A 57671-nucleotide genomic window follows, 5' to 3' on the forward strand; every position below is an offset into this window, starting at 1 on the left:
TCGGCGAGCAAGAAGCCACAATTATACGATTGAGACCTGCTGTTTTGATATCCTCTTTAATCAGGTTTTGCCCCGGCTCAGAGCACATGAACTTGTAGTCGCGAGCTACTGCTACTGAATCTAAATCCTTAGCAAAGCGGCTAACCTCCGCTACATCAACTGTACCGGCAATATTACTGCCGCAATGACAGACATACACCCCAATTCGTGGTTCCATTTTCTACTCCCCTGTGTTACCTAAGCAATATTCCTGCAATCTCAGCCATGATCTGTTCGGTGGTGAAATGCTTGCCAGTTATTGCATTACTAGGGCAGGCGGCGACGCACACCCCACACCCCTTACACAAAGCTTCATTAACTTGGCTTACGCTTTTTTCAGTGTCGAAGGAAATAGCTTTAAAGGGGCAAAGGCCTTCACAAGTGCGACAGCCAGCACAACGCTCTTCATTAATAACTGCCGTAGTTGCCTCGACCTCTACCTGACCCTTACTAATCATTGCCATGACTCGAGCTGCGGCAGCGGAAGCTTGGGAAATAGTATCCGGTATGTCCTTCGGTCCCTGGCAACAACCCACTACAAATATCCCATCGCTCATAGTAGCTACTGGGTCCATCTTCGGGTGCCTTTCGAGGAAGAAACCATCAGCACTTCGGCTGACACCGAATTGGCGACTAACCGCTTCCATATCTCGTTGCGGCTCCAAAGCGGTGCTAATAATGACCATATCTACCGGTTGGCGGTGCTGCGAGCCATTCTTTAACGTATAGTGAACAATAAGCTTGCCTTCCTCTTCTGGTTTTTCAGGTGAGTCAGTTACTGCAGTAGGTCGGGCCTTGACAAAGACTGTCCCTTCGTCAGTAACTCGATTATAAAACTCCTCATAGCCTTTACCAAAGCTCCTAATGTCCGCATAGAACTCGTATACCTTGGCCCCACGAATGTGTTCTCTTATCAGGTGGCCGAACTTCATGGAATACATGCAACAAACTCGTGAGCAATACTCATGATAGTTTTCATCTCTACTACCAGCACAGTGGATAATAGCCACGCTCTCAGGATGGGAGCCATCCTTAAGCACAATTTCGCCTTGCGTCGGCCCCGCAGAATTAACTAACCGCTCAAACTCAAGGCTGGTGATAACATTAGCCAGTTTGCCATAGCCATATTCATAAATACCCGAAGGTTTAAAGACATCATAGCCGGTAGCCAGAATTATATTACCGACGTCGACTTCGATTATTTCGTCTTTCTGCTCGAAATCGATAGCATTTGCCTCACAAAATTTCTCGCAGGCACGGCAGGTGCCTTTTAAAAAATAAGCGCAGTGCTCAGTATCAATCACCGGTATGTTTGGTACCGCCTGCGCAAATGGAGTATATATAGCTTTTCTAGTGCTTAGACCAAGATCAAACTCACTTTGTGCCTTCCACGGGCATTTTCCCTGACATAAACCGCAACCGGTACATTTATCCTTATCGACATATCGTGCCTTTTTTCTAATCTTAACCTTGAAATTACCAATATACCCGGACACTTCGCCCACTTCGCTATACGTCATCAGCTCAACATGAGGGTGAGAACCCACCAAGGTCATCTTAGGAGTAAGTATGCAGGCTGAGCAATCAAGGGTAGGAAACGTCTTGTCCAGTTGTGCCATGTGCCCACCAATGCTGGGAGTTCTTTCTACCAGATAAACTTTATGCCCTGAATCAGCAATTTTCAATGCCGCCTGGATGCCGGCAATACCACCGCCTACCACCAGGGTATCAGGATTAATGGGAACCTGCCTCACCTCCAGGGCGTCATGGTAATAAATCCGCCTTACCGCAGCGCTCACCAGTGCCTTGGCTTTACCCGTAGCCCCATCATGGTCTTCGGTAACCCATGAGCACTGTTCACGAATATTCGCCATTTGAAACAGGTAGGGATTAATCCCGGCATCCTGGCAAACACGGCGGAATGTGGGCTCGTGTAGTTTCGGCGAGCAAGAAGCCACAATTATACGATTGAGACCTGCTGTTTTGATATCCTCTTTAATCAGGTTTTGCCCCGGCTCAGAGCACATGAACTTGTAGTCGCGAGCTACTGCTACTGAATCTAAATCCTTAGCAAAGCGGCTAACCTCCGCTACATCAACTGTACCGGCAATATTACTGCCACAATGACAAATATACACCCCAATGCGAGGTTCCATTTTCCACTCCCCTTAAGTTTCAGAGGATAATTTTGGCACAGATATAATATAGGAGAAATGAAATAGCAGGATGTCCAATGGTATCATTGTATTAAGGTATTACGATACCCAACTGCTGTCAATTTGTCAAGTGCCGTTTCTTTCGAGTAGAGTTCAAATTGATATTAAGGCGTGCTGAGTGTTCGCCTCTGGGTAACAACTTCCATAGCATTTGGCACAGTTTGCTTGCAAGATTAAACTCGTCTGTTTAGCGTATCGCCGTGATTACATCTACCTTGACATACAGACGGTGCTTTGGCATATTATACAAAGAGACAAAGACACCATACTCAAAGACATGAATGAAGAACCAAAGCAGATTCACATAAGGATAGCAGAGGACCTCTACAAAAAACTAAAGATCAGATGTGTATATGAAGACACGTCTATTCAAGACTACGTGCTCAAACTTATAGCTCAAAGCATGGGACAGCATTCCGACGTGGAGGGTTCAGTACTCATTGTAGAGGACGAGGCGATTGTACGAGAGTCGCTCAAGGACTGGCTTAAAGATATCTATCAAGTGACAACAGCTGAGACCGGTGAAGAAGCACTGGAACTAATAGGAAAGATGAACTTCGATGTTCTGATTGTGGACGTGAGATTGCCTGAAAAAAGCGGCCTCGAGGTGCTAAAAGAGGTGAAGGAGATAAGGCCGCACATTAAGTGCATTGTTATAACGGCCTATCCCTCAGTGGAGCTGGCAGTCGAGGCGATGAAGCTGGGCGCCGTTGATTATCTGGTCAAGCCAGTGGCTCCTGAACGGCTGGAGGAGCTTGTCTGCGAGACTCTTCTTAAATGCAAAACGGCACTCAACAAGAAGTCCTCCACTGCCAGAGAGCCCGGCTCTGTAATTCATAAGGCAACTGAGTAGGCGTAAAGTGGAGAAGAGGCCGGCCTGCTTTCACAGACTATTAAGACGAGATGATAGCCAAACCAAAATTCGCTTTGTATTGGGCGGCTAGTTGTGGTGTTTGTGAGGTAGCAGCTACAAATTGGTGACAGAATCCTAAAGCTGGTAGAGGCGGTCCACATTGTCTTTTAGCCAGTAGTCATTGATGCTAAACATGAAGATGTTGAACCCATGCCCGGGTTGCGACCCATAACTGGTGGAAATTCCTCGGCCACATTCTATGCCTTACAGTCATGGCGCTCAATCCCTTTAGGCAACCCGCGTTTCTTCAAGGAAATCAAACCTGATTGGTTCCTGCTCCAGCGGTCTGGTCAGCTCATCAATCCAAGTGATATTTTCTGTACTTTAACCCTTGGACTACAAAATGACTCGGAGCAACACTAGTTAGTTCTACCTTCTAATTTATTCCTTAGCATTGCTATAGTTTTAACTAACAGGTACACATTCAATTCAACGCTGTTATTGCACGAAATGACGAAGTGTTCAGCTCTCCTTGACCTCGTCGCCTATCCACTTGAGGTAATCTTCGTTGCCGCCGATGATGGGCAGGGCGATTATCTCGGGGACTTCATAGCTGTGGACACTTTTGACAAGCTCAGTAATTTCGGGGAGCAGCGAGGCTTTGGTCTTGATGACGAGAAGGCTTTCCTGAGCTGACTCCAGCTTTCCCTGCCACCAGAATGACGAGTCTACCCTGGGTACGATATTTACACAGGCAGCCTTTCTCTGCCCAAGCAGCAGCTCAGCTATCTTGCGGGCTTCTGCCTCAGAGCTGGTGGTAACAAAGATGACTACCTTGCCGGTCTGTTTCATTCTTTCCTGCCAACTGCCAGCATCCTGTCCACAGCCTGCTTCGCCGTGAGGCGTATTTTCTCCGAAACTTTGACCTCCGGCGCCATCTCCTCGAGAGACCACAGGACTTTCTCCAAAGTGATTAGCTTCATGTTGGGGCACACAGCCTGTTCCGAGACAGGGATAAAGGTCTTGCCCGGATTTTCTTTTCTAAGCCTGTAGATTATGCCTATCTCCGTTCCCACAATCATTTGCTGAACATCTTCCCTCTTGGCAAACTTTATCATGCCACTGGTGCTCAACACCTCGTCGGCCAGAGCTATCACCCCCGGCTTGCATTCCGGGTGAACTACCACTTTAGCCTTGGGATATTCATGTTTGAGTTTGGTGATATGCTCAGGCAGTATCCGGGCGTGGGTGGGGCAAAAGCCAGGCCAGAGAATTATCTTTTTAGCGGTTTTCGTGGAGATATAGTGCCCCAGATACTGGTCAGGGACAAAAAGTATTTCATCTGCGTTCAAGCTTTCTATGACGCCAACCGCATTAGCCGAAGTGCAGCAGACATGTGATTCAGCCTTAACCGCAGCGGAGGAGTTAATGTAGCAGACCACCGTAGCCCTTGGATGCTCTTTCTTCTTGGCACGAAGCTGTGGGGCGGTGATCATATTTGCCATGGGACAGCCGGCATGCGTATCGGGAAGCAGGACCGTCTTGTCAGGACAGAGAATCGAGGCTGTCTCCGCCATGAAATGGACACCGCAGAAGACTATGACGCTGGCATCGGTCTTGGCTGCTCTCTGGCTGAGGTCCAAGGAATCACCAACAAAGTCAGCTATATCCTGAACCTCGCCCAATTGATAGTTATGGACGAGGATAACGGCATTTCTTTTTTCTTTTAACTTCAGTATTTTCTCAGTTAGCTCCGGCTCTCTATCCATGGCTCACTACCCTCCAATCGTTAGAGTAGACATTCATCCTCTTTCCCCTGGCAAAGCCGATAAGGGTAACGCCTAAATCATTGGCTAGCTTCACTCCCAGGTCAGTAGGCGCTGATTTGGAGATAAGCAGCGGAATATTTTTTTTAGCCGCTTTAAGCAATATCTCCGAGGAAATCCTGCCACTGGTGACCAGTATGTGGTCATCTGTGGGTATATCTTTCAAGGTACATTCGCCAAAAATCTTATCGATGGCATTATGCCTGCCTATGTCCTCGCTGAAAACCAGAATGCTTTTGGTATCGCATAATGCAGCGCTGTGAACACCGCCGGTCGTCCTGAAAATCTGCGACCGATGCTGAAATTCGCTTACCAGCTCGAAGACCTCGAGAGCCGATATTTTGGTCTGAGATTCTACTTTCCTCTGTCCACCGACATCGGCAGCGCTGTAAAAAGAAGTGCCCCGACCACAGCCCGAGGTGATAAGCCGCTTGAACACGAGCTCGCCAGCCTGTTTATTCTCCGCTTCGGTCTCTACACGGACCACGCCTCGCTGCTCGTCAACCGTTATATTCTTGATTTCGTCCTTGCTTTTCAGCAGCCCTTCGGAGGAAAGGAAACCGACTGCCAGATAATCCAGATTTTTGGGGGAACACAGCAGCGTTACCAGCTCTTGATTGTTGAATACGATGGTGAGAGGAAATTCCGTGACAACGACATCGTCAGCGCTGCTCTTCTCTACCTCGGTAAAACGAAATATAGGAACCCTCTCCACCTCACTCACTCTCTTACCCTACCTCTATCTGGTCTCCGGCCCTGACAGGTCCGCCTCGAATCACTTTGGCAAACACCCCCTCTTCGGGCATAATGCACTTGCCCACCTGCTGGTAGATAGCACACCCGGCATGGCACTCCTTGCCGATTTGAGTGACCTCCAGGACAACCTGCTTACCGATTGACATCCTGGTGCCGACAGGTAGCGACACCAGGTCTATTCCCTCAGTGGTCAGATTTTCGGCAAAATCACCGGGCTTTAATTCCAGGCCCAGGGCTCGCATCTTATCGATGCTTTCCACAGCCAGCAAGCTCACCTGCCGGTGCGTGCAGCAATCGGCATGGGCATCGCCGACAAGGCCAAAGTCATCCTTCAGAAGCCCCTCTTTTACGTCTTCCTTCTTTGTTCCCTTTTTATCGCTTTTGCAAACGGCGATAATGCTAGCCATAGCGTTGTCCACCGTTGAATGCGGTGAGCTGCTGGTACGGCAACTACAGGGCTGGCTATGAGCTTTTTGTCTTATAGCTCTTTGTTCAGTATCTTTTCTTTGAGCGTTTCCCACTGTTCCGTGGTGAGGACACAGAGGTTACCCTTCTCACCTATTTCCACCTGTGTATCTGTTACCTTAACCACCGGGCAGCAAGAACAATCTTTGCACAATGTTACGATTTTCACTTTTGCCTCCACTTGAAATTATGTCTAACTCTATCCGCAGCGCGGGTATTCACTATATTATAGTCTTATTCGTTCAGTTGGTCGAATGAATCTAAAATTTCCCACTATACTTCTCAAGGGCCTGGTAGAACGCTCTCCAGAACGGGTCAACAATGGGGTGCTCAAGCTTCTCCTCCTTGCCCCCTCTTACCAGCACCATTCCCAATCTCGGCTTGGTGAACTCACCGACAACCGAAGCTTTAATACCCTTGTGATGCAGCGCCTTCAAAATGTCCCCGGCTTTGTGTTCTCGGCAGGATATGATTAGAGTGCCTTCACTGATGGAAGCATAAGGGTCAATGCCAAAATGCCTGCATATATCCGGCACGCAATCCTCAATCACTATGCTTTCCATTTCAACTCTGACTCCCAGGTTGGCAGCTTGTGCGATTTCATACAGTCCGCCCCATATGCCGCATTCAGTAGCATCATGCATGGCGGTTACTCCGTTCTCTCTCACTCCGATGCTGACCGCGGTCATGGCATCATCCACCACCGACATCTTGTAAAATATCTGCTGAGCTTTCTGGCTGAAATCCTTTCCGAACTCACGCTCAATGAGTTGAGGGAACATGGCGGCGAAAATGCCCGTTGCCTCTATAGCCGGCCCCTTGGTAATGATTATCTTATCTCCGGCTTGCGCCAGTCTGGGAGTGACATATTCGTTCTTACTGCCTATGCCAACTAAAGTGGCTCCACCCACCATAGGATAGTGACAGTTCTCATACCTGCCCGTATGGCCGGTGATAATGAAGATTCCCAGCTTGACACACTCCTGGTGCATGGTGTTCCACATTATCTTCAGTTGTTCGCCAGTCATCTCCATGGGAAGGTTCAAATCAATGGCTAGAAACCCGGGCTTGAGCCCACTGGTTACAGAATCGGAAGCAATGATGTGGATAGCAAACCAGGCTGCCCTCTCCCAGCCATATTCAGGCACGATAAATACAGGGTCGCAGGTAAGGGAAACCGCCTTGTCTCCGATTTCCACAATGCCCACATCTACCCCATTCTGAGGCCCTACCAGGACTTTGTCGCTTTTGGCTCCCAGATGTGGCAATATAACCTCATCAAAGATTTTGGGCGAAATTTTTCCTATGTCTGGCATTACAGTCACTGGGGGCATCCTCCTGATTTACAGATTGTCAGTGTTTAATTCGAGGTTTTTATGAGTGGGGACATAGCTCTGAGCTTGGATACAATGCCTGGTAGCACATGTAGAACCTGATTTATCTCTTCCTCTGTAGTCCATTTCCCTAGAGTGAATCGCAAAGAGCCATGCGCCTGTAAAGGCGGTAGCCCCATCGCCGCCAGAATATGGGATGGCCCGAGATTCGACGAGCTGCAAGCTGAACCTGTGGAGACACAGATTCCCGCCAGGTCTAGATTCAATAGAATCGATTCACCTTCCACATAACTAATGCTAACATTCGCATTGTTGGGCAGCCTCATCACAGGATGGCCGTTCAACTGGGTGTGTTCGATGTTCTTGAGTATACCTTCAATTAGCCTATCACGCAGAGTGGTCAACTTCTGGGCTTCTTCGAGCATTTCCTGCTGAGCGATCTCTGCTGCCTTGCCCAAGCCGACAATGGCGGGCACGTTCTCAGTGCTTGCCCGCTTACCTCTCTCCTGATTACCACCATGCATAAAGGGGCTTACCCTAGTACCCTGCCTAACATACAGCGCACCGACGCCCTTAGGACCATAGAGCTTGTGTGCCGAAATGGACAGAAGGTCAACATTCAACTTATTCACATCTACCGGGATACGCCCAACAGCCTGTACGGCATCGGTATGAAAGTAAATCTCAGCCTCTCTGGCGATATTTCCTATCTCGGCTACAGGTTCTATAGTGCCGACTTCATTGTTGGCATGCATAATGGAGATGAGGATGGTCTTATTCGTGATTGCCTTTTTGACATCGTTCGGGTCGACCATGCCATAGCCATCCACAGGAAGATAGGTGACCGATAGCCCCTGTTCCTCCATAAATTTACAGGTTTCCAGCACGGCATGATGTTCGATTGAGCTGGTAATAATATGATTTCCCTTGCCATGTCTGGACAACGCCACACCCTTCACGGCAAAGTTATCCGCTTCAGTCCCGCTGCCGGTGAAAACAACCTCGTCGCTCGTAGCCCCAATAAGAGCCGCAACTTGATTTCGCGCTTTCTCAACGGCGTGCTTGGCTTCCTGACCAAGCGAATGTATGCTAGAGGGGTTACCGAAGGAATCGGTAAAATAAGGCAACATCGCCTTCATTACTTCAGGATGCGTTGGTGTAGTAGCAGCGTAATCCAGATATATTCTCTTCATCTGTTAGCCTTCGACAATATCGCCAACTATGGGGTCAACTCTAACGCCCTTTTCTTTAACCCAGGCAATGCCGGCTTCGATCTCTTTGTCCTCACCCTCAAGTTCCAGCACTACCCAACCCCTATCTTCCGATACGTCAGCACGGCGTATGTTGGTCACCACCTCAAATTTATGTGATAGGTTATAAATGATAGGCTCCTTTATCATCTCACGGGGAAAGGTGAACATCACTTGTCGCTTAGCCATCGTGTCCTCCTGTCTTTGTTGCGGGTAAGCTTAATCCATCCGGGGCAATGATTTCAAACCTGCACACCGAGCACCTCGCGGAACGACTCCAAATTGGGCTGGACATGAAAAGAACGGACAACATCTGAGACAATCTCTTGTGTCCTCGGGCCGGCCCCGGTGATGAAAGCAACCGTCAGCTGGTCTCTTTTAATGGCTCCAGCAGCAGCCAGCTTTTTCAATCCGGCAATCACTACCCCGCCGGCGGCTTCAGCGAAAATGCCTTCGGTTTGTGCCAGTAATTTCATTCCTTCAATAGCTTCTTCATCGGTGGCACTTGAAGCCCCACCCCCGGATTGTCTGGCGACCATTAAAGCGTGATATCCATCGGCGGGATTACCTATGGCTATGGAAGTGACCAGAGTCTTTGGCGTCACCGGATGGACATGTAGGCTGCCCGCTTCAAAGGCATGTACAATGGGTGAGCTCCCTGTAGCCTGGGTCAGATACATGTGGGTGTTTACCGGTCCGATGAGATTGAGCGTAGATAATTCTTGTAGCCCCTTCCAAATTCGGGTAAAAAGGAGACCTGAGGCAGCAGGCGCCACTATACAGTCTGGCGGTCGCCATCCCAGTTGCTCGGCCACTTCAAATCCCAGGGTCTTACTGCCCTCGGCGTAATATGGCCGGAGATTGATGTTGATAAAGCCCCAATTGTATCTTTGTGCCAACTCGGCACAGAGACGGTTGACATCGTCATAACTTCCTTCAACAGTAACCAGGTTTGGCTTATATATGGCTACCCCCACCAGCTTGCCCGGTTCCACATTTGACGGGACAAAGACATAAGCCTTCATGTTCGCTTTAGCAGCATGGGCAGCCACGCTGGCAGCCAGATTACCTGTTGAGGCACAGGCCAGGGTATCAAAACCGAACTCACGCGCCTTGGTTACGGCAACTGAAACAGCCCTGTCCTTAAAGGAATATGTAGGATTAAGGCAGTCGTTCTTGATGTAAAGTTCGTCTAAGCCCAGCTCACGTCCCAGGTTATCAGCTTTAAGCAGAGGCGTGAAGCCAGTACCGATGTCAATCTCCTCCTTGCCCTCAGCAGGGAGCAGGTCACGATAGCGCCACATAGTAAAGGGCCCTTCGGCAATCTTCTCGCGGCTGAGCACTCCAGCCATAGCCTTGTAGTCATAGTTGACCTCCACCGGGCTAAGACAAAAATCGCAGACCTTTATAGGTTGTAAGGAATATTCCTGCCCACATTTTCGACAGCGTAAACCTGTGGCGTACGACAAATCTCGCTCCTTCAGCCAGAATTCAGTGCCTGAGCTAAATCATCAATCAAATCGTTGATGTTCTCCAGGCCTACTGATAACCTTATTAAATCATCACTGATACCTATTCTTGCTCTGTAATCAGGTGGCATTGAAGCATGGCTCATGGTTGCCGGATGCTCGGCTAGCGAGGCAGCTCCACCCAGCGATTCCGCTAGCGAGAACACCTCTAGCCTTCTGAGAAAACGATTTACTGCTTCCACGCCGCCTTTTAGTTCAAAGGAAACCACACCACCAAACCCTTTCATCTGCCTTTGGGCAATTTCATGCCCGGGATGAGATTTAATGCCGGGATAAAACACCCTGCTGACAGCCTTGTGGCGCTGAAGATAATTTGCCAAAGCTATAGCATTTTCCTCGTGTTTCTTCATTCGCAGGGGCAATGTTTGAATTCCACGAAGCACCAGCCAGCAGTCAAAGGGCGAAGCACATGTGCCCATGGCATTTAGGAGAAATTGAACCCTCTGGGTCAATTCATCGGTGGTAGTAACCACAGCACCGCCGACAACATCACAATGCCCGTTAAGGTATTTGGTGGTGGAATGGACAACCAGGTCAACCCCATATTCTATGGGCCTGAGAAAGTAAGGGGTGGCAAAGGTATTATCTATAACCGTCAATATGTTGTGTTTTTGGGCAATATCGACCACCATCTCAACATCGGTTATATTGAGTAACGGATTTGACGGTGTCTCCATCCATATCATCCTGGTATTCGGTTTTATAGCTCGTTCAATCGCCTGTCTTTTGTTCATTCTGAGAAAGGTAAACTCCAACCCCAGGTCCTGCATTACATCTTGAAAGAGCCTGTAGGTGCCTCCATAGACATCGTCTCCTGAGATTACATGGTCGCCTGCCTTCAGAAGGTGCGCGACCGTAGTCTCCGCTGCCATACCGGTGGCAAAAGCAAACCCTGCTTTACCACCTTCCAGTTGGGCAATAGTATCCTCCAGAACTTTTCTCGTTGGATTAGCTGTGCGAGAATAATCATAGCCCCTCGTTTTACCCACGTCTTCAAAGGCAAAGGTTGATGTCTGATATATGGGCACCGAGACAGCACCGAATGTCTTGTCCGGCCTTTCTCCAGCATGAATGGCTAATGTTTCAAACCTCATATTCCGCCTCCTTCACTGAATTTGCTCGTAGCTCCTATCCTAATGAACAAGATAACCTCCCCACCACTCCAGTTGCATGTGGAGACCCATACCTTCACTTCGCCCTATAATCACTAACTATTGTATCCGTTTCACTAATTCAAGCAGCACCACACCGGTGGCAGCGAAGGCTATCCCAACAAGAATCATAAAGGTGCCAACACCGCTAAGCGCAGTGGTAACACCAAAGCCCAGAACAGAAAGATATAGATAGTTCTCCATGTTTATGGCCTGTGAGTAGGTCAGGTGTTTGGGGTTAGTTGGGTCATATTTTCCTCCGCCCAGCAGCTCTTGATAGGTCGGGGCTATGCCGTGACGATGTTCTCTGATAGTGTCAGCAGCAGCCTGTGCCTCCTCTGCAGTATCGATTACGTCGCCGGCTTTTGCTTCATCTTCCGGGATGCCGAAAGTCACCTTCTCCGCCCGCATTGCCTGCTCCATCCAGGTTTTCTTGTCAACTGCCTGGTAAATGAAAGTTGCTCCTATGGCAATGGACACCGCAGATAGAACCAGTACTACGACTGCTAGATATTTATTTATACGCACCACTTTTTCACCTCCTTGAATTAGATGCAGAATAATTTTGCTCCTGAAAAAGCCAGGTGGATATATAACGCTCGCCGGTATCGGGTAAAATTACCACAATCAGCTTCCCCTTGTTCTCTGGCCTTTTGGCAACCTCAAGAGCTGCCCAGGCTGCGGCACCAGAAGATATACCGGCCAGTATCCCCTCTTCTTTGGCTAACCTTCTGGCTGTGGCACCGGCATCATCGTTGGTTACTTTAATGATTTCGTCGATCAAATCCAGTCTTAGCACATCCGGAATAAAACCAGCGCCTATGCCCTGGATTTTATGCGGTCCAGGTTTGCCACCGGAGAGAACAGGTGAATCAGCTGGCTCAACGGCAATAGTCTTAAATCCGGGTTTTCTTTTCTTTAGTACCTCAGCCACACCGGTAATGGTGCCACCTGTCCCAACGCCAGCGACCAGAATATCTATCCTGCCATCTGCATCTCTCCAAATCTCCTCGGCAGTAGTCTGGCGGTGGATTTCGGGGTTTGCCGGGTTCTTGAATTGCTGCGGCATGAAGTAATTTCTGTTTTCGGCTACCAGTTGTTCGGCCTTTCGTATTGCCCCGGACATACCTTCGGTACCAGGCGTTAGCACTAGCTCGGCACCGAATATAGACAGAATATGCCTGCGTTCTACTGACATCGTTTCCGGCATGGTGAGTATCAGACGATAACCGCGTGAGGCACAGACAAAAGCCAGAGCAATACCAGTGTTGCCGCTGGTGGGCTCGACAATCACTGTATCTTTGTTTATCAATCCTGTTTCTTCAGCGGCTGTAATCATTGATATAGCTATACGGTCTTTGACACTACTACAAGGATTGAAGAACTCCAGCTTGGCCGCAACTTCAGCCTTGGCACCTGCCGTTATCCTGTTTAATCTGACCAGAGGAGTATTGCCGATAAGGTCAGTAATGTCTTTAGCTATATTGGCCATTAACTCACCTCCTGACTTTTCTAGATGAGGCAAAGCTCGAAGCTTTTCGAGCTATTTCACCATCTCTCAACTGGATTATTTTATGAGCCGATTTTGCGAGCTCCAAATTGTGAGTGACTATAATCAGAGTCAGCCCTTGCCTATTAAGGTTTTGGAAAAGCTGAAAAATTTTAAGAGCGGTGGCTGAATCTAGATTGCCAGTGGGCTCGTCGGCCAGAATAATCTTTGGTTCGTTGATGAGAGCTCTGCCAATAGTTACCCGCTGCATTTCCCCACCGCTGAGCTGTCCAGGTAGATGGTCGGCTCGAGCTTTAAGTCCAACGATTTCAATTATATCATCTATCTGGCTCCTATAACCGTTTCTTCTGCTGAAAAGGAGAGGCAACTCTATATTCTCGCGCACGGTTAAAGTAGGCAGTAGAAAGAACTGCTGGAAAACAAAGCCAATGTTTTCGCGGCGCAATTTCACCAGGTCTTTTTCCTTAAGGCCGTTGACTTCAATACCGTTCAATCTGAGGCTACCCCGTGTTGGTGTGTCCAGGCAGCCCAGTAGATTTAACAGCGTAGTCTTGCCTGAACCGGAAGGGCCTACAATAGCTGCGAATTCACCCTTTCCAATAGCGAAGCTGGCATCCTTAAGGGCATGTATTTCCTCGCTGCCCCGATGGTATATCTTGGTTAACTCTTTTGCTGAAATCACTTCTTCTTTCATTCCAGATTACTCCGTATAGCTTCCATGGGCGTTAAGCGCGATGACCTAATCGCCGGGTATATTCCACAGACAAATCCGATGATGATTGAGAACAACAAGCACAAGCCGATTAATTCTGGGTCCAGCACCATGAGTCTACCAGCCGGCGAATAAGGGATTATTCCTTTGACAAAACCTTCTATCAAGCCGGAGCCCAACGTCGAAAGCAGCAAGCCGATAACTCCGCCGATGACAGTGACGAACAGTGTTTCGATAATAACCAACCTGCCTATATCAAACCCGGAAGCACCCACAGCTTTCATCATCCCGAATTCCCTTACCCTCTCATTAACCGACATGAGAAGTGTATTGATTATACCGACGGCACTGATTATGATGGCCACAATGATGACAGATATTAGTAGCGTCCGTGCTGAGCCGACCAGATTCATAATGGTGCCCATCACCTGAGTCATAGTGACAACCTGAATGTCAGGGATATTCTCGAGCTGCTTTGATACTTCCGAAATCTTAGAAATATCGCTTACCCTGATAGCTATGGTTGTTATCTGTTCAGGTTTGCCAAAGACCCTTTGCGCCACCTGAAGAGGCAAGAAATGGAACTCATCATCCTGCGTGCCCGTCCTTTCCAGGATGCCAACAACGGTAAATGGTGTTTTATCTGGCCCGAATGGCAGAACATCGCCAACCTTTAATTTTTCATCTTCTGCCAGGCTTCTGCCAATTACCATTACATTGTCTTCAGTCTGAGAGAAAAACCTGCCCTCAACCTTCCACCATGTCTTAAGGCGTCTCATATCATCAATATTGATGCCATACACGATGTGTGGCTTCTCATCTTTATAGAACTGGTGAAGCAGCATGGGACTGGCAACTTCTATGCCATCGATTTTCCTCGTCTCATCTACATCAGAATTCGACAGGTATTTCGGGATGACGCCGCCGTGGATGATTAGTGAAGCAGCTTCATAGGGGCATCCTTTGGGCACTGCCAGAATATGAATGCCCAGGCTGTCAAGTTCGCCGCTCAGTTGCTTCTCGTAGCCTGAATTAAAAGAAAGAAGGCTGAATAAGACGGCAACGGCAATGGCTACTCCGAAAATGGTCAAGCTTGTCCTGCCACGACGACGTAACAAATTCTTTATGGCTAAAGTAACAAAATTCACAGCAAAAGCCTCCTTGCCCTAAAACTCGACCTTCTTGCCGATAATATAGGCGTCACCATTCTCGATAACCACTTCGCCATATACCTTTGCCACAGCTCCTCTTTTCTGTGGTATTACGAAGTTATTCGGTTTCAGGTCGACGTATACAGTTCCGGTTCCGTCATTCAAGGTGAACCAGCAGCCAGAGCCACACTCAGCTATAATCTTTCCTTCCACTACTACTGCCTGCCCCTGGTAACTTTCTGGTTTCCCCAGAATATCAGCTATCTTTACTATCTTTGGGCCTTCTTCTTCAGGCGCTTGGGGAGTCTCTGTTTCAGATGTAGCCGGATTTTCCACAACGGGAGTGTTACCTGCTACATTGGTGTTTCCCGGTTGAGTATCAGGCAGAGTACTCGCCTGAGCACAACCCACAACAGCTAAAACAAGGCCAAAAAGGAAAAGGGTTATTAAAATTTTTTTATTCACTCTCATACTCTCCTGTTAATTTTATTTTTATGGGTACGTTGTCCCCCGTTAGTTCAAATGTCATACATTACCATGTCCATTTTACCTTTCTTCTTTTGCATCTCTACCAGGTCATGCAAGGTTTTAGACTCCAAGACCCCATCCATTGCTTCTTTCAGCTCAACCCAGATATCGCGGGTGACACAAGAATCAGAGCGAGGGCAGGCCTTGGGGTCATTAACACAATCGACCGGGGCAATTGAGCCTTCAAGCAATCCAACCACTTCGTTGAGTTTTATTTCCTGTGGCGATCTGGCCAGCCAGACTCCACCACGAGCACCCCGCATGCTCCTTATCACCCCCACCGTTATAAGAGGAGTAATCAAACGCTCCAAATACAGAAGTGAGATCTGCTGCCTCTGGGCGACATCTTTTAACGGAACTGGCCCTTCACCCTCATGAAGAGCTAAATCCAAAAGCAACCTGGTTCCATACCGTCCTCTGGTAGAAAGTTTCATCACTCTACCTCACTTTGTTGACTAACATGGTCGACAAAGTATACAATACAATGGCATGGGATGTCAAGTTTTTGAGTACCCACAGCGTCATCCATAAAATAGTGGGCTAGTCCATCAAAAAGCTAGACACCACAGCCACAGTGGCCATAACTGCCCTTGCAGTTACAAACAATAGCAGGCGAATGTGAACATTTTATGAAGACAGCGTGAGATTTCTATGAATATTAGTGATTGAGACAAAAATTATCGAGCAAGTCTGAATTTGCATCTGCCGCTTTGTTTGCATTATTATACTGGCGGAGTGGGATTGAGATGGATGCTGTTGCCCTCCTAGAAAAAGCTAAAGAATACCTGCCTCCGGCTAAAGTGGCTTTGGTTGAGGCAGCGTATGAATTCGCCTTAAACGCTCATAAAGGGCAGGTGCGGAAATCCGGCGGCCCGTATCTAGACCACCCGCTACAGACAGCTACGATACTAGCTGGACTTCAGCTTGATGCCGCCACTTTAGCCGCAGCCTTACTCCACGATGTACCGGAAGACTGTAAAGTGCCCCTTACCGAAATCGAGGCAAAATTCGGTCCGGAGGTAAACAAGCTCGTCGATGGCGCCACCAAATTGGGCAAATTATCCTTGCGTCGCGGGGAAGCCAGAAAACGAGAATCTCAAGCCCAGAACCTGCGAAAGATGCTGATAGCTACGGCTGAGGATTTGAGGGTAGTTCTTATCAAACTGGCCGACAGGCTGCATAATATGCGAACTTTAGGAGCCCTGTCACCGGAGAAACGACGCAGCATTGCTCAAGAGACACTGGAGATATATGCGCCTCTTGCCCACCGCCTGGGTATCTGGCAAATAAAGTGGCAACTGGAGGATTTAGCTTTCCGCTACCTGGAGCCGCGCCAATATCATAAAGTGGCTCGCTTGATAGCCACTCGCCGAACGCAACGAGAGGCTTTTATAAAAGAGATTACACAGATACTAAAGCAGGAACTGGATAAAGCTGAGGTAAAGGCAGAAATCATAGGTAGGCCAAAACATATTTACAGCATTTACAATAAACTAAACCGATATGCAGCGCAAGGCAGGGATTTCAACGACATTCATGACCTGTTCGCTTTCCGGGTGCTGGTAGATGAAATCCCGGATTGCTATAAAGCACTAGGCACTATCCACAACTTGTGGCATCCTCTTCCCGAGGAGTTTAACGACTTCATCGCTAATCCTAAAGATAACGGATATCAATCACTGCACACCACAGTGCTATGTCAGGGCACAACTCCTTTGGAAATACAAATTCGCACCTATAACATGCACCGGACCGCCGATTTCGGGGTAGCTTCCCACTGGCGCTATAAGGAAGGTTCCAGCGAGGATACTCAATTTGAGGACAAGATTGCCTGGTTACGCCAATTAATCGAGTGGCAGAGCGAGCTTGGCAGCGAGGAATTCCTCGAATCGCTAAAAACCGAGGTATTTATTGACCAGGTCTTTGTTTACACGCCCAAAGGTGAAATAAAAGCTCTGCCCAAAGGTGCCACTCCCCTGGATTTCGCCTATCGCATCCACACCGAATTAGGACATCGCTGCATAGGCGCCAAGGTGAACGGTAGGCTCGTGCCTCTAAACTACGAACTGAAGAATAGCGAAATCATAGAAATTATGACTGCCAAAGCCGGCAAGGGCCCCAGCCTTGACTGGCTCAACCCTGACCTGGGATTTGTCAAGACTTCCCACGCCCGAGAAAAAATTCGCCAATGGTTTAAGAAACAGGAACGAACGCAGAACATCGAACGCGGTAAACAGATTCTGGACAGAGAACTCAAGCGGCTAGATATAGACATAACCAATATCGAAGAAACAGCACGGCTGTTCAATTATGAAAGCTCTGATGATTTTCTGGCAGCTATTGGCTATGGCGGCATTACTCCACATCAGTTGGCACTCAAACTAGCCATCGAACCGGAAGAAATCCCTGCTATAACCAAAACCGTACGCACCGAGAAGACAACTGCAGCAGGAATTCAGGTTTTAGGCGTGGGTGACCTACTTACTCAATTAGGCCGGTGTTGCAATCCCTTGCCTGGCGACCCTATTATCGGTTATATTACTCGGAGCCACGGGATTACTGTGCATCGCAAAGACTGTATAAATGTCATCAATATAGAAGATAAAAGGCGACTCATCGAGGTGAGCTGGGGAGAGATACATGATGTTTACCCTGTTGATGTACAGATCGATGCCTGGGACAGAGTAGGCTTGCTTCGGGATATCACTACTGTTATCGCCGAGGCCAAGGTAAATATATCCAGCCTGAACACAACATATCACAATGAAATTACTTCCGTATTTGCTACTGTTGAAATCGCAAATATGGCTCAGTTAACTCAACTATTGTCCAGAATCCAAGGTGTAAGTGGTATTATAAGCGCCACAAGAATCAGCCAAGCCAAAGCCAGTCTTAGTTCTTGAGAAAGGAGTCAGGATTGCCCAGAAGTAAATCAGCAGAAAAAGCAGCACGAGCAGCAGAAAGAAAACGACTACGAAATAAGTCGGTTAGAAGTGCTACCAAGACCCGTGTGACCCGGGCAGAGAAGCTTATTTCAAGCAACCAGCCTGAACCAGCACAAGAAGCAGTTGCAGCTGCCATAAGTGCTCTAGACAGAGCTGCCAAAAAGGGTGTCATCCATCCTAACACGGCCGCAAGGCGCAAGTCGCGCTTGATGAAAAAGTTTAATCAAGCCAAGCTTTCCAGCACTGCTGAACAGAAGGAAACCAGTGCTGACAAAGCCTGAAAAAACAATTTAACCTAATTGCGCCAACATTTGTCATGATTCGTAAAGCGCTCTCGCCAAAACAGAAACGTATCCTCCAGTTTATTCGAAAATTTATTGACACCAGAGGCTACCCGCCCACAGTCAGGGATATCGTCAGCGGCTGCGAGATAAGTTCTACCTCGGTAGTGGCATATCACCTGGTTAAGTTAGAAGCAACAGGATACATTCGCCGTCATGCTGACATATCACGCGGTATCGAACTTGTGACCAATCGGCCAAGATATCGCCATACCGTCTCCGTACCGATAATAGGCGAAATAGCCGCCGGTGAGCCAATTCCAGTTCCTCATTCAGAAACTTGGGACACAGTTGCCTCTGAAGAATTTGAAGTTACTGAGGACTTGACGCGGCGTAAACAGAGGGTCTATGCCCTTAGGGTGAAGGGAAACTCCATGATTGACGCCCTGATAAAGGACGGCGATATTGTTTTAATGGAATACGTGAACAACGCCGAAGATGGCGATATGGTAGCTGCTTGGCTCAAGGCAGAAAAGGAAGTCACCCTCAAAAAATTGTTCAGAGAAACCAACCGTATTCGCCTCGAACCGGCAAATACCCAGATGCACGCCATTTATACCACTCCAGATAATGTGGAAATTCAAGGCAAGGTTATTACCGTAATTCGTCAGCTAGCTCGATGAAAATGTTCAGTTTGACTCTCAGTGCAAAATTAGTGTAAAAGTAAGATAAATGCTGATTTCTCAGTTTCAGGCTGTTGGACGCGACCTCTGTGCCCGAGGTTTGGTATCCTCTCACAGTGGTAATCTCAGCATTAGACTAGGAGAACGCTTATGCATCACTCACCGAGGCAGCATGTTGAGTTGTCTTGAAGAACATGACATTGTGGAAACTGGTATCAATAAAAACGACCGGTTCACCCCCTTAGCCTCAACAGAACTGGCAGTCCATCGCGCCATATATAAACGCACGCCAGCCTCGGCTATAGTCCATGCCCACCCTGCTTATGCGGTTGCCTTATCTTTTTCCGAACAAGAAATCACCCCTTGTGATGTCGAAGGAAGTCTACTATTGCCAAAAGTGCCGATTCTAGGCTGGGGAACAACCGTGAAGCCTGAGGAACCTGCTGAAGAAATAGCCGAGGCACTCGCAAGATGCAAGATCGTTCTAGTATATGGCCATGGAAGCTTTGCTGCCGCTCAATTGCTTGAAGAAGCTTACCAATATACTACAGCTTTAGAAGAAAGTTGCCGTCTTCTCTACCTGCTCAAAACCCTGCGAATAAAGCTCCGCTAGCCACTCCCACCCGGCAACTATAAGCTTGGGGATAAAATCCGAAAATAACCAGCGATTGCAGTCAGGTTATTGGTACCATTTGGCTAATCTTTAAGATTAACTCTATTTTGCCTTTACCAGTTTAGAATATGCCGAAGTGCACCAATGGAGATACTTTGGATTCTTGCCCTTTATTACGTCGAAATATAGGCGCTGTAATTCCTTGGTCACCTTTCCTATTTTCCCATCTCCCACCGGGCGATGGTCAATTTCAATGACCGGGCTGACATGAGCAGCAGTGCCGGTAAAAAACACCTCATCTGCGGTATAAAGCTCGGTGCGATCTACTGACCTTTCCACAGTTTCTATGCCCAGCTCATTTCGAGCTAGCTGGATTACCGTATCTCTAGTAACGCCCAATAGGATATTATCGGAGCTTGGTGGTGTTAGCAGCTTATCACCCAGGACAAGGAAGATGTTCTCACCGCTGCCTTCGGAAACATGACCATCGTGGTTAAGCAAAATGGCTTCATCGAAGCCTCGCTCGTTAGCTTCGGTTTTAGCCAGAGCGCTGTTCACGTAGATGCCGGTAATCTTGCCCCTGGCTGGAATCATGGTATCATCAACACGCCGCCACGAAGAGGTACAGCAGCGAACTCCCTCATCAGCATTGAGATAAGCGGGCAAAGTAGCCACTATGATGAGGAAATCATCTTCTAAGTCGTGTAATTTGACTCCGATAGCTTCTGAGCTTTTGTAAGCCAAGGGGCGGATATAAACGTCTTCACGGTAGCCGCTCTTTTCCACCAGCTTCACGGTTAATTGGCACATTTCGTCAGCCGAATAAGGAAGGTTTATCTTCAAAATACGACAGCCTTTAAGCATGCGCTCATAATGGTCTTTAACACGAAACAAAAACAGTTGCTCCTGCTCATCATTCCAGTTGCCGCGAATTCCCTCAAAACAAGCGGTACCATAATGCAGAGCATGGGTTAGAACACCAATTTTGGCTTCAGCAAGCGGCATAAATTGCTTTCGGAAAAAAGCGTATGGAGGCATCTCTCCCTCCTTTTTCTCTAAATTTCAATACGGGAAAGTCGGGCTCAATTATAACCTTGACTGCTGACAAAGACAAGCTTAACGGGAAAGCGAAGGGGTCTCTAATATGTAATCACCTTCACGCCTATCGAATATATCTTTAAGCGGCAAGGTGCGTCCAGTTTGAATTGCGGTAAAGCCGTATTTGTTGCGGATACGGTCAATAGCCTTATCTAAATGAGTCAGCCGCTGCGGCCTGGAATCAAGCAAATGAAGTTGCTTGCCATAACCGACTAAGTTTGATACTCCAACACCAACAAGTCGCACCAGTTTCCGCTTTCTAGCCAAAGCTTGCTCAAGTAACTTAACTAATCCAGCAAAGACGACTTCATCAGCATCTGTAGCTTCTTTCGAACTAATGCGGCGGGTGATGGTTTCAAAATCGGCATACCTCAATTTTAAGGTTATAGTTCTTGCCTGCTTGCCCTCTTGACGCAGTTCAGCGCCGACTCGCTCACAGAGATAACGCAGGACGGCCTTAAGAAAGGCGTGATCCAATGTGTCTTCAGCAAGAGTAGTTTCTCGGCTAATAGATTTAGCCTCGCCGGGTGGTTCCACCTCGCGGTTATCTATGCCATTGGCATATTGATGAATCATTACTCCAGCAACACCCAAACTACTCCTGCTTGCTTCAAGTGGCAAAGCTGCCAATTGACCAATAGTCTTTATTCCCATCGCCTTCAACACCTGCTCTGTTTTTTTGCCAACGCCGGGTAAACTGGCCACAGGCAATGGTGCTAAGAATTCCTTTTCTTGGCCAGTACCCACTTCAACCAAGCCATCCGGCTTACCCGAGTCAGAAGCAATTTTAGCCACCACTTTACAACTAGCCACACCCACCGAAGCAATCAGCTTAAGCTCTTTCCTGACACGCTCCTTTATGCGCAATGCCAGTTGATGTGGAGTGCCATAAGCTTCACAGCCAGTAATATCAAGATAAGCCTCGTCCAGTCCTGCTGGTTCCAAGCAAGGGGAAAAATCAGCCAGAATCGTCATAAATCTTTCCGACGCATCGCGATAGGTGGGAAAACTACCCTGAAGAAAAATGGCCTGAGGGCAGAGACGATAAGCCTGGGCCAGAGGCATACCAGCCCGAATGTCGAAAACACGGGCTTCATAAGAAGCTGAGGCTACCACACCACGGCGGTCAGGCCGCCCACCAACTACTACCGGCTTACCGCGCAAGCTCGGAGCCAGCACTTGCTCTACAGACACAAAAAAGGCATCCAGGTCAATATGTAAAATGCAGCGATTCACGTTCAACACCGATTATAGACTAGAGGCGGAAAGCTGACAAGGAAAACCTCAATATGAAAAATTAGTGCGAGGCTGAAGCCTCGCACTAAAAAGCTAAACTAAGTTTTTCGGGTCTCACACAAACTTCGGGGGTGGTAGCTTCTTCGGGTCAATCCCAAGTTCTTTAAGCCCTTTATTCCTCAACGTTTCCAAGAGGGACTTTAGTTTTTGGCGCTCGGCTTCAGAAAGAGCAGACATTATCTTCTGCACGGACTTCCTTTTCAGCGCCTGTTTATAAGCTTGCTGTCCTTTCTCAGTCAGGGTAATTCTTACCAAATTCTTTCTGTCCAAGTCTTTGGTTTTCTTCACCAGCCCGGCCTTTTTCATCCTGTCTATAATTCCAGAAACCGAGTGAGGCCGTCGGAACATCATCCGTGATATCTGGGCCGGCGTCACCTTATCACCGATAGCCTTAATGACAAACAGCACCTCAGCCTGTGTGGCTGGAAAGCCATGTTGTTGCAATTCCACTTCCCTGGCATTAAATATTATGTCGCTCACCTGATGCAGCAGCACCCACAAATTGTAGTCCCGGTCCATTTCTGAAGCTTCTGGCATGATTTCCTCCCTCCTGAAACTAAAAACTCCCTAATTAGCCGATAGGGTTAAACATCGCACTCGGCAAATTAGTTCACCAAGGATAAAAAATTTACCTGATAGATTGATTCTATCACAACAATCTGCAAAAAACAAAGGCAATCTTTAGATAGCGCTGTCAGTTTTAGCTTTAGCTGGCGACTGGCTTCTCGAGACCAAGGCCTTCATTCGGCGCTCGAAGATTCCCCGCTCCAGAAGAACCTGCCCCTGACACTTAAAGCACTTTAGCCGGATATCAGCACCGACCCTCACCACCTGCCATTCATCACCCCCACAAGGGTGCTTTTTCCGTAAGCGGACTACATCGCCCAGCTCTATTTCCATTCTCTTATCGGATAATCTGGCTAACTAACTTATTGATACTATCGCGTAGTTCTTGTGCACTATGTCGGGCAGCTTGAGCAAAGTCTTTTCCTTGAGAAGCGTAAAGAATTTGCCGCGAGACAGCGATAATCGCTTTTTCGCCATGGGCGTCAATACCATATTTCACCGTTGAAGCCAAATCACCACCCTGTGCCCCAATGCCCGGGATGAGAAGTGGCATCTCTGGACACAATTGCCGAATAGATTTCAACTCATCAGGATAAGTAGCCCCGACCACCAAGCCGATATTGCTCTGGACATTCCACTCCTTGGCTTTACGGGCTACCGCTTCATATAGCGGCATGCCTTGAATGCCAACTAGATTTTGGAAATCCACTGCCCCGGGGTTAGACGTCCGGCACAGGATAAAAACCCCTTTATCTTTATACTCGATAAACGGCTCAACTGAATCGAAACCGAGGTAAGGGCTGACCGTAGCTGCATCGAAGCCAAATATTTCAAAAAGGGCTTTAGCGTAGGCTTTAGCCGTGTTGCCGATATCACCTCGCTTGCCATCGCCGATTATCGGGATATGGTCAGGTATGTGTTCGATTGTCTTCTGTAGAACTTTAAGCCCGTCAATACCCAGAGCTTCATAGAAAGCTAGGTTGGGCTTATAAGCACATATCAAGTCGGCGGTGGCATCGACGATAGCCTTATTAAACTCCAGAAGGCTCACTTTGGGCATCAGCCCTGGGTCGGGGTCAAGCCCAACACAAAGCAGGCTCTTGTTTTGACGGCTAGCCGCCAGAAGTTTATCAACAAATTTCATGTCTAACCCGAATTATAGCTTATGAAGGTAAATACTCCAAGTCACGTCACTTTATTTCCGGCGAGGTAGACCGAGACTTCAGCTTCTAGTAACAAAACGATGTTGTTAACTAGATCAGGAAAAGGTAAATTGTGCAGGCGGCTTGAACAAGCGAGACGAACAGGGTTGCTGTAAGCAGAAACAGAGATACTGGCACTTTGAATTCATTTCTGCCCTTCTTGATGAACATGATATGAATTGTGAAGGCAAAAATTCCACCGAGGCTTAGAATGAGTGACAGTGTCAGGCCGGCGAAGGAGCGCTGGAATACCAGTACCAATCCCCACAGGATGAGAAAGACGAGCGGCAAATGGAGTAACACAAATCCTGCGCTGCCTCCGGGGAGCTTGAACAGTTCCCATTCTTTCCAGTATGCCGAGTCTATCTCGTGGGTTATTAGCAGCGCTGCATTGACCAGGTAGAGCCAGAACAGAAACTCAAACATGGTGCTATGATACTGACTTTATTCGATTAACGCAATGCGTCTCCTGTTTTTCGTAGGAGCCATCTGCCTCCCAGATATCCCCATTTATTTGAAGGTTCCGTCACTGCCAAAATAACATAACAATGTGGCTTTCTGTTCAGCTTCAGTGCTACAAGAGGTGATTTCTAGTGAAGCAGCCCTAATCTTCCGACATCGCGAGGACTGAAATCGCGAGCACAATGACCCAACAAGCCACGGATAAAGTACCAATGCGACGCATTGTAGCGTAAGTCTTGTCAAACTCAGCGGTTCCCACCTGTTGGAAATAGCGTGGGAAATAACGAAAATGGATGAATAGAGCATCCACAAGGAGTATTGCAACCAAGAGATGCTTCACTCCAAATATGATGGTGTACCCGTATTCATAATCTAGGGTCAACATCACTCCGCTGAGAATCAGAAGGATAAACCCGCACCAGGTTATGGGCGCAATGCGACGAGCGATGCGCCCGCGGTGCAGTCGCTGCTCATCTGTCCTTAGACGCAGCATAACCACAGCTGAAACAACTGTTCCACTTAAACCAAGGATAGTGCCAATGTTATGTAGAAGACTCGCGATTTCCATTTCAAGCATACATTATAGATACTACATAATCTGGTGTAAAGCTCAGCATTAACAGCAGACTGTGATAGATAATACTCTTATTTTGGCAACCGCTGCTCTGGGCAAACCGCTTTTATTATTGGTCTTTTCCCTTGGCTAGTTTAACATTGTGACGGATTGTGTAGTTAGCAATGAGAGAAACAAGCATAACCTTGTGCCCTAAAACACTCCCCAGTGATATAATGAGACTTCAGATGGACTATCGCCAGGCCGAAGACTATATCTTAAGTTTTACTGACTACGAGAAAATCCCGGGCATCGCCTACACATCGGCTAACTACGACCTGCGGCGGATGGAAAAGTTGCTGCAGCCGCTGGGCAACCCACACCTCGGAACCAAGACAGTTCACATAGCCGGCACCAAGGGGAAGGGAAGCACCGCAGCCATGGTTTCCCAAGCTCTCATCACTGCTGGCTACAAAACAGGATTATTCACCTCACCACATCTCCATACCTTAAGAGAGCGCATCAGGATTAACGACACTATGATTTCCGAGGCCGATTTCGCGGCTTTGGTGACAAGACTCAAACCAATCGTTGAAAAGGTAAACAAGGAAGCTGCCTATGGTGAGCTGACCACCTTCGAGATATTGACCGCCGTCGTCTTTGCTTACTTCAAGAACAGCCAGGTGGACTTCCAAGTTCTTGAGGTGGGATTGGGAGGCAGGCTTGATGCCACGAACATAGCCAAAGTCGATGTCTGCGTTATTACCTCGATTAGCCTTGACCATACCGAGATTCTGGGTGACACTATTGCCAAGATAGCCACCGAAAAGGCAGGTATAATCAAGCCGGGATGCATTGTGGTCAGTTCTCCACAAGTTGACGAAGCAGCTAAAGTAATTAGGCAGGTCTGCCGGCAGCAAGGTGCAAGATTAATTCAAGTCGGCAAAGACATCGCCTGGCACAAAACAGGCGGTGACCTATATCAGCAAACACTGACAGTTCAAGGCAAAACCGGCAATTATGACCTGACCATCCCACTGCTTGGTGACCACCAGTTGGAGAACGCAGCTACAGCCATAGCCGCCTTAGAAGCTTTAGTGTGCCTCGGCGCCAAGATTTCAGCCCAAAGTATTGTCCAAGGATTCACTAAAGTAAGCTGGCCGGGCAGGCTTCAGATTCTGGGCCGCGAGCCGATGGTGGTCATTGATGGAGCTCATAATGCCTATTCGATGAGGAAGTTAGTAGAAGCTATAAAGAAGTACTTTCAATGTGATAGGTGCTTTGTTATCTTCGGCACCTCGTGCGATAAAGATATTCCCGGGATGGCACGAGAGCTTAAATCTCTTGCCGACAATGTTATCATTACCATTTCCTCTCATCCCAGGGCAGCTTCTACCTCGATATTGGTCGAGGAATTTGCCAAGCTGGGCATTAAGGTGGATGTGAGTGAAAATATCTCTAGTGCATTATCTAAGGCTCTGACCTTAGCCAAAAAGACAAACCTCATCCTGGTTACAGGTTCCCTCTTCGTTGTAGCCGAGGCAATTGATTGCATCACTAGGGCGGCAGATGTCAACCGGTGAGGTTAGTAGTAGGAGGAGCAACTGCCTCTTTAGGTAATACTTCGGCGAAAAGCCGCTGTAATGCCATTGTATGGCTGCAAGTCTCCCATTGCGAAAAGAACGGACAGGTGCAATGCCATTTATCACTTTTATAAGTTACAGTATAGTTGTTATGCTCACCGCGAAAATCAGCGGAAAATTCTGAAAGGGTAACACGGTCTGGCTCCTGGGCATAGCGTTTGGCCTTCTCAACCTTACCGATAAGACTGGAATGCATGGCAAAACCTCCACGAATAAGTATATTACTTGACCAGGGAAAAGTCCACGACCACGCTTTGCTGGCTCTACATCATTCCACGTTCTCATTTTCAGAACACTATCAGCAGAACACGATCCAATGCTTCGTGGTACTGCATCCCGGATAGATGTGAGCGTAGCACAGTGCTGGATTCCGTAGCCCTTCCCACCCTTGCTGGGAGTATGGTATTATCTGGCAGAGAAACCCACGGATAGACACTGCTGGAGTAGGAAAAAGCAATGAGACGTTACTTAAATTTCATCATTCTTGCCGTCACCCTTATTGCGCTCTCCGCACTGATATATTTTGTTCACTACTTAATTTTTCACGATGTTCATCACATCTTTATTTACCTGGTCGGTGATCTGGCTTTCCTACCACTTGAAGTCTTTCTGGTGGTAATTGTGATTGAGCGTGTGCTGGCTCGCCGTGAGAAGCAAGCCATCATGCAAAAGCTCAATATGGTGGTGGGGGCTTTTTTCAGCGAGGTGGGAAACGAGTTACTGCAAAGGCTTCTCGGTTGCTTTGAGAAAGGCAATGATATCAGCCGGCACCTTGCTGTTAGACCAAACTGGACTCGAGCAGATTTCAAGAAGGCGATGGCATTTGCTAGAGCCATCGATGGTGAGCCAGATTGTAGCGGCATAGACCTCAACGGGCTAAAAAAGTTACTTGTTCAGAAGCGGCAATTTTTGCTGGCGCTGCTGGAAAACCCTAATCTTCTGGAGCATGAGCGCTTTACAGATTTGCTCTGGGCGACTTTCCACCTGACCGAGGAGTTGGAGGCGCGGAAATCGCTGGATGACATGCCACAGGCTGACATTAAACATATCGCCGGCGATATTCAGCGGGTGTATCGTCAGCTAATAGTCGAGTGGCTGTCCTATGTGGAACACCTGAAATCAAAGTATCCGTATCTTTTCTCGCTGGTAGCCAGGACACATCCCTTCCAGGAGCGCCCGTCGCCGGTAGTGACATAGCGCTAATAAGCATTCAGTTCGTCATACGAGTTTATAAGTTTTAGGCAATTATATACTTGACTTTTTGCTGAGGTCATGGGCATTTTTTGACGCAGGCTTATTGAATTGGGTAGACTTTTTACTATAGTTATGGCAGTGAGGTTTGAATGCCCAAAAGCAGGAAACTATGGCCGAGCTGGCTAGACAGGACTAAAATCCGCATCAAGAGGATGCTGGGTATGCACATCGTGCTTTGCGATAGCTGTAAGTGGGACTGGCGAAGTGCCTGCCACCGTCCAGAACGGCCTAATGCCACCTGGTGCCCAGATTACGAGAAACGGGGCACCTAACTCAACCTCAAAGATAGTTACCGCTAGTAGCGGACCATCTTGTACTGAGCCTTTCCATGCTCTCGGAATAGAATAAACTTTATGTTCTGCCCCTTTAGCAGATATTCCTCGCTCTGCTGGCGCAGCTTTCTGAAATCGGCTGATTCCAAAAAGCTCCGAAGAAGCTCTACTTTGTCTTCAAAGTCACTATCAGTTTTGCCAGCCTGCAAGTAACTGCGCACCAGATTCTCATACTCTTTTCTGGCTACGGTTTCGATGCAATGAGACAGGTCGGGGATAAGCTCAATCTGGACCATTTCTAAGGGTGATAATACTGCTTAAGATATGGAAATGCAAAATAGGCAACGGCTACCAATTCTTTGACACTGCCAAAGCCCGATGTTATGATGATATTGAATTACCCGGCCAGACATGTGGTTGGGTTGCATATGGAAGACATTAACAGTCTATATTTAATATTGTTTCTGATCTCCCTATTAGCGGCAGCCTTCTTCTGCAGTGCTGAGACGGCTTTTATTGGCATGCAGAGACTTCGCCTCAAGCACTTGATACATACCAATCACCCCAATGCTAAGGTCGTGGCCAAGATTTTGGAGCGGCCGGAGAAGTTCCTGGCTACTGTTCTTCTGGGCATCAATTTCTTTGAGACGGCGGTGGCTACTCTGGGTACGGTGATGGCTATATCACTGTGGGGTGAGAACTTAGGAGCAGCTATAGCCACTATTGTCATCACAATATTGACCTTAGTTCTTGTTGAATTTATTCCCAAAAGCTTTAGCGCTCGCTACGGGGAACGAATAGCTCTGCTCTATGCCAGGCCAATAGAATTCATCTCGATTGTCCTTTATCCATTCGTCTATGTCCTGAACCATATCGGCATAAGATTCACCAAGGTAGCTAAGGAAGGGGGTGCGCCGAGGCCGACGATTAGCGAGGAGGAATTCCGCACCGCAATTACCGTTGGCGAGGCCGAAGGGGTTTGGGAAGAAGATGAAGCCGAGATGTTGCATAATGCCTTTGAATTCGCCGATAGACCGGTCAGTGAGGTAATGCAGCCCCGGACAGATGTTACCTGGCTGAAACAGGGAACGAGCCTAACCGCATTTCTTGATATCTATCGCCAATATCCCTTCTCTCGTTTCCCTGTTTACAAAGGGACTACTGATAATGTGGTGGGCGTTTTATCGATTAAAGATGTGCTGATGGCTCAGGCCAATAACTCGCTAAAGGCGGATAGTCCGATTGATGAATTGGTTCGACCGGTGCATTTTGTACCCGAGACCAAGCGCCTGGGTGAACTTCTGGCTGAGATGCGGGATAACAACTACCACATGGTAGCAGTTGTTGACGAGTATGGTGGCGTGGCTGGTATAGCAGCACTGGAGCACTTGACTGCGGAGATAATGGGTGTTATCGGTGACGAGCTGGCAGACAAGGAGAAAGACTTTGTAACTATTGATGCCCACACTTTCGAGGTTGATGCCGGCCTCAGGGTGGAGGAAGTCAATGAAGAATTGGATTTAAGCTTGCCTACTGGTGACTATGAGACTGTAGCCGGCTTTATTCTGAGCCATCTGGGACGCATTCCAAAACAGGGTGAGCACTTGAGGTATAAAGACCTAAAACTGACTATACTTGAAATGCGGGGGCGGAAGATAGAGAGGATTCATGTGACCAAGGAAAAGGATGCAGCGCCTGCGCCTTAAGTTTAGCCGTGGTGAAGAACTCAAGTTCCTTTCGCACTTAGATTTGATGAGGCTTTGGGAGAGGGCTCTACGTCGGGCTGGACTCCCGTTAGCTTATTCGGAAGGTTTTACTCCCCATCCGCAGATTGCCCTGGCAGCTCCTTTATTAGTGGGTGTGACCAGTGAAGCTGAGCTAATGGATGTCTTCCTGTCCCGATGGGTGTCTCCGCAATCTTTTATGGCTCAGGTAGGGGAGCAATTACCTCGTGGCATCGAGCTGCTGGAGGTTTGGCCAGTTGGGCCGAAGGTTCCGTCACTTCAATCTCAGGTTAGATTTGTCGAGTATAGGGTTGAGCTAAAGACAGAAAAGGTGTCTCAGGACGTTGAGGCGGCTTTACAATCTTTCCTTTCAGCCAAGGAATTACCGTGGCACCATCTCAGAGATACAGGAGCCCGTTACTATGATTTGCGTGCCCTGGTAGATGACCTGTGGCTTATCGATTGCCAAGATTCTTTGTGTGTTTTAGGCATGAGATTGCGCTGCGATGAAAGGGGCGCTGGCAGGCCGGAGCAAGTGGCTAAGGCTCTGGGTTTCTCCCAACGTCCTAAATCCATCCATCGCATCAATCTGATTTTGAGCTGAATCGAAGTCGGTTAAGCAATGCAGCTAGCAGAGCCTCGTTTAAATACTAAGCGTCAAGAACTGGCTAAGAAATACGCCAGGCTTATGAGGCGCCTGTCCTTTGCCGAGTTAGCAGTAGTCGGCGCACTGCTGCTAGCACTTATCTTCGGTGGTATCTCAGTCAAACTTGGCTATTTCCTAGCTTTTTCTCAACCCTGGGCATCGGCTTTGTATTTTGTTATTTTGGTAGTTGGTTTGGGGTTAATAATGATGCCGTTGTCCTATTACCAAGGCTTTATATTGCCACGACGTTACGGTTTGTCAAGTCAAAAGCTCGGTGCCTGGCTAGCAGATAGAGCTAAAGCCTCAGCCTTGGGCTTTTTATTAGGTTTGGCAATAGTTATCGCTATTTACTGGTTATTAGACCGCTTCCCAGACTTCTGGTGGTTATGGGCTGGCATACTGTTATTTCTGCTCAGCTTGCTGCTAACGCGGCTAACGCCCACATTACTCTTGCCTATTTTCTTTAAGTTAGAGCCTCTCGGTGATGCGGAGCTTAAGCAAAGGTTGATGAATCTGGCAAAGCGTGTGCCAGCTCAGATTGTCGGTGTATTCACCATAGATTTGAGCAGCAAAGGCACTACAGCTAATGCCATGTTAGCCGGTTTGGGCAAGACGAGAAGTATTATTCTCAGTGATACTCTGCTCCAGCAATACACTGCGGAGGAGGTTGAAGTTATATTGGCACATGAATTGGGCCATCACCTCCACCGGGATATTCCCAAGCTTATCGCTATTCAAGCTGTCATGGTTCTGCTAGCCTTCTACCTGTCTGATTGGGTTTTAAGAGCCAGTATCATGCCTTTGGGGTTTCAAGGGATTGCTGATGTAGCGGCCTTCCCTGTGCTGTTCCTATCTCTAGCCGCTTTTGGCTTGATGGTAACGCCATTTATTAACGCCTATAGTCGTTATGTGGAGACATCGGCTGACGAGGCCGCCCTGGAACTGACGGCCAACCCACAGGCTTTCGTCACGGCAATGACCAAGCTCACTGACCAGAATCTGGCTGTAGCCGACCCCAGCCGTTGGGTGGAGCTATTATTTTATGACCATCCACCATATACTAAGCGAGTGGATTTGGCTCGGCGCTATAATTTGAAGGTTCCTTAAGGAGGCAAGCGATTAGACTTATTCTAGTTAGACATGGCGAAACTGCATGGAATCAGGAACGACGGATTCAGGGTGGCAGCAGTGATGTTGAGTTAAGCGAGGTCGGGAGAAAACAAGCAGAGAGGCTGGGGCTGGCGCTACAGGAAACGAAAATCGACGCCATTTATTCCAGCCCGTTAAAACGCGCTTTTGATACAGCGCAGGCTATTGCTAGCCACCATAATTTAACAGTGCAAGTGGAGCCCGATTTGCGGGAGATGGAGGTTGGTGAACTTGAAGGTGTATCTATAGCCGAACTTGGCACTAATTTTAGCCAGTTTTTGCTCCAGTGGCGGCAGGGGCAGGGCGTGAATAAATTGCCTGGTGGTGAGAGTGTAGTTGAAATGGCGGACAGGGTGTGGGCAACCATTCAGCCTATAATGAAGAGACATGAGGAGGAAACAGTAGTGGTGGTGAGCCATTTCTTTACTGTTGTGGTCACTATCTGCAAAGCTCTGGTATGGCCACTCAGCTGCCTTGAGCGGATTAGAGTACAGACGGGCAGTATTAGTATAATTGAATTGGGAGATGGGCAGACCCGCCTGGTATCATTGGGTGATACTTGTCATCTAAGAGAGGACTGAGTTGGCCAGGAAAGAGAAAACGCTGGAGCAAAAAGTTACCAGCTTTATCCGTGAGCATAGTCTTTTTTCAGCGGGTGACAAGCTGGTAGTGGCGGTATCCGGTGGCGCCGACTCAGTTTGTTTGCTTCATATGTTGGCGCAGCAGCGAAAAGAGCTGGGGATAGAACTGCATGTAGCTCATCTCAATCACCAGCTTCGAGATGCCGAATCTGATTCAGATGCCAGCTATGTTTCTGATTTGGCTTGTAGGTTGGGTGTGCCGGCAACGATTGAGTGTCGAGACGTGGCAGCATATCGTGACCAGAAAGGTGGCTCCTTGGAGGAAGCCGCCCGGGAGATACGCTATGGCTTTTTGGCCGAAGTAGCCAATAAGATAGGTGCCTCTAAGGTGGTGGTGGGACATACCCGTGATGACCATATTGAGACTATTCTTATGCATCTACTGCGTGGGGCGGGTACAGCAGGACTGTGTGGCCTGCAGTCTTGTTCCATATTGCCATACGGAGAAAACAGTGGGTGGCTTGAAGTAGTGCGCCCATTGCTTGATATTACACGGCAGGAAACGCTGGACTACTGCCAGCGATACAACCTGGCTCCGCGGAGCGATTCCTCCAATGTATCGCCAACTTTTCTCAGAAACCGCATTCGCCTTGAGCTGATACCTGTGCTCAGAAGTTACAACACAAATATTGATGAGGCTTTTATCAGGCTAGCAGCTATTGCTGGCGATGACATCTCTTTTATCGAAGAGCAGGCTTCATTGTTGTGGGATGAGCTAGCTAAGGAGGAGGCTGGTGCAATATACCTGGATATAAACAAGTTGATTGACTTGCCGCGTGCCATACAGAGACAGGTCTTTAGAATGGCAATTAAGCAGTTCCGTGGTAATCTTAAGGACATCGAGGCTGACCACATTGAGGCAATGATAGATTTTCTATCGAAACCAGCGGGCAAAAGATTATGCCTCCCGGATGGTTTGACGTTGTCTACAGAGTATAGTCATCTGGTCTTAGCATCGGCTCAGGCTTCGATATGCCCATTACCTTCTCTCAGAGGCGCTTCAGATATTAATATTCCCGGCGAAACTGATTTGCCTGGCTGGCGGGTTAGAGCGGATATAATTCAAGAGGTGGTTGGCGATGACAATGGTCTTGCTGCCAGCTTCGATTTGGCTAAGGTCGGTAGAGAATTGACAGTGCGGAGACGCAGACCTGGTGACCGTTTCCAGCCCCTGGGTATGAGTCAAACCAAGAAGCTCCAGGACTTCATGGTTGATTCCAGGATTCCCCGTTCCTGGAGAGACCGTGTACCATTGGTTTGCTCGCCAAAGCAAATATTATGGGTTGTCGGCTGGAGAATAGATGATAGGGTTAAGGTCACTGAAAATACGAAGGAGATACTGTGCCTACGGTTTGAAAGGTTAACCTGATGGCAGTGGATTTGGAATTGCGTCTACGTCGGCTTACGGTGGATGAGGCTTTGCCAAAGCTCGACCGTTACCTTAATGCTGCCTTCATGGCTGGGCTACCTTATGTGCGCATTGTCCATGGCAAAGGGACGGGGGTGCTGCGCCAGGCAGTGCACGAGATATTGGCAGAACATCCTCTGGTCAAATCCCATCGCCTGGCTGATTATGGTGAGGGTGGACTGGGGGTCACCGTAGTGGAACTGGCAAATCATTAGATTGAGTTTGTTGTGTGATTCATTTCTGTCATTGCGAGCGAAGCGTGGCAATCTCCAAATAGGTCGAGCCCCCGAGGTTAAAACCTCGGGGCTACACGTTAAAAATAATGCCAGGCTAAAGCCTGGCTGCTACTCGCAATGACAGTTAGAAACAAAAGGAGGCAATTTATGAACAAAATAGGTGAACGGCGTGAGCGGTTGCCGCTGCGTTTTCCCTTCAAAAAGGCAATGGAGAATTTCCGCTCCACGTGTTTGAGTCGTGACGACTATGACCCGGCGACCACCTTTGTCTGGGGACAGATGATGGCTCTGGGGGTATTGCGAATATTGCAGGCGGTCGAGGAGCGTTTCGGTGCTGAAGGACAGGAGGTATGCAGACGTGCTATAAACGACCTGGGAAGGGAAATTTTTCTGGAGATGGCTTCGGGAGTTGAAATCCCTCCAGATTTGAGCGATATAGAGGTGGCTTCGTTGATGGCTAGCTGGTTGAATGAGGTCCTGTACGCCTCTATAGAGGAGACCTTTATTAAGAACCAGGATGAGGCTGGTTTTCACATTCTCTATTGCCCGCATCAGGATGTTTATCAGCCTTTCGACTGCCGAGTGCAGCGATATTTTGTTGAGGGCACTATGCAGGCAGCACGTGAGCTATGGGGTGATAGGGGCAATTTCGATGCTTTCTTCCGTTACTCCATCCCTCAAGGCCGTGAAACTTGCCTTTTTGAGATGAAGACTAGAGAAGGTGAGGCAGACCCCTGGCGGCAGTATAGTGAGGAGCTTCAGCAACGTGCCTTAGAACGCATAAAGCTTAAGAAACAGGGAAAAAAGGGGCAAAGATAGACTCGGCCAAGCGATTTCAATTAAAGTTTGTTATCATGTCACCCTGAGCAGCAGCAAAGGGTCCTAGGTTCTGTAACATGGGAAAACAAGCAATGAACGCAAAGACTGTAGTCCTACCCAGACAAATGTGGTATGAGGAGGGAGAACTGCAATTGACATTCCCTGAGTCATGGGAGGTGGTGCCTTGCCTGATGAACGGGCACGACATTCCTCAGATAACCCCGGAACAGATAAAAGCTGCCTTTAATAATCCTGTAGGCAGTCCTACCCTTAGAAAACTGGCCCGAGGCAGAGCCGAAGTGGCCATAATCTTCGATGATATCTCGCGTCCTACCAGAGTTGCTGATTTGATACCATACGTTCTGAGGGAGCTAGAGGCAGCAGGCATTCCTGATGATGCTATCAGATTCATCTGTGCCACTGGTGCCCATGGCGCGCATACCTTCCAGGACTTTCAAAATAAGCTGGGCAGCGAGATATTGGACAGGTTCCCGGCTTATAATCACAATATCTATGAGAACTGCACCTATGTGGGGCAGACCTCACAGGGTACCAAGCTATCCGTCAATTCCGAGGTAATGAACTGCGACCTGAAGATCGGTATTGGTTCTGTGGTCCCGCATGCCCAAACCGGTTTCGGTGGTGGTGGCAAAATTGTCCTGCCCGGCATAGCTTCCATAGAATCGATCGAGGCTTTCCATTTGTTGGAGATAAAAGCCAAAGAGGAAGGTCGGGGGAATACTGTGGGCCCGGGCAATTGGGCTGAAAATCCCATGGTTCGTGATTTTAACGAGGCAGCAAAAATGGTGGGTCTTGACTTCAAAGTTGATACCATAATCAATGGTCAGGGAGAACCCTGCGCTATATTTGCCGGTGAGCCTCAAGCTGAATACTACGAGGCGGTTAAGTTTGCCGTGCCACACTATGCTACAAAACCTGTGCCAGGTGCCGATGTGGTGGTAGTGAATGCTTACAGCAAAGGTAATGAAGCTATAGTTGGCTTACTTATAGGCATACCGATGCTGATAGAGAAAGGCGGCGACATGGTATTAATCATGGACTGTCCTGCTGGCCAGGTGGTGCATTATCTACTGGGCAGTTTTGGCAGGAGCACAAGGGGGCGCTTATTCAACGCTGTTAACTTCCAGCTACCGTGGTTGAAGAAGCTGGTGGTATTGTCGCCGCAATTTGAGAAATCAATGGCCGACTGGCTGGCTATACCAGATACTATATGGGTAAAGACCTGGCCAGAGGTGATAGATGTTCTAACGCATGATTTTCCAAGTGGTGCCCGGGTGGCGGTTGTTCCTGATGGCACAATCCAATACGTGTCGTGGTCTTAGTTTTCAGAGGAGGCTGGAGATGTCTACAGCAACTACGGAGCTTATAGAGCAGTTCAAGGCAGAGGCTACGCGGGCTGGTTCGATAGTGTATGAAGCTAAAGACACCGGTGATATCAACGACTATATACTAAAGCTGGCGCGGGAGCGCGATGTGAAGCATGCGGTTAAGTCGAAATCCGCGGTGGCTAATGAGATTGGATTGAGGGGATATCTTGAGAAAGCCGGCATCGAGGTAAAAGAGACCGACCTTGACGAATGGATTGCCCAGATAGCCGGGCAGAGGCCAGCCAAGCAGAAAAGCGTTGAGCAGGTGGCTGAGCTTATCTCCAAGGCAACAGGCAAGAAGCTAAACCCCGACCCTCAGGTTTTATTGAACGCAGCCTGGCGAGCATTGAGAAAGTCTTATATCGATGCCGATCTGGGTATATCAGAGGCAGATGTTGCCATAGCTGAGACAGGGACTTTAGTCGTAGCGAGCAACGAGGGCAATTCGCGCCTGGTTGCTGTCTTACCTCGTTTCCACCTGACGATAGTCGACTGTGGAAACATAGTCCCGACCATGGAAGACGCTGCTGCCAGGCTTAAGTCGCTTGTCGGGCGATCGCCAAGTCAGAGAATATCGAGCTATGCCACCTATATCACCGGCAGAAATACAACTGCCGATATACCCGGTGCCATATTAGCCAGGGCTCAGGGGCCTGCAGAGGAGCACATTGTGCTGGTGAAAAAGGCTACAGGTAAGCGAGGTGCAAAATGAGCCGTGCCATGACCAAGCGCGTGCATAAGGCACTAGCGGACGAAAATCTACAGACCGCCCTTACCAGACTGATGGTGCTGATTAAATTTGCGCGTCAGATAGCATTCACTGACCTTGATTTTGATTCTTTAAGCAAAGAAATCCGCAGTATAAAGGAAAAGTCCATCGCCAACCTTCCGCAATTGGTGGAGCAGTTTAAGGCAGAAGCAACCAAGGCTGGTGCCGTGGTGTATGAAGCTGAGGATGACGAGGATGCCAATAGTTATGTGCTAAAGCTGGCGCAGGGACGAGGTGTGAAACATATAGTCAAGTCGAAGTCCATGCTTGGTGAGGAAATCGAGTTGAGGGAACATCTTGAAAAAGCCGGCATCGAGGTAACGGAAACCGACATAGGAGAGTGGCTTGTCCAGTTGGCTGGGGAAAGGCCAGCGCATATAACGGGGCCGGCGATACATAAGACCATTGAACAGGTGGCTGAGCTTATCTCCAAGGCAACAGGTGAAAAGCTTGGCCCTGATCCTCAGGCTCTGCTGGATGCGGCGCGTCGTGCTTTAAGGCAGTCTTATATTGATGCCGACATGGGCATGTCAGGAGCCAATATCGCCATAGCTGAGACCGGAACCCTAGTTATCGTGACCAACGAAGGGAATGGCTGCATGGCAACCACCCTGCCTCCGGTGCATGTGGCAGTGGTCGGTTATGAGAAGTTGGTCTCTAGATGGGAAGATGCGGCTACCATATTCAGACTGCTCAGCCGATGCACTGTGGGTATGAAGATGCCAGTATATGTCTCTCATATCACCGGGCCTAGTCGTACTAGCGTCATTCCTGGGGTCACACTGCGTGGTGCCAGTGGCCCTGGTGAAGTCCATATAGTCTTGGTGGATAATGGGCGCTGGCAGATGAGAGAATCCGCTGATTTCAGGGAGGCGCTGTATTGCATTAAGTGTGGTGCCTGTCTCAACGTCTGTCCGGTTTTCGCCTCGCTTGCCGGGCAGGTTTACGGCTATATATACCAGGGTGGCATTGGCGCCATATTAACTGCATTTTTACATAGCATGGACGAGGCGGAGGAGGTGGCGAGCTTATGCCTGGGCTGCATGGCCTGTAAGGAAGCCTGTCCTGCCCGAATTGATATACCGGGGATGATAACGCGGTTAAGAGCCAGTTTGGCAGAGGAAAAAGGCTTGCCGTGGATGAGCAAGATGGTCTACCGGAGCATCTTGAAGCACCCGCAAAGATTAGATAGAACGATAAGAATCGGCTCATACTTACAACAGCCTTTCGTTGACAAAGACCTTATGATAAGGCGGCTTCCCTATCCATTGAATTCGCTGACGCGGACCATCAGCCTTCCGGCGCTGTCGCATCAGCCATTGCGTGACAGACTGAAGGACTACCCGACGCCAAAGGAAGTGGGCAAGCCTAAGGTGGCTTTCTATTCCGGCTGTGTGGCCGCCTATGCCTACCCTGAAATCGGTGAAGATGTGCTGAAGGTCGTGAAAGAATTTGGCGCAGAGCTTTACTATCCGATAGAGCAAGCGTGTTGTGGCGCACCGGCGTTGTTTGCTGGCGATACTGAAACCGCTCTCAGTTTGGCCAAGACGAACATCGCTGCGCTTGAAGAGATGAGCCCAGATTATATTGTTACCGTATGTCCCGGCTGCGCCGCTGTGCTACAGCGAGAGTATCTGGAGTTGACCGCTGGTGAGCTTGAGTGGAAGCAGCGAGCCAGAGCCATTTCCAACAAAATTCGTGACTTCTCGCAGCTAGTCCTAGAACTGAAGCCTTCAGCAGAAAAAAAGCCCTCACGAAACCAGAAAATCACTTACCACGACCCCTGTCATTTAAGGCGGGGACTCGGTGTTTTTAATGAGCCCAGGCAACTGCTGGAACGGGAAGGCTTTGAGTTGGTTGAGATGGCAGATGCCGATGCCTGCTGTGGCTTTGGCGGTCATGTTGTGCTCGCTTACCCGGAGCTGTCTGCTTCGATTCTGAAGCGAAAGCTTAATAGCATCGAGGCAACTGGCATTGACACTGTAGTTACAAATTGCCTACCTTGCGTTCTCCATCTCAGAGGCGGCCTAGACAAGCGCCAGAGCAAAATCAAGGTAGTGCACAGCGCCGAACTTCTGGCGAGGTCCTTGTAAGTAACGTGGTTGGGCTAGGCGTCTAGTAAACAATCTGACGTTGTTGTCAACACTTTTTGGAGTAAAATTAGCGAAATATCATCATGTGACACTTGACAACTTTAATCTGTGTAGTAAAATATACTGCAATAGCAGTAAATAATACTGCAATTATATAAAAACGATGCTAGAAGCTCTTTTAGGGTCAAAGCTAAGGTCAAAAGTGCTGGGCTGGTTATTCACTCATCCCGATGAGCGCTATTTTGTTCGTCAGCTCACTAGCTTAGTGAAGGAAGATTCGACCAATGTGAGCCGTGAATTGGCTCGCCTGGAGAAGGCCGGTATTCTTGTTTCGACTACAGAGGGGAAACAAAAGTATTATCAGGCAAATCGGCAAAGCCCCCTTTTTAATGAGCTGCATGGATTGATGCTTAAGACTGTGGGTATGGCAGATATTATTAAGAAGGCTTTGGAGCCCCGCATTGCAGATATTAAGCTGGCGTTTATTTTCGGCTCAGTAGCCAAGAGAGCCGAGAATAGGTTCAGTGACATAGACCTGCTCGTTGTGGGAAATATCACCTTTGGTGAAGTAGTTGACCTTATTACAACTGCAGAAGGGACTTTGAACCGTGAATTGAACCCCGTGGTCTATGCATTGGCAGAGTTCAATAAGAGATTGTCAGAAAACCATTACTTTGTCAGTGATATACTATCAGGCGATAAAATATTCATAGTCGGGGATGAAAATGAGCTTCAGTCTCTGGTTGGGAAAAGGCTGGTTAAAGGAACATAAGCCGACATCACGTGAAATTGCTGAGCTTCTGGCAGTAGCTGATCGCTCTCTGAAGGATTGTCAGATCGCTGGACTAAGCAGTGATGGCAAGCTGGATATGGCACATAATGCTGCCCTGCAATCTTCTGCTGCAGCGCTAGCTGCTGCCGGGTATAGGGCAAGTCGAGAAGCTTACCACTACTATGTAATCCAGTCTCTTTCTATTACCCTTCAACTGGAAGAACGCATCATCCGCAGGCTTAATAAACTACGCCTTAAACGGAATATTAGCGACTACGAGCGCCCCGGTTTGGTTAGTGAGCAGGAAGCACAGGAGATGCTTGAACTGGCAAAACTAATACGCCAGAAAGTTGAGGAGTGGATACGAAATCACTATCCAGAACTCGCCAAGGAGCTTAATGCCAGCGCATGACATCATAGATAACCGAAAAGAGACACTGGTTGACCACATCAACCGTATACTGAACTCCACGGAAGCGGCACGGTTTGCCGTCGGCTATTTCTTTCTCTCCGGTCTCACCAGCATCGCCGGAAAGTTGAAAGGCATAAAGGAGCTGCGCCTGCTTATCGGCAACACCACCAATCGCGAGACACTGGAACAACTGGCTGAAGGCTACCGACGGCTGGAACTGGTTAAAGACGCCGCCGAGGCTCAGGCGTACCCCAAGAAGGCTAAAGAGAAGCAGATGGCTGGGGAGACTGCAGAAAATGTCCGCACCAGCATGGAGCTTATGGACCAGACCGATGAAGGGGAAAGCCTGGTAAGAGAGATGGTGCGGATGATAGAAGACAAGCGCCACAGCAATATCAAAGTAATGCACAGCGCCGAACTTCTGGCAAGGTCCCTGTAAGTAACGTGGTTGGGCCGCTTGATAGTGGGAGTTGGGCTAGGCGTCTAGTAAACAATCATAACGGAATGTTTAATTCTTGACACCTGTGCCTAACTGACTTAAAGTTATAGTATGACGCTTCAGACTATCCAGCAGTACTACACCAAAGTCGAAAAGCTCATTCAGTATGGTGGTTCGAGGAATGAGCGTGCCATACGTTCTGCTTTCCAAAACTTGTTGGAGCAATATTGCGCTGATAAGAACCTTCAGCTTATTCCTGAACTGGATTATAAAACCAAATACGGTACTACAGTCACGCCGGATGGTACGCTGAAAGACGCCTTGCGCCAAGACTGGGGTTATTGGGAGAGCAAAGACCAGTTTGATTTGCTCGATGAAGAAATTCAAAACAAACTCGATAAAGGCTATCCAACCACCAACATTCTCTTCGAGGATAGCCAGACCACTGTACTGATACAAAACGGGCAAGAGGTCGGACGTGTTGAAATCAACAATCCCGCTTCACTTCATGAGCTCTTGGTTCAGTTTGTCAGTTATGAACCTAAAGAGGTTCAGACATTCCGCCAGGCTATTGATAAATTCAAACAGGACTTGCCCGGTCTGCTCACAGAATTACGAGCTCTGATTGAAACTCAAGCACAGCAAAACTCTGCTTTTGCCCAAGCCCGAAACGACTTCCTTGAACTCTGCCGTGAATCCATCAATCCCCATATTGTCCTGGCAGACGTCCGCGAAATGCTCATTCAGCATATTTTGACTGAAGATATTTTTATCACCATCTTCAATAATGCCCAGTTTCACCGCGAAAACAACATTGCCCGCGAACTCTCGAAAATTATTCAAACCTTCCTTACAGGTTCAATCCGTCAGAACATTCTCAGCAAAATTGACCCCTACATTAAAGTCATTAAAGCCGCCGCTAGCAGCATCTATGACCACCATGAGAAACAACGCTTCCTTAAAGTGGTATATGAGAACTTTTACAGGGCTTATAATCCCGCTGGGGCTGACCGCCTAGGCATTATCTATACACCCAACGAAATTGTCCGCTTCATGGTTGGAGCCGCAGATTACCTCACCTACAAACATTTTAACCGTGTTCTTGGCGATAAGGACGTTGAAATCCTTGATCCTGCTACCGGCACCGGCACATTCATTACGGAAATCATAGAATACCTGCCCAAGAACTGCTTGCAATACAAGTACGAGAACGAAATCCACTGCAACGAAGTAGCCATACTGCCTTACTATATCGCCAACCTCAATATTGAATATACCTTTTTCCAAAAAATGGGCTTCTATTCGGAATTCAAAAATATCTGCTTTGTGGATACCCTGGACAATCTGGGCTTCATTTTTGATGAGAAGCAGTCGCATTTCCTTTCTATTAGCGCTGAGAACCTTGAGCGTATCAAGCAACAGAACCAGCGTAAGATTTCCGTCATTATCGGTAACCCACCTTATAATGCCAACCAGCTTAATGAGAATGAAAACAACAAGAACCGACCGTATCCCCAAATTGATAAGAGGATTAAGGAAACCTACATCAAAAACAGCACCGCTCAGAAAACCAAACTTTACGATATGTACTCCCGCTTTATCCGCTGGGCTAGCGACAGGCTACCGCCAAATGGCGTCTTGGCTTTTATTACAAATCGCTCTTTTATAAACGCCAGGACATACGATGGTTTCCGCAAGGTCGTATCTGACGAATTCTCCGACATCTACATTATTGACTTGGGTGGTGATGTGAGAGCTAACCCGAAGCTTTCCGGTCCTAAGCATAATGTCTTTGCTATTCAGACAGGCGTTGCCATAACCTTTTTTGTTAAAAATGAACACGGAAAAGGCATTCCTTGTAATATCTTTTATACTCGCCGCCCAGAAATGGAAACAGCACGGGAAAAGCTTCAATTCCTTGCCACCACAAAGCTTAAAGATCTGTCTTTTGACCGCATCCACCCAGATAAAAACAATAATTGGATAAATCTAGCTCAAAACGAGTGGGATAATTTCTTACCTGTTGCCTACCAAGGCAATGCGAAGATTATTAATCAAGAGTCAATCTTTATACGCTCTTGCCCTGGCGTAGTCACTGCTAGGGATGAATGGGTATATGACCTCAACGGAAAAACGCTGCTAGAAAAAATTCTCTTCTTGATTTCAGTCTACAATGCAGACTTGAAGAAATATCAAGCATTAACTACTCAGACTTCTATTGACGATTTCGTTGACTATCAGATCAAGTGGAGTGCAGGACTGAAAACAAACCTATTGAATAACAAAGTCATCAAATTCAGCCGACATAAACTTGCCACATCAGCCTACCGGCCATTTGTAGACAAGAAATATTACTTTGAGCCTTTACTAAGTGACAGGCTAACTCGGCATCATCTTGGCATTTTCGGAGGCTCCGCAGACAAGCCTAACATAATAATTTGCCTCTCAGGTTCATCTTCAAACAAGCCATTTCAGAGTTTGGTCTCTAATAAAGTGTGTTCTTTCGATTTTCTCGAGAAGACCCAGTGCCTTCCACTCCACCACTATGATAAGCATGGCAACCGCCTTGACAATATCACAGATTGGGCATTACAGCAGTTTAGAGAGCATTGCAAAGATACCAAAATCACGAAAGAATCCATTTTTCTTTACGTCTACGCTGTCTTGCATCACCCCTTGTATAGAGAGAAGTATGCCATCAACCTGAAACGTGAATTACCGCGTATTCCTTTCTATGACAACTTCCAGCAATGGGAGAGCTGGGGGCGTCAGCTCATGGACTTACATATCAATTATGAAACTGCTAATCCTTACCCATTGCAGAGAATTGACCTGAAAGCGGATTCTTCAAAGCCACCTATCAAATCCAAGCCCCTCTTGAAAGCCGACAAATTTGCCAATTCAATCCGCCTTGATACCATTACCACCCTCAAAAACATTCCCCCCGAAGTCTGGGAATACAAACTCGGAAATCGTTCCGCGCTTGAGTGGATTCTTGAATATTACAAAGAACGCAAACCAAAAGATCCCACAATCCTCCAAAAATTCAATACCTACCGGTTTGCCGACTACAAAGACCAGGTAATTGATTTGCTGGCAAGAGTCTGCACTGTAAGTGTTAAGACGATGCAAATCATCGGAGAAATGGGCTCGATTTCAAACGGAGACCATTCTCAGTAATCAAACTACTCTGATGAGGCCTTCTAAATAGCTCTCTGGGTAATGCGCCGAGTCAGCGTTGCACGAAACTGACAATTGTTACCTCGGTCAAAGTTAAGCAAACTGTGCGAGCTACAGACCAGTTATTCCTCGGTCATTGGGCCAGTTAGCCACCTTGACAGCAAGTGAGCTGGGATTTAACATAGCGACGGCATTTTATAGGTAATGCTGATTTACAGTTAGCACAGTTCGCAAAGGTGGTGAATTATGCAGGAAATAGTAACCGACCTCAGGGCTGAGCAGAAAGCCCTTGACGATTTTCTGTCCACTCTTAAAGACGAGCAGTGGGACCTGCCAACCCCGGCAGAAGGATGGATGGTGAGAGACTGTGTCTCGCACATCGTGCACATTGATGAAGTCGCTACCGCGTTTCTTGGCGGTGATTATGCGGCACTGGATGAAGCGGCTAAGATTGGGATGGCTTTTAATGAGACCGGCCCTAAGCGAGGGCGGACAATGAAGCCTTCGCAAATCCTGGAGTGGTGGAGGAATGTCAGAGAGACGGAGTGTGAGCATCTTATGAAAACCGACCCTAAAGCGAGGATACCATGGTTCGGGCCGCCGATGGGAGCACGTGCCTTTGCCACGGCACGACTCATGGAAACATGGGCTCATGGCCTCGATTGCTATGATGCTGCGGGTGTTGAACCTGTCGATACTGACCGCCTGCGGCATGTGGCCATGATTGCATACCTGGCGAGGCCTTTTGCCTATAGCGTGAACGGTTTAGAAATGCCGAATACTACCATTCGTATAGAACTGGTGCTGCCGTCCTCGCAAGCCTGGAGTCAGGGTCCTGAGGATGCTAAGGATATTATCCGTGGGACCGCCAGCGAATTTTGTCGTGTGGCAGTTCGGAGAAGGCATTGGAAAGATATGAAATTAGAGGTAATAGGTAGCGAGGCAAGACGCTTTATCGAGATAGTTCAGACGTACGCTGGCCCACCGGGCTCCGGCCGTAAGCCCAAAAAACAATGAACCTAAATAATCGTGCTGCTACAATCTGGTGGTTACCTTAGGTGAACCTGGTTTAAGGTCTCTTTAGCTATTAGCTCACGATAGGCTAACATAAGGCGTTGGGTTAGTGTTCCTGGTTTTCCTGAGCCGATAGGCTTATTGTCCAGCCGGGTCAGGGGCATAATTTCAAGTACCGAGTTGGTTAAGAAGACTTCTCTGGCTGTGCGCAGCTCTCCCAGCTCGACGTGTTTCACAACCACCATGATTTCCAGTGATTTAGCTAATTCCAGCACGGCCTCTCTGGTGATACCAGGCAAGGCGCCGCTTTCTGTAGAAGGTGTAATCAGCATCTGGCAGCTTACCAGGAAGACATTTGTGGTGATGCCTTCAGCGACAAAACTTCTTTCGTTAAGCAGCACCGCTTCGTCGGCACCGGCAGCCCTGGCTTCCTGCCGGGCCAAGACATTCTCCAGATAGCAGGTGGATTTGAGTCTGGAGAGCGGCGACTGGCTGTTGCGTCGATAGGATGACAGAATTGCCGTATAGCCTCGCTGGTAGCTTTTTGGTGGCAGTGGTACAAGTTTTCGGGCGACGATGAATACGGTGATGTCGCCGCAGGTATCCGGGTTAGGGGTTATATCACCTTCACCAGCCGTTACAGTAAGCCTGAGGCGGGCTTCAGCGAGGTTATTGGCTTTTAGAACGTCATGGCAAGCCTTCTCCAGGTCAAAAGTTTTTAGCTTGCGAGCTAGACCCAATGTCCTGGCGGCATGGTGGAGCCTGGCTAGATGGCGGTCAAGGCGGAAAATGGAGCCACCGTAAGAGCGCATGGTCTCGAAGAGGCCGTAGCCATAAAGGAAACCGTGGTCGAAGGGCGATATATTGGCCTGAGAGCGGGGAACCAGTTCACCGTTTAGGTAAATAACTTCTTCCAATTTTCACCCTCACCCTAACCCTCTCCCGTCAAGGGAGAGGGAATTGAGATTCTTCGACAGGCTCAGAATGAGCGGAGACAGGGCTCGCAATGACAGTTGGGTCGCTGGCAATGACAGAAAAGAAATGTAGGGACAGGTCTTTAGACCTGTCCGAAGTGGACAGACCTGAAGGTCTGTCCCTACGGGAGATTCTTCGCTTCGCTCAGAATGACAGAAAATGAAGGACTGGCAATGGCGGGTGGTCATTAGTAAATGTTCTTTGTGCACCATGGTTGTTGACATTGTCTTACTAGGCTGAATTTAGGGCCAGATAGGTTCGGTGAAGCGGAGGAAGTTAGCCAGCAGGTCATGTCCTGCTTCAGTGAGGATAGATTCAGGGTGTATTTGGGCTCCTTCGACTACGTAGTGTTTGTGTCTCACTCCCATTATCTCCCCTTCCTGAGTCCGGGCAGTGACCTTGAGGCAGGAAGGTAGCTCCTCCGGCTTGATAATCAATGAATGATAGCGGGCTGCGGGGAAGGGATTCTGTATGCCCTCGTAGATAGCTTGGCCATCATGATGGATAAGAGAAGTCTTACCGTGGACTGGTACCAAGGCTCGCCCCACAATACCGCCATAGACATGGCCAATGCATTGGTGCCCAAGACAGACACCGAAGATAGGGATTTTGCCGCCAAAGCGGAGTATGACATTGTTGGAAATGCCAGCCTCCAGTGGGGTACAGGGCCCGGGAGAAATGACTATATGGCTGGGAGCCAGTTCCTCGATTTCAGCTAGAGTTATTTGGTCGTTGCGATAGACCTGCGGCTCCCAGCGCAATTCGCCCAGATATTGAGCCAGGTTGTAAACGAATGAATCGTAATTGTCAATGACTAGTATCATGGTATTGTTTGTTGTTGCGAATGGCAAAAGTTTCGAAGTAGCACTTGAGATTGCCACGCTTCGCTCGCAATGACAGAAAGGGATTTGACAGTATCATTTGGTCTCCACAGCCACCCTCGGTGCCAGCCGAAGCGCCTGAATCAGGGCCTTAGCCTTGTCCATAGTTTCCTGATATTCTGACTCGGCGTTGGAATCATAGATGATACCGCCACCGACCTGAAAGTAGGCTTTATTGCCTTTGATTATAAAGGTGCGGATGACTATGTTGAGGTCGAGATTATGGCCGAAGCTGAGATAACCGATGGCGCCGGTGTAGACACTTCTTCTCGTTGGCTCGAGTTCATCTATAATCTCCATGGCCCGCACCTTAGGGGCACCGGTAATAGAACCGCCGGGAAAAGTGGCTTTCAGAAGGTCAAGGCGATTTTTATCGGGACGCAGCTTACCGACAACTGTAGAAGTTAAATGAAAGACGGTGGGAAAAGTCTCAAGTATAGCCAGCTCGGTAACTTTCACCGTGCCGTACTGGCAGACCCTGCCCAGGTCATTTCTCTCGAGGTCGACAATCATCACATTCTCGGCGCGGTCTTTGATGCTATTAAGCAGCTCTTGTGCCAGCATGGCGTCTTCAACCGGGTTTTTACCTCGTGGCTTAGTGCCCTTTATCGGGCGTGTCTCTACCCGGTCACCGTCTAGGCGAAGGAATCTCTCTGGAGAGGCACTGATGATGGTTACCCCATCGAAGTTCAGATAACTGGCGAACGGGGCTGGGTTAATTTGTCTCAAGCGGCGGTAAAGTTCATAAGGAGGAACGGTCAAATCGGTCTCGAAGCGCTGGGAAAGATTGACCTGGAAGACATCACCGGCGGCGATATATTCCCTGACCCTGTTAACAGCCTCCATATAGGCTTCAGGAGTGAAATTGGACCTGAGCACAGCTTCGGTTGGGCTTTTGGCGCTTTGCAGATTGGTTTCTGGGACAGTGGGTAGAGATGAAGAAAGCCGGCCTTTCAGCTCCTCAAGGCGTAGCCTGGCTCTTTTTGTTCGGCGGTCTTCGTCGAGTTCTGGGAAGCCTGTTGAGACGATATAGGCTTTGCCCACAAGATTATCAAAGGCGAAAATTGTGTCATAGAAACCAAAATAACTCTCCGGTAATTTCAGGTCGTCTATAGCTGTAGTGGGGAGTCGCTCGATGAAATGGCACAGGTCATAGCTGAGATAGCCAACAGCACCACCCCAAAAGGGGATAGTTGTCGGGACGTGGTCCAGTCTGTATGTATCGAGCAGCTTGCCCAGAATATCAAAGGGATTACCTTGTTTGATTTCCTGCTCGTCTCGCCGTATAAGCGTGACCTGATTGCCCCGGCTTCTTATTATCAGAAATGGGTCAGCGCCAATGAAGGAGTATCTTCCCAGCCTCTGAGGGTTCATGCCACTGTCCAGAAAGAAGCTGTGTAGCTCACCCTGGAACAGGCCAAAGGTTTCAGGGGGAGTTAGCGAAGCATGAATTTCCTCAATTAGCGGGTAACGGTTCATTCGCGTCATTATACATCTAGCAAGACTGGATTGAAATATCCATAGTTTACCAGGATTCTTGCTATTTTTATTCGGCATTGTATAGGAGTAACATTGACTTGACAACCAGTGCAGCATGTGCTAAATTTTCTTCACCTTAACGTAAACTGGAGGCCTTTAGGCAAGTGTGACAGTTTGAGCTTTGCTGGTGCTGTACTTAGAAATTCAGGAGGGATAGTGAAAACAGAAACGATAGCGCCACCTGAGAAAGAGACTATGAGCATTGGTGAGTTAGCACGGCGAATTGGCTTAACTACTCGTACGGTTCGCTACTATGAAGAGATGGGGCTGCTCGTAGGTGTGACCCGTGGAACAAACGGGCGCCGAATCTATACTGAGGAAGACCTTTATCAACTGCGCCTTATACGACGTGGTAAACTACTCCTGGGGCTATCGCTGGCCGAGATGAAAGAGCTGGTTGAAGTGTTCAGGCAGACTGGCACTGAAAGGAGTGTTATCCAGCGCAGTATTGAGATCTTGACGTCTCATCTTGACGAGGTGGAAGACAAGCTGAAAAAGCTGGAAAGCTATCGGAGGTTGCTGGCTGCAGAAATCAAACGAGTTAAAGGACTGCTATAAAATTGGCTGGACGATATAGGCTGGGGAACATGAGAAACGCGTACCTCCCCGTGCCTCGAAGACTATAGTAGATAGAATTTTGCAAGAGGATTAAATATGGCAGATTCAATTCGGGTTCTGTTAGGCAAAATCGGGCTCGATGGCCATGACAGGGGCATCAGAATGGTGGCGGCCTGGCTGCGCGATGGGGGCATGGAAGTGGTTTATGTGGGAACGCATCAAACAGCGGAAAGGCTGGCCAGAGCTGCCAGCGAGGAAGACGCGGATGTCATCGGGCTAAGCTTTCAGGGCGCTGACCATGTGCCCCTGTGTAAGCAGATGTTAGAGCAGATGAAGGCACATGGCTTACAGGACAGGCTCCTGGTTGTTGGCGGCAATATCCCTCGCGTTGATATCCCCTTACTTAAAGAGATGGGTGTGGATGCAATTTTTGCCAGTGGCACTCCAATGAGTAAATCGGTGGCATATATTCAAGAGAATGCACACAAAAAACGCAGCAAGGAGGCGAAATGACAACACAGGAAATCAAAAGCCGGTATTTTCAAGGGGCACGGAGGAAGGAAACCTGGTCAGGAATCCCGGTAAAGACAGTCTATACCCCGGAGGACATAAAAGATATCGATTATGCTCGCTCCATGGGTAACCCCGGAGAGTACCCCTACAAGAGAGGTATTTATGCCGATATGTACCGGGGTCGGTTGTGGAGCCAGCGGCAGATAACTGGCTGTCCCACCCCTAAGATGACCAACGAGCGGTTGAGATATTTGCTCAGCACTGGCGAGAGCGCCATCAACATCATCGGTGACCAGCCGACTCAAATTGGAATCGATTCTGACCATCCCTGGGCTGAGGGTTGTGTTGGCCGGGTTGGGGTGTGCGTTGATACCATGGATGACATGCGGCAGATACTGGATGGCATTCCCCTGGACCAGGTGAGCACCATGCTGACTCTGGTGACCCCCATTGCTTTGCCCTCCTACATGGTTCTTGCCGAGGAGCAGGGTATTGCACCTTCTGAGCTTAGAGCCACCAGCCCGATGGTTCCGCCTGTGCTTGGAGCTCCGGTGTGTATGTACGGAGGTAAGGAATGGTGGTTTGATATGGCCAAACGGCAGATGAAGGAGTTCATAGACAAGCTGGAGTACATGACTAAGAAATACCCCAAAATCTATGTGGCTAACTACAACGCGTATAATATTCGGGAGACCGGCGTTGGGGCTGCCGAGGAAGTAGCCTGGATCTTTGCCAATGCCTTCGAAGGGTTGAAGCTGATAACTGAGCGAGGGGTGGACATAGATGTGGTGGCGCCCAAGGTCAGCATTACCTTCAGCGTCATGATAGACATTCTCGAAGAGGCTGCCAAGTTCAGGGCAGCCAGAGCCATTTGGGCTCGCACCCTGAAAGAGAAATTCGGGGCTAAAGACCCGCGCTCGCTGAGACTGAAGTATCACGTAAACACGGCAGGGATCATTATGGAGCGGCAGCAGGCGACGATAAACGTTATCCGCGCTGCTTATGCTGCGCTGGCAGCGGTCCTTGGGGGCACGCAGTCGCTTCAGGTGGCCAGCTATGACGAGCCTATTGCCATCCCGACGGAAGAAGCGGCTACCCTCGCCGTGAGGACGCAGCAAATCCTGGCTAATGAGACCGGCGTTGCCAGCGTGGCAGACCCGTTGGCCGGCTCCTACTATGTGGAAAGCCTGACACAGCAGCTAGAAGAAAAAATGCAGAAGATCATCGATACCATTGAGGAGAAAGGCGGTATGTCAGCAGCTATACACAGTGGCTACATAGACCGGGAGATGGAGGCAGCTTGGTTTAAATATCAGAAGGAAGTGGAGGCTAAGGAGCGCATTGTGGTCGGCGTCAATGAGTTCACCATTCCTGAGGAACAGGATGCTGACGTGGCGGTTTACCTCGGCAAGGTGGACTTCGACTTGGTGCAACACCATATCGAGAACCTGAAGGAGTTCAAGCGGACGCGCGACCAGGCTAAGGTGAAAAAAGCCCTGGAAGCTCTGCTCCATGCCACCGAGAACGATGAATCTGATATCTGTGATTATGAGAAGGAGTGCTGCAAGGCTGGCTGTACCACTGGTGAGGTGAACGGGGTCAAGCGAATGGGCATCGGCCTGCCATACGACCCATTGGGGATTTTGGAATATCCATTCGCCTGAGATGCGTAGAGCAGGCTGGACGGGCCAATGACATGAAAGAGGCCTCGTAACTCTGATCTGCGAGGCCTTTTTGTATCTACCGTCTGTCTGTTTTATTTACTACTATGTCCCCTGTACTATCTTCGGTATCTCTTGCGCTTCAATGAACTGACGCAGCCGCTCGCGTGAGCCCGTGCTGTAAGCGTTGGCCCAGGCGTTATATATCTCATCCAGCGGGACATTCTCGTAGAAGCCATGGTCTTGCAGATAGTCGATGTGCGGATTTCCGTCTAAATCGCGAGGTGGCAACATGGCATCGTGCTCGCCATCGAATTCCACGGGGAAGAGGCGGTGTTCCTGACACACCTTAACCTCGAAGGTGGGGGTAACTTTGACCCACTTCTCGTCAATGTATAGCTCATCAAAACCATGGTAGGGGAACAGATTTGTGCCGAGTGTCTCCTTTACATTATCGGGAGCGCGATAATTTCGAATGTCAACAAAGTGTACGCGGGCAGGTATGCCCACAGCGCGGGCTAGGGTAGCCAGCAGAACCGCCTTTTGTATGCACATCCCCCCACCAGCCTTCAGAATGCTGCTTGCCCGGTAAGATTCAAGGACATCGAGTGGCAGATAAGGGAAAAATTTGATCTCATCCCTGCCAAAATAGAAAAGGCTTTTGGCTTTGTCGGCAACTTTTTCCTGTCCTTTGGTGACGCTTTCGGCCTTTTCTTTTATCGCTTCGTTTTCGCAGTCAAATGTAGGCGTAGCTTTCAGCCACTTTTCCATTTCGTTCATTTTATATCTTTCCTTTTACCTCTCCTGCGCCTTTTCTAACTCCTTCAAGCGGTTCAGCCGCTCCCGGGCAGCCATCCCGTAGTGTTTCAACCAGGCAGCGAGTATTTCGTCTACAGGTACATCCACGCGATGTCCGTGGTCTGCGACGTATTCGATATGCAACTTCCCATCCATATTGTGCGACGGGAATATGGCATCATTTTTGCCATCGAATTCCACCGGTATGATTCTGTTCTCCTGGCACATTTTCAGGTCGAAAGCCGGTGTAGCCTTAACCCATTTCCCTCCGATGTGTAGCTCTGTCCAACCGTGATAGGTAAATAAGTTTGTCCCCATAACCTCGCGTACTTTTCCGGAAACGAGGTGGTTTCGAATATCGGCAAGGTGTAGACGGGCAGGTATGCCCACAGTACGGGCAAAGGCAGCCAGCACAGCCGCTTTTTCCACACAAAAACCCTCTCCTCTCTTCAGTGTCTTGCTTGCTTTGTAGTCTTCAAAAATCTCCACTGGCACCAGTGGGCTGTATTTAATATTATCTCTCACCCAGTAGAAAAGGCTTTTGGCTTTGTCCTCGACTGTTTCTTTACCTTTGGTCAAATCTGAAGCCTTCTTTTTTATGGTCTCGTTATCGCTGTCAATTGTGGGTGAAGGCCTGAGATATTTTTCCATTTCGCTCATGGCTGTGTCTCCAGCACCTTTTTCATGGTCAGCCCGATTTCCGCAGGGCTGGGGGCTATAGTAGCTCCAGCAGTGGCCAGGGCTGCTATCTTATCCTGGGCTCTGCCTGAACTGCCACTGATGATAGCCCCGGCATGCCCCATTCTCCTGCCGGGTGGAGCTGTAGCTCCAGCCACGAAGGCAACCACCGGCTTGGTCATCCTTTCCTTAATGAATTTGGCAGCCTCCTGCTCTGCGGTACCACCGATCTCACCTATAAGCACCACCGCCTTGGTATCCTTGTCTTTCTCGAACAGCTCAAGTATGTCGACGAAGGTACTGCCGGGGAGGGGGTCACCACCGATGCCGACGCAGGTGGATTGACCGATGCCCAGGCTGGTTAGCTGAGCAACCGTTTCATAGGTAAGCGTGCCGCTGCGAGAGACGACACCGACATTGCCCGGAAGATGAATCTCACCAGCCATTATGCCTACCTTACACTTGCCCGGTGAGATTAAGCCGGGGCAATTTGGGCCGACAAGCCTAGTTTGTTTTCCTTTGAGATAGTTGTGTACCACAACCATATCTGAAACCGGAATGCCTTCGGTGATGCACACGACCAGCGGAATACCAGCATCGGCAGCCTCCAGAATGGCATCAGCGGCAAAGGCAGCCGGCACAAAAATCATGCTGGCATTGGCTCCAGTTTTCTCTGTCGCTGCCTCTACAGTGTTGAAGACAGGTACACCTAATATTTCGCTGCCGCCCTTTCCCGGCGTCATACCGGCGACAACTTTGGTGCCATACTCGATACACCGCTGGGTATGAAAGCTGCCCTCGCCGCCGGTTATCCCTTGAACGAGCAATCGAGTCTTCACGTCAATCAGGATGCCCAACTCTTACCTCCTTTAGCCACTTCTACTGCCTTGCGGGCAGCATCATAGAAATCAATTGCCTCAATAAATTTAATCCCAGATTTAGCCAGGATGCGTTTCCCTTCATCGACATTTGTCCCGGCCAGCCTGACGACAAGAGGAAGCCGGACATCCATCTGCTTATGGGCTTCAACTATGCCCTGGGCAATGATATCAACCCTGGCCATACCGCCAAATATGTTGACTAGAATCGCCTTCACGTTGGGGTCTGTAATAAAAATCTTAAAAGCGTTGGCAACACGGTTAACGTCATTAACGGTGCCGATATCTAAAAAATTAGCTGGTCTGCCGCCGGCCTGATTGATAAGATCCATGACCGCCATGGCTAGACCAGCTCCGTTGACCATGCAGCCAATATTGCCATCCATTTTGATGTAATTCTTGACACCCAGTTCGTTAGCCTTGACTTCAAGCGGGTCTTCCTGTTCCAAATCGTGAAGTTGCTCCATGTCTTTGTGGCGGAAGAGAGCACTGTCATCAAAGTTCAGCTTGGCATCGAGGGCCAGGAGTTCGCCGTCAGTAGTAACGACCAGAGGATTGATTTCGGCTAAGGAGCAGTCCTTGGCTTGAAAGAGTTGGTACAGGTTTGTCATCAGGCTGGTGGCTGGTCTCACTTGGGCTGGGCTTAAGCTCATCCCGTAGGCCAGCTTGCGTCCTTGGAAGGCTTGAAATCCAGCCGACGGGTCGATATAAACTTTGATGATCTTCTGTGGGCTAACTCGAGCTACCTCCTCGATATCCATACCGCCGGCTTCACTTGCCATCATTACTGGCATCCTGCTGGCATTGTCAACGATTATGCTGAGATAAAGCTCCCGCTGGACGCTAACCGCTTTCTCTACGAGGACTTTGCTCACTGGTACCCCTTCTGGGGTTGTCTGATGTGTTACCAGCCTGGTGCCAAGCATCTGCCCTGCCAGCTTTGCTGTTTCCTCTGGGTTATCGGCCACCTTTATGCCTCCGGCTTTACCTCTGCCGCCGGCATAGACCTGGGCTTTAATTGCCGCTTTGCTTCCAAGCTCAGCAGCTATCTTTTTAGCTTCAGCCGATGTATTGGCTACTCCGCCTTTGGGGACTGGGATGCCGAATTCAGACAGCAGCGCCTTAGCCTGGTATTCGTGTATTTTCATCCAGCTCTCTCCTCTTATATGATTAAGTGATTAATATAGATAACAGCGATCTGGCGGAGGGGGTGGGATTCGAACCCACGTTCGCTTTCGCGAAAACGGTTTTCAAGACCGTCGCCATAGTCCACTCGGCCACCCCTCCAAAACCATCCTAGTATAGGAAATCGAATTGTGTTTAGCAACCATGATTTATTGTCATTCCTGAGAGAGCTGCTACTTTAGTTAAAGAGGCTGTCCTAAAATGGAGCCCTGACCCTTTAGGGTCGGGCGCCCAAGGCTAAAGCCTCGGGGGCTACATGTTTTGATTTAACCACCTGGTCTGTTTTGCTCGTTGCGCGATGAGGGGGTGACTAGAGGGACCTGAGTATCTTTTCTATTTCATCTGGGCTAGAGAAACGCCCCTTTTTGATTTCCTTGATGATGCCATTGGTATCGATAAAGAAAGTTGTGGGATAAGTATCCACCCTATAAAGTTTTCTAACCTGCCCTTCTGAATCGAACAGTGCGGGAAAAGCATATGCTTTTTGCGTGATATATTGCTTGACGCTGATAAGGTCCTGATTATCCCTAACAGCGATGGCAAGTATTACTAGTTCTTTACCCGACCAGTCGCCAGAAATTATCTGGAAGAAAGGCATTTCCTCCTTGCATGGGTCACACCAAGTTGCCCAGAAATTGACCATCACTATCTTGCCTTGCAAGGCGCTTAAAGTTATATCTTTTCCATTGAGGTCTTTCAGGGTGAAATTTGGAGCGCGGTTACCGACTTGATTACCAACCTGGACTGGGGCAAGAGTCTTGAATGTTAGGTTGGTTGTGGATGTGGCTTCATTCCCACTGGCATCTTTTGATATTCCTCTGAAGTTATAGGTTGTGTTGGGGTCCAGTTGAGTCAGAGTAACACTGTGGCTGGTGGTAAGCTTTGAATCTAATGGTGTGGTTAAGCCGTATGTTTCCGTTTTTCCATATTTGACCTGACTGGTGGCAGGTTCATTTGTTGCCCACGTGACAATGGCACTTGTTTCAGTGATTCTTGAGATATTGAATCCAGAAATCGTTGGCACGGTTTTATCGGCTATGGCTAAAGTTGTCAATTCTCCTTCCGATGTGGTTTCCTTTCCGTCGGCGTCTGTAGATATCACAGTGTAGCTATAGGTTGTATTGGGTTGAAGGCCACTCAGGGTTACGCCGTGGCTGGTGTCTAAATTTTCTTGAGGTTTTATTTCGGTGCTGACACCACTAGGATCGCGCAATATAACCCGACTAGTAGCAGGTTTGTCGGTTCGCCAGGTAATGGTAGCACCTGTTTCGGCTGTTGATGAAATCGGCGCACTTTGGATGTTAGGACGTGTGGTATCTGCGGTGTTAGCAGGTGGCGATGGCGTCCATGTCTGGGTGACAAAGTAGTAGATGCCGCTACCGATAAAAAAGCATATGAGTAGAATAAACATGGTAGTAACTACTTTCATTAGCCCCTGCCGCCCAGAGTCTGAAATACCCCGTCCTAGAGGCATAGGAGGCATTGTTTGATATGGATATGGCCTTGCAGGCATCGGTAGGCTAGCTGATGTCGGTGTTGCACTGGCGGCTACAGGTGCAAAACGTGGCAGTGGCAGTGGCAGCGGCATGCCACTACGTGGCATAGCACCGGACGAGCTGTAATTTGAGCGTTGTCTGAAGCCAGATAGGGGAGGAGTATTTGGGGGGTTACTATGTTGAGACCTCGTGCCATAAGCTATTGGCGGTTGCTGACCTATAGAACTTTGTGGTCTCGGTGCAAGTGGGCGGCGTGCCGGTGGTGCGGTATGTGCTGGTGGCTGCTGCATCACCCGATGCTTAATTCCATAAAGCAAGCCACAGCCTATACAACGTCCTGATTCAGGGTCCATGCTCCCCCCGCACTTTGGGCAATTGTGCTGATGTCTTGTGACGGTAACTCTAGGTGGTTGCTGGCGCATGGCAGTCTGTGCAGTTCGCTGTGGTGGTGCACTCGAGGCTCTGGGAACTGCAGTAGCTTTTGGCCTTGCTGCTACGGCGGGTGAAACTGGTTGATTGGTTGAACTATGTTGCTCTGAGGCGCAGAGGAAGCCACACGTTGGGCAATACCTTGACCTTTGAGGAAGAGGCGCGTGGCAACGCAGACACAGCATTGTGCCGCAGTTCTTGCAGAATTGCTGGCCTGGGGGCATTTGCGAGTGGCAAATAGAACAAAGGGTTATTCTGGGCTGCACGCTATCACCGTTCTCCGATCAGTTCGGTACCACTATTGTTTCTTTTTATATTCTCTTCAGTGCTGCAGAGCATTCTGAATACCTTTTCTATATTATACACCTAGCCAAAGCATAAAGTGGAGTGCCATTTATAGTCCTATAGGAGAACTATTCGAGATGACAAGGTTAGCGTTTTTAGCCATATTTGGCAAGAAATAATGGACTTACCATGATGTTTTTGCATACCTAAGGCTGAATTACAAATAGTATTTATCATAGTGAAGGAGTTGAGGGGCAGAATGTTAGTCGAGACTGCGCAGTATTCCTGTTATCTCTTCTGTGTTTTCGAACCGTCCAGTCTTGATTTTCCTGATAATTCCGTCCGAGTCAATGAACACGGTCTTCGGTGTATAATCAACGTGATAGCTACTGTTGGCCGGGTTTACTTCCGTGTCAAGTAAGATGGGAAATGTGAACTCCCCTATCTTATCAATATATTTGTCTTCAAGTTTTGCAATGCGGTCGGCTCTTCCATCAATACATACAGTAATTATAACAAACTCCGGGCTCAAATTCTCATTTGCCCATTTCTCGTCTTCGTAGACCTCCCGGATAAGAGGAAATTCTGCGAGACAAGCTCCACAAAAGGTATTCCAGAAGTTAAGCAATATCTTTTTGCCCCTGAACTGGCTTAATTTTACCGTCTCGCCATTGTTAGGCGATTTTGAGTCATCATCTTGGTACTCCTGCAATTCAAAGTCAGAAGCTCGTCTCCCCACCCTGTCACCGGCTGGTATTTCAGAGAGAGTTTGCAGCATGTCGGCGCCGGAGGCTACGTTTCCGCATTTATCTGCTGACTTCACCATGAAGTAATAAGTTGTAGACGGCTCTAGGCCAATTAGATGAACCTTGTGGCTGATAGCTGGTTCTCCTGTAGATTCTGCAGTTTGGCCATA

61 protein-coding genes and 1 tRNA gene (1 of these 62 running past the window's edge) are annotated in these 57671 nt (G+C 48.6%); 26 read left to right on the top strand and 36 right to left on the bottom strand.

Annotation, left to right across the window (positions count from 1 at the left end; all coding sequences use genetic code 11):
* On the bottom strand, nucleotides 1-217 hold a 217-nt coding region (locus tag FJ023_06730), incomplete at its 3' end, for a disulfide reductase (protein MBM4447027.1).
* Nucleotides 218-233: 16 nt separating this feature from the next.
* Entirely contained in the window at nucleotides 234-2195 is a 1962-nt protein-coding gene (locus tag FJ023_06735) for a CoB--CoM heterodisulfide reductase iron-sulfur subunit A family protein (GenBank protein MBM4447028.1), read from the bottom strand.
* 337 nt (nucleotides 2196-2532) lie between these two features.
* On the opposite strand from FJ023_06735, the gene FJ023_06740 reads away from it, so the two are divergent.
* Nucleotides 2533-3108 carry a response regulator gene (locus tag FJ023_06740; GenBank protein ID MBM4447029.1) on the top strand — a complete coding sequence of 192 codons (576 nt, stop codon included), beginning with the start codon at nucleotides 2533-2535 and terminating at the stop codon, nucleotides 3106-3108.
* 522 nt (nucleotides 3109-3630) lie between these two features.
* Here FJ023_06740 and FJ023_06745 read toward each other — a convergent pair.
* From FJ023_06745 to FJ023_06815, 15 genes are all read right to left on the bottom strand, one after another.
* Entirely contained in the window at nucleotides 3631-3960 is a 330-nt protein-coding gene (locus tag FJ023_06745) for a divalent-cation tolerance protein CutA (GenBank protein MBM4447030.1), read from the bottom strand.
* Entirely contained in the window at nucleotides 3957-4877 is a 921-nt protein-coding gene (gene nadA, locus FJ023_06750) for a quinolinate synthase NadA (GenBank protein ID MBM4447031.1), read from the bottom strand. Before nadA ends, FJ023_06745 begins: the two co-directional genes overlap by 4 nt.
* A complete protein-coding gene (gene fdhD / locus FJ023_06755) occupies nucleotides 4870-5658 on the bottom strand; it encodes a formate dehydrogenase accessory sulfurtransferase FdhD (protein ID MBM4447032.1) in 789 nt (262 codons plus the stop codon). Before fdhD ends, nadA begins: the two co-directional genes overlap by 8 nt.
* Before the next feature lie 4 nt (nucleotides 5659-5662).
* Nucleotides 5663-6097, bottom strand: a complete 435-nt coding sequence (locus FJ023_06760) for an MOSC domain-containing protein (GenBank protein ID MBM4447033.1) — start codon at nucleotides 6095-6097, stop codon at nucleotides 5663-5665.
* 318 nt (nucleotides 6098-6415) lie between these two features.
* Nucleotides 6416-7480, bottom strand: coding sequence for an AIR synthase (locus FJ023_06765; protein MBM4447034.1), 1065 nt, complete (start codon nucleotides 7478-7480; stop codon nucleotides 6416-6418).
* 35 nt (nucleotides 7481-7515) lie between these two features.
* Complete coding sequence (nifS, locus tag FJ023_06770) at nucleotides 7516-8682, bottom strand: cysteine desulfurase NifS (GenBank protein MBM4447035.1); 1167 nt, start codon at nucleotides 8680-8682, stop codon at nucleotides 7516-7518.
* A 3-nt stretch (nucleotides 8683-8685) separates the two neighbouring features.
* Nucleotides 8686-8928, bottom strand: a complete 243-nt coding sequence (locus FJ023_06775) for a FeS-binding protein (protein ID MBM4447036.1) — start codon at nucleotides 8926-8928, stop codon at nucleotides 8686-8688.
* Between the two features lie 53 nt (nucleotides 8929-8981).
* Nucleotides 8982-10208: a threonine synthase gene (locus FJ023_06780; GenBank protein ID MBM4447037.1), complete on the bottom strand. Its 1227-nt coding sequence runs from the start codon at nucleotides 10206-10208 to the stop codon at nucleotides 8982-8984.
* Nucleotides 10209-10219: 11 nt separating this feature from the next.
* On the bottom strand, nucleotides 10220-11362 hold the full coding sequence (locus tag FJ023_06785; protein ID MBM4447038.1) for a PLP-dependent transferase: 1143 nt from the start codon (nucleotides 11360-11362) through the stop codon (nucleotides 10220-10222).
* 117 nt (nucleotides 11363-11479) lie between these two features.
* Nucleotides 11480-11950 carry a hypothetical protein gene (locus tag FJ023_06790; protein ID MBM4447039.1) on the bottom strand — a complete coding sequence of 157 codons (471 nt, stop codon included), beginning with the start codon at nucleotides 11948-11950 and terminating at the stop codon, nucleotides 11480-11482.
* Nucleotides 11951-11954: 4 nt separating this feature from the next.
* On the bottom strand, nucleotides 11955-12911 hold the full coding sequence (cysK, locus tag FJ023_06795; protein MBM4447040.1) for a cysteine synthase A: 957 nt from the start codon (nucleotides 12909-12911) through the stop codon (nucleotides 11955-11957).
* A 4-nt stretch (nucleotides 12912-12915) separates the two neighbouring features.
* Complete coding sequence (locus FJ023_06800) at nucleotides 12916-13623, bottom strand: ABC transporter ATP-binding protein (GenBank protein MBM4447041.1); 708 nt, start codon at nucleotides 13621-13623, stop codon at nucleotides 12916-12918.
* Nucleotides 13620-14789, bottom strand: coding sequence for an ABC transporter permease (locus FJ023_06805; GenBank protein ID MBM4447042.1), 1170 nt, complete (start codon nucleotides 14787-14789; stop codon nucleotides 13620-13622). The genes FJ023_06800 and FJ023_06805 overlap by 4 nt, the downstream gene beginning before the upstream one ends.
* An 18-nt stretch (nucleotides 14790-14807) precedes the next feature.
* Nucleotides 14808-15257: a hypothetical protein gene (locus tag FJ023_06810; GenBank protein MBM4447043.1), complete on the bottom strand. Its 450-nt coding sequence runs from the start codon at nucleotides 15255-15257 to the stop codon at nucleotides 14808-14810.
* 53 nt (nucleotides 15258-15310) lie between these two features.
* The gene (locus FJ023_06815) at nucleotides 15311-15757 is read right to left on the bottom strand and encodes an Rrf2 family transcriptional regulator (protein MBM4447044.1); all 447 of its coding nucleotides are present in this window, start codon (nucleotides 15755-15757) and stop codon (nucleotides 15311-15313) included.
* Between the two features lie 309 nt (nucleotides 15758-16066).
* On the opposite strand from FJ023_06815, the gene FJ023_06820 reads away from it, so the two are divergent.
* From FJ023_06820 to FJ023_06835, 4 genes are read left to right on the top strand one after another with little or no spacing between them, the layout of a single operon-like run.
* Entirely contained in the window at nucleotides 16067-18223 is a 2157-nt protein-coding gene (locus FJ023_06820; GenBank protein MBM4447045.1) for a bifunctional (p)ppGpp synthetase/guanosine-3',5'-bis(diphosphate) 3'-pyrophosphohydrolase, read from the top strand.
* Between the two features lie 14 nt (nucleotides 18224-18237).
* A complete protein-coding gene (locus FJ023_06825; GenBank protein MBM4447046.1) occupies nucleotides 18238-18546 on the top strand; it encodes a 30S ribosomal protein S20 in 309 nt (102 codons plus the stop codon).
* A 35-nt stretch (nucleotides 18547-18581) separates the two neighbouring features.
* A complete protein-coding gene (lexA, locus tag FJ023_06830; protein MBM4447047.1) occupies nucleotides 18582-19229 on the top strand; it encodes a transcriptional repressor LexA in 648 nt (215 codons plus the stop codon).
* A 49-nt stretch (nucleotides 19230-19278) separates the two neighbouring features.
* Nucleotides 19279-19842, top strand: coding sequence for an aldolase (locus FJ023_06835; GenBank protein MBM4447048.1), 564 nt, complete (start codon nucleotides 19279-19281; stop codon nucleotides 19840-19842).
* Nucleotides 19843-19944: 102 nt separating this feature from the next.
* Here the strand turns inward: FJ023_06835 and FJ023_06840 are convergent, their stop codons facing one another.
* The 7 genes from FJ023_06840 to FJ023_06870 form a co-directional block, all read right to left on the bottom strand.
* The gene (locus FJ023_06840) at nucleotides 19945-20880 is read right to left on the bottom strand and encodes a branched-chain amino acid transaminase (protein MBM4447049.1); all 936 of its coding nucleotides are present in this window, start codon (nucleotides 20878-20880) and stop codon (nucleotides 19945-19947) included.
* Nucleotides 20881-20958: 78 nt separating this feature from the next.
* Nucleotides 20959-22182, bottom strand: coding sequence for a DNA polymerase IV (gene dinB, locus FJ023_06845; protein MBM4447050.1), 1224 nt, complete (start codon nucleotides 22180-22182; stop codon nucleotides 20959-20961).
* A gap of 108 nt (nucleotides 22183-22290) precedes the next feature.
* Nucleotides 22291-22773, bottom strand: a complete 483-nt coding sequence (locus tag FJ023_06850) for a MarR family transcriptional regulator (protein ID MBM4447051.1) — start codon at nucleotides 22771-22773, stop codon at nucleotides 22291-22293.
* Between the two features lie 144 nt (nucleotides 22774-22917).
* Nucleotides 22918-23136 (bottom strand): DUF951 domain-containing protein, encoded by a 219-nt coding sequence (locus FJ023_06855; protein MBM4447052.1) that lies wholly within the window; start codon nucleotides 23134-23136, stop codon nucleotides 22918-22920.
* Between the two features lie 4 nt (nucleotides 23137-23140).
* Nucleotides 23141-23947 (bottom strand): orotidine-5'-phosphate decarboxylase, encoded by an 807-nt coding sequence (gene pyrF, locus FJ023_06860; GenBank protein ID MBM4447053.1) that lies wholly within the window; start codon nucleotides 23945-23947, stop codon nucleotides 23141-23143.
* Between the two features lie 109 nt (nucleotides 23948-24056).
* Nucleotides 24057-24431, bottom strand: coding sequence for a hypothetical protein (locus FJ023_06865; GenBank protein MBM4447054.1), 375 nt, complete (start codon nucleotides 24429-24431; stop codon nucleotides 24057-24059).
* A gap of 178 nt (nucleotides 24432-24609) precedes the next feature.
* Nucleotides 24610-25035, bottom strand: coding sequence for a hypothetical protein (locus FJ023_06870; GenBank protein ID MBM4447055.1), 426 nt, complete (start codon nucleotides 25033-25035; stop codon nucleotides 24610-24612).
* A gap of 170 nt (nucleotides 25036-25205) precedes the next feature.
* Here FJ023_06870 and FJ023_06875 point away from each other — a divergent pair, with 170 nt between their 5' ends.
* Nucleotides 25206-26603, top strand: coding sequence for a bifunctional folylpolyglutamate synthase/dihydrofolate synthase (locus FJ023_06875; protein MBM4447056.1), 1398 nt, complete (start codon nucleotides 25206-25208; stop codon nucleotides 26601-26603).
* On the opposite strand, the gene FJ023_06880 is transcribed toward FJ023_06875, so the two are convergent.
* The gene (locus FJ023_06880; GenBank protein ID MBM4447057.1) at nucleotides 26593-26859 is read right to left on the bottom strand and encodes a hypothetical protein; all 267 of its coding nucleotides are present in this window, start codon (nucleotides 26857-26859) and stop codon (nucleotides 26593-26595) included. The genes FJ023_06875 and FJ023_06880 overlap by 11 nt on opposite strands.
* Nucleotides 26860-27119: 260 nt before the next feature.
* Between FJ023_06880 and FJ023_06885 the strand changes: the two genes are divergently transcribed.
* Nucleotides 27120-27860 carry a hypothetical protein gene (locus tag FJ023_06885; GenBank protein MBM4447058.1) on the top strand — a complete coding sequence of 247 codons (741 nt, stop codon included), beginning with the start codon at nucleotides 27120-27122 and terminating at the stop codon, nucleotides 27858-27860.
* 146 nt (nucleotides 27861-28006) lie between these two features.
* Complete coding sequence (locus tag FJ023_06890) at nucleotides 28007-28189, top strand: hypothetical protein (protein ID MBM4447059.1); 183 nt, start codon at nucleotides 28007-28009, stop codon at nucleotides 28187-28189.
* Nucleotides 28190-28212: 23 nt separating this feature from the next.
* On the opposite strand, the gene FJ023_06895 is transcribed toward FJ023_06890, so the two are convergent.
* A complete protein-coding gene (locus tag FJ023_06895; protein MBM4447060.1) occupies nucleotides 28213-28485 on the bottom strand; it encodes a hypothetical protein in 273 nt (90 codons plus the stop codon).
* A 63-nt stretch (nucleotides 28486-28548) separates the two neighbouring features.
* Between FJ023_06895 and FJ023_06900 the strand changes: the two genes are divergently transcribed.
* The 15 genes from FJ023_06900 to FJ023_06970 all read left to right on the top strand — a co-directional run bounded on the left by FJ023_06900 (nucleotide 28549) and on the right by FJ023_06970 (nucleotide 44882).
* Nucleotides 28549-29895, top strand: a complete 1347-nt coding sequence (locus FJ023_06900) for an HlyC/CorC family transporter (GenBank protein MBM4447061.1) — start codon at nucleotides 28549-28551, stop codon at nucleotides 29893-29895.
* The gene (locus FJ023_06905; GenBank protein ID MBM4447062.1) at nucleotides 29876-30517 is read left to right on the top strand and encodes a DUF2344 domain-containing protein; all 642 of its coding nucleotides are present in this window, start codon (nucleotides 29876-29878) and stop codon (nucleotides 30515-30517) included. The genes FJ023_06900 and FJ023_06905 overlap by 20 nt, the downstream gene beginning before the upstream one ends.
* Before the next feature lie 18 nt (nucleotides 30518-30535).
* Entirely contained in the window at nucleotides 30536-31666 is a 1131-nt protein-coding gene (locus FJ023_06910) for a M48 family metallopeptidase (protein MBM4447063.1), read from the top strand.
* Nucleotides 31667-31677: 11 nt separating this feature from the next.
* Nucleotides 31678-32289, top strand: a complete 612-nt coding sequence (locus FJ023_06915; protein ID MBM4447064.1) for a histidine phosphatase family protein — start codon at nucleotides 31678-31680, stop codon at nucleotides 32287-32289.
* 1 nt (nucleotide 32290) lies between these two features.
* The gene (gene tilS, locus FJ023_06920) at nucleotides 32291-33718 is read left to right on the top strand and encodes a tRNA lysidine(34) synthetase TilS (GenBank protein ID MBM4447065.1); all 1428 of its coding nucleotides are present in this window, start codon (nucleotides 32291-32293) and stop codon (nucleotides 33716-33718) included.
* Nucleotides 33718-33972 carry a hypothetical protein gene (locus tag FJ023_06925; GenBank protein MBM4447066.1) on the top strand — a complete coding sequence of 85 codons (255 nt, stop codon included), beginning with the start codon at nucleotides 33718-33720 and terminating at the stop codon, nucleotides 33970-33972. Before tilS ends, FJ023_06925 begins: the two co-directional genes overlap by 1 nt.
* Nucleotides 33973-34140: 168 nt before the next feature.
* A complete protein-coding gene (locus FJ023_06930) occupies nucleotides 34141-34812 on the top strand; it encodes a hypothetical protein (GenBank protein MBM4447067.1) in 672 nt (223 codons plus the stop codon).
* A 77-nt stretch (nucleotides 34813-34889) separates the two neighbouring features.
* Nucleotides 34890-36155, top strand: a complete 1266-nt coding sequence (locus FJ023_06935; GenBank protein ID MBM4447068.1) for a DUF2088 domain-containing protein — start codon at nucleotides 34890-34892, stop codon at nucleotides 36153-36155.
* Nucleotides 36085-36912 (top strand): lactate utilization protein, encoded by an 828-nt coding sequence (locus tag FJ023_06940; GenBank protein ID MBM4447069.1) that lies wholly within the window; start codon nucleotides 36085-36087, stop codon nucleotides 36910-36912. Before FJ023_06935 ends, FJ023_06940 begins: the two co-directional genes overlap by 71 nt.
* Entirely contained in the window at nucleotides 36909-39062 is a 2154-nt protein-coding gene (locus FJ023_06945; GenBank protein ID MBM4447070.1) for a 4Fe-4S dicluster domain-containing protein, read from the top strand. The genes FJ023_06940 and FJ023_06945 overlap by 4 nt, the downstream gene beginning before the upstream one ends.
* Nucleotides 39063-39225: 163 nt before the next feature.
* Nucleotides 39226-39834, top strand: coding sequence for a hypothetical protein (locus FJ023_06950; GenBank protein MBM4447071.1), 609 nt, complete (start codon nucleotides 39226-39228; stop codon nucleotides 39832-39834).
* The gene (locus tag FJ023_06955; protein MBM4447072.1) at nucleotides 39782-40246 is read left to right on the top strand and encodes a HEPN domain-containing protein; all 465 of its coding nucleotides are present in this window, start codon (nucleotides 39782-39784) and stop codon (nucleotides 40244-40246) included. The genes FJ023_06950 and FJ023_06955 overlap by 53 nt, the downstream gene beginning before the upstream one ends.
* Nucleotides 40233-40685 carry a hypothetical protein gene (locus FJ023_06960; GenBank protein MBM4447073.1) on the top strand — a complete coding sequence of 151 codons (453 nt, stop codon included), beginning with the start codon at nucleotides 40233-40235 and terminating at the stop codon, nucleotides 40683-40685. Before FJ023_06955 ends, FJ023_06960 begins: the two co-directional genes overlap by 14 nt.
* A gap of 111 nt (nucleotides 40686-40796) precedes the next feature.
* Nucleotides 40797-43865: a DNA methyltransferase gene (locus tag FJ023_06965; GenBank protein MBM4447074.1), complete on the top strand. Its 3069-nt coding sequence runs from the start codon at nucleotides 40797-40799 to the stop codon at nucleotides 43863-43865.
* A gap of 246 nt (nucleotides 43866-44111) precedes the next feature.
* A complete protein-coding gene (locus tag FJ023_06970) occupies nucleotides 44112-44882 on the top strand; it encodes a TIGR03084 family protein (GenBank protein MBM4447075.1) in 771 nt (256 codons plus the stop codon).
* Between the two features lie 32 nt (nucleotides 44883-44914).
* On the opposite strand, the gene FJ023_06975 is transcribed toward FJ023_06970, so the two are convergent.
* The 3 genes from FJ023_06975 to pabB form a co-directional block, all read right to left on the bottom strand.
* Nucleotides 44915-45796 carry a hypothetical protein gene (locus tag FJ023_06975; protein MBM4447076.1) on the bottom strand — a complete coding sequence of 294 codons (882 nt, stop codon included), beginning with the start codon at nucleotides 45794-45796 and terminating at the stop codon, nucleotides 44915-44917.
* Nucleotides 45797-46096: 300 nt separating this feature from the next.
* Nucleotides 46097-46678: an aminodeoxychorismate/anthranilate synthase component II gene (locus FJ023_06980; protein ID MBM4447077.1), complete on the bottom strand. Its 582-nt coding sequence runs from the start codon at nucleotides 46676-46678 to the stop codon at nucleotides 46097-46099.
* Nucleotides 46679-46771: 93 nt separating this feature from the next.
* A complete protein-coding gene (gene pabB / locus FJ023_06985) occupies nucleotides 46772-48214 on the bottom strand; it encodes an aminodeoxychorismate synthase component I (GenBank protein MBM4447078.1) in 1443 nt (480 codons plus the stop codon).
* Between the two features lie 216 nt (nucleotides 48215-48430).
* Between pabB and FJ023_06990 the strand changes: the two genes are divergently transcribed.
* From FJ023_06990 to FJ023_07000, 3 genes are all read left to right on the top strand, one after another.
* The gene (locus FJ023_06990) at nucleotides 48431-48832 is read left to right on the top strand and encodes a MerR family transcriptional regulator (protein ID MBM4447079.1); all 402 of its coding nucleotides are present in this window, start codon (nucleotides 48431-48433) and stop codon (nucleotides 48830-48832) included.
* 96 nt (nucleotides 48833-48928) lie between these two features.
* On the top strand, nucleotides 48929-49345 hold the full coding sequence (locus FJ023_06995) for a methylmalonyl-CoA mutase (GenBank protein ID MBM4447080.1): 417 nt from the start codon (nucleotides 48929-48931) through the stop codon (nucleotides 49343-49345).
* Complete coding sequence (locus FJ023_07000) at nucleotides 49342-51009, top strand: methylmalonyl-CoA mutase (protein MBM4447081.1); 1668 nt, start codon at nucleotides 49342-49344, stop codon at nucleotides 51007-51009. Before FJ023_06995 ends, FJ023_07000 begins: the two co-directional genes overlap by 4 nt.
* 102 nt (nucleotides 51010-51111) lie before the next feature.
* On the opposite strand, the gene FJ023_07005 is transcribed toward FJ023_07000, so the two are convergent.
* From FJ023_07005 to FJ023_07035, 7 genes are all read right to left on the bottom strand, one after another.
* On the bottom strand, nucleotides 51112-51786 hold the full coding sequence (locus FJ023_07005) for a transglutaminase domain-containing protein (protein MBM4447082.1): 675 nt from the start codon (nucleotides 51784-51786) through the stop codon (nucleotides 51112-51114).
* 15 nt (nucleotides 51787-51801) lie between these two features.
* Nucleotides 51802-52464, bottom strand: a complete 663-nt coding sequence (locus tag FJ023_07010; GenBank protein MBM4447083.1) for a transglutaminase domain-containing protein — start codon at nucleotides 52462-52464, stop codon at nucleotides 51802-51804.
* Complete coding sequence (gene sucD, locus FJ023_07015; protein ID MBM4447084.1) at nucleotides 52461-53339, bottom strand: succinate--CoA ligase subunit alpha; 879 nt, start codon at nucleotides 53337-53339, stop codon at nucleotides 52461-52463. Before sucD ends, FJ023_07010 begins: the two co-directional genes overlap by 4 nt.
* A complete protein-coding gene (gene sucC / locus FJ023_07020; protein MBM4447085.1) occupies nucleotides 53327-54508 on the bottom strand; it encodes an ADP-forming succinate--CoA ligase subunit beta in 1182 nt (393 codons plus the stop codon). The genes sucD and sucC overlap by 13 nt, the downstream gene beginning before the upstream one ends.
* Nucleotides 54509-54559: 51 nt before the next feature.
* Nucleotides 54560-54647: transfer RNA gene (locus FJ023_07025), tRNA-Ser, on the bottom strand.
* Between the two features lie 208 nt (nucleotides 54648-54855).
* The gene (locus FJ023_07030) at nucleotides 54856-56736 is read right to left on the bottom strand and encodes a redoxin domain-containing protein (protein ID MBM4447086.1); all 1881 of its coding nucleotides are present in this window, start codon (nucleotides 56734-56736) and stop codon (nucleotides 54856-54858) included.
* Nucleotides 56737-57017: 281 nt separating this feature from the next.
* Nucleotides 57018-57671, bottom strand: partial view of a redoxin domain-containing protein gene (locus FJ023_07035; GenBank protein MBM4447087.1) — the 3' end only. It continues 993 nt past the right edge of the window; only the last 654 of its 1647 coding nucleotides appear in the window; its start codon lies off the right edge, out of view — the gene reads right to left on this strand; it ends in the stop codon at nucleotides 57018-57020.

Source organism: Chloroflexota bacterium (genome assembly GCA_016875875.1).
In the GTDB taxonomy this organism is placed as follows: domain Bacteria; phylum Chloroflexota; class Dehalococcoidia; order GIF9; family UBA5629; genus 9FT-COMBO-48-23.

Bases quoted from the DNA above. Each gene is read 5' to 3' on its own strand.
- FJ023_06735 (MBM4447028.1), bottom strand. From the start codon at position 2,195: ATGGAACCTCGCATTGGGGTGTATATTTGTCATTGTGGCAGTAATATT.
- FJ023_06740 (MBM4447029.1), top strand. From the start codon at position 2,533: ATGAATGAAGAACCAAAGCAGATTCACATAAGGATAGCAGAGGACCTC.
- FJ023_06745 (MBM4447030.1), bottom strand. From the start codon at position 3,960: ATGAAACAGACCGGCAAGGTAGTCATCTTTGTTACCACCAGCTCTGAG.
- nadA (MBM4447031.1), bottom strand. From the start codon at position 4,877: ATGGATAGAGAGCCGGAGCTAACTGAGAAAATACTGAAGTTAAAAGAA.
- FJ023_06760 (MBM4447033.1), bottom strand. From the start codon at position 6,097: ATGGCTAGCATTATCGCCGTTTGCAAAAGCGATAAAAAGGGAACAAAG.
- nifS (MBM4447035.1), bottom strand. From the start codon at position 8,682: ATGAAGAGAATATATCTGGATTACGCTGCTACTACACCAACGCATCCT.
- FJ023_06775 (MBM4447036.1), bottom strand. From the start codon at position 8,928: ATGGCTAAGCGACAAGTGATGTTCACCTTTCCCCGTGAGATGATAAAG.
- FJ023_06785 (MBM4447038.1), bottom strand. From the start codon at position 11,362: ATGAGGTTTGAAACATTAGCCATTCATGCTGGAGAAAGGCCGGACAAG.
- cysK (MBM4447040.1), bottom strand. From the start codon at position 12,911: ATGGCCAATATAGCTAAAGACATTACTGACCTTATCGGCAATACTCCT.
- FJ023_06800 (MBM4447041.1), bottom strand. From the start codon at position 13,623: ATGAAAGAAGAAGTGATTTCAGCAAAAGAGTTAACCAAGATATACCAT.
- FJ023_06820 (MBM4447045.1), top strand. From the start codon at position 16,067: ATGGATGCTGTTGCCCTCCTAGAAAAAGCTAAAGAATACCTGCCTCCG.
- lexA (MBM4447047.1), top strand. From the start codon at position 18,582: ATGATTCGTAAAGCGCTCTCGCCAAAACAGAAACGTATCCTCCAGTTT.
- FJ023_06835 (MBM4447048.1), top strand. From the start codon at position 19,279: ATGCTGATTTCTCAGTTTCAGGCTGTTGGACGCGACCTCTGTGCCCGA.
- FJ023_06840 (MBM4447049.1), bottom strand. From the start codon at position 20,880: ATGCCTCCATACGCTTTTTTCCGAAAGCAATTTATGCCGCTTGCTGAA.
- FJ023_06850 (MBM4447051.1), bottom strand. From the start codon at position 22,773: ATGCCAGAAGCTTCAGAAATGGACCGGGACTACAATTTGTGGGTGCTG.
- FJ023_06855 (MBM4447052.1), bottom strand. From the start codon at position 23,136: ATGGAAATAGAGCTGGGCGATGTAGTCCGCTTACGGAAAAAGCACCCT.
- pyrF (MBM4447053.1), bottom strand. From the start codon at position 23,947: ATGAAATTTGTTGATAAACTTCTGGCGGCTAGCCGTCAAAACAAGAGC.
- FJ023_06865 (MBM4447054.1), bottom strand. From the start codon at position 24,431: ATGTTTGAGTTTCTGTTCTGGCTCTACCTGGTCAATGCAGCGCTGCTA.
- FJ023_06870 (MBM4447055.1), bottom strand. From the start codon at position 25,035: ATGGAAATCGCGAGTCTTCTACATAACATTGGCACTATCCTTGGTTTA.
- FJ023_06875 (MBM4447056.1), top strand. From the start codon at position 25,206: ATGAGAGAAACAAGCATAACCTTGTGCCCTAAAACACTCCCCAGTGAT.
- FJ023_06880 (MBM4447057.1), bottom strand. From the start codon at position 26,859: ATGCATTCCAGTCTTATCGGTAAGGTTGAGAAGGCCAAACGCTATGCC.
- FJ023_06885 (MBM4447058.1), top strand. From the start codon at position 27,120: ATGAGACGTTACTTAAATTTCATCATTCTTGCCGTCACCCTTATTGCG.
- FJ023_06890 (MBM4447059.1), top strand. From the start codon at position 28,007: ATGCCCAAAAGCAGGAAACTATGGCCGAGCTGGCTAGACAGGACTAAA.
- FJ023_06895 (MBM4447060.1), bottom strand. From the start codon at position 28,485: ATGGTCCAGATTGAGCTTATCCCCGACCTGTCTCATTGCATCGAAACC.
- FJ023_06905 (MBM4447062.1), top strand. From the start codon at position 29,876: ATGCAGCGCCTGCGCCTTAAGTTTAGCCGTGGTGAAGAACTCAAGTTC.
- FJ023_06910 (MBM4447063.1), top strand. From the start codon at position 30,536: ATGCAGCTAGCAGAGCCTCGTTTAAATACTAAGCGTCAAGAACTGGCT.
- FJ023_06925 (MBM4447066.1), top strand. From the start codon at position 33,718: ATGGCAGTGGATTTGGAATTGCGTCTACGTCGGCTTACGGTGGATGAG.
- FJ023_06930 (MBM4447067.1), top strand. From the start codon at position 34,141: ATGAACAAAATAGGTGAACGGCGTGAGCGGTTGCCGCTGCGTTTTCCC.
- FJ023_06935 (MBM4447068.1), top strand. From the start codon at position 34,890: ATGGGAAAACAAGCAATGAACGCAAAGACTGTAGTCCTACCCAGACAA.
- FJ023_06940 (MBM4447069.1), top strand. From the start codon at position 36,085: ATGATTTTCCAAGTGGTGCCCGGGTGGCGGTTGTTCCTGATGGCACAA.
- FJ023_06945 (MBM4447070.1), top strand. From the start codon at position 36,909: ATGAGCCGTGCCATGACCAAGCGCGTGCATAAGGCACTAGCGGACGAA.
- FJ023_06950 (MBM4447071.1), top strand. From the start codon at position 39,226: ATGCTAGAAGCTCTTTTAGGGTCAAAGCTAAGGTCAAAAGTGCTGGGC.
- FJ023_06955 (MBM4447072.1), top strand. From the start codon at position 39,782: ATGAAAATGAGCTTCAGTCTCTGGTTGGGAAAAGGCTGGTTAAAGGAA.
- FJ023_06960 (MBM4447073.1), top strand. From the start codon at position 40,233: ATGCCAGCGCATGACATCATAGATAACCGAAAAGAGACACTGGTTGAC.
- FJ023_06965 (MBM4447074.1), top strand. From the start codon at position 40,797: ATGACGCTTCAGACTATCCAGCAGTACTACACCAAAGTCGAAAAGCTC.
- FJ023_06970 (MBM4447075.1), top strand. From the start codon at position 44,112: ATGCAGGAAATAGTAACCGACCTCAGGGCTGAGCAGAAAGCCCTTGAC.
- FJ023_06980 (MBM4447077.1), bottom strand. From the start codon at position 46,678: ATGATACTAGTCATTGACAATTACGATTCATTCGTTTACAACCTGGCT.
- pabB (MBM4447078.1), bottom strand. From the start codon at position 48,214: ATGAACCGTTACCCGCTAATTGAGGAAATTCATGCTTCGCTAACTCCC.
- FJ023_06995 (MBM4447080.1), top strand. From the start codon at position 48,929: ATGGCAGATTCAATTCGGGTTCTGTTAGGCAAAATCGGGCTCGATGGC.
- FJ023_07000 (MBM4447081.1), top strand. From the start codon at position 49,342: ATGACAACACAGGAAATCAAAAGCCGGTATTTTCAAGGGGCACGGAGG.
- FJ023_07005 (MBM4447082.1), bottom strand. From the start codon at position 51,786: ATGAACGAAATGGAAAAGTGGCTGAAAGCTACGCCTACATTTGACTGC.
- FJ023_07010 (MBM4447083.1), bottom strand. From the start codon at position 52,464: ATGAGCGAAATGGAAAAATATCTCAGGCCTTCACCCACAATTGACAGC.
- sucC (MBM4447085.1), bottom strand. From the start codon at position 54,508: ATGAAAATACACGAATACCAGGCTAAGGCGCTGCTGTCTGAATTCGGC.